Source organism: Rhodococcus sp. 14C212, from assembly GCF_011058195.1.
GTDB lineage: Bacteria > Actinomycetota > Actinomycetes > Mycobacteriales > Mycobacteriaceae > Rhodococcus > Rhodococcus aetherivorans.
Window position 1 is genome coordinate 1 of the sequence record NZ_JAALEH010000049.1, and the last position, 41,574, is coordinate 41,574.

At 68.9% G+C, this 41,574-nt stretch carries 30 protein-coding genes, 1 tRNA gene and 2 pseudogenes; 22 read left to right on the forward strand and 11 right to left on the reverse strand.

Annotation, left to right across the window (positions count from 1 at the left end; translation table 11 throughout):
• Window positions 1–121 precede the first annotated feature (121 nt).
• From G6038_RS19575 to G6038_RS19585, 3 genes are all read right to left on the reverse strand, one after another.
• A complete protein-coding gene (locus G6038_RS19575) occupies window positions 122–343 on the reverse strand; it encodes an MFS transporter (protein ID WP_165039452.1) in 222 nt (73 codons plus the stop codon).
• Window positions 344–439: 96 nt separating this feature from the next.
• Window positions 440–1,186 carry a GntR family transcriptional regulator gene (locus G6038_RS19580; RefSeq protein ID WP_165039453.1) on the reverse strand — a complete coding sequence of 249 codons (747 nt, stop codon included), beginning with the start codon at window positions 1,184–1,186 and terminating at the stop codon, window positions 440–442.
• 9 nt (window positions 1,187–1,195) lie between these two features.
• Window positions 1,196–2,581 carry an MFS transporter gene (locus G6038_RS19585; RefSeq protein ID WP_240918595.1) on the reverse strand — a complete coding sequence of 462 codons (1,386 nt, stop codon included), beginning with the start codon at window positions 2,579–2,581 and terminating at the stop codon, window positions 1,196–1,198.
• A gap of 448 nt (window positions 2,582–3,029) precedes the next feature.
• Here G6038_RS19585 and G6038_RS19590 point away from each other — a divergent pair, with 448 nt between their 5' ends.
• From G6038_RS19590 to G6038_RS19660, 15 genes and pseudogenes are all read left to right on the forward strand, one after another.
• Entirely contained in the window at window positions 3,030–4,400 is a 1,371-nt protein-coding gene (locus G6038_RS19590) for an MmgE/PrpD family protein (RefSeq protein WP_165039454.1), read from the forward strand.
• Window positions 4,401–4,518: 118 nt separating this feature from the next.
• Window positions 4,519–6,033 (forward strand): aldehyde dehydrogenase, encoded by a 1,515-nt coding sequence (locus G6038_RS19595; RefSeq protein ID WP_165039455.1) that lies wholly within the window; start codon window positions 4,519–4,521, stop codon window positions 6,031–6,033.
• 20 nt (window positions 6,034–6,053) lie between these two features.
• Window positions 6,054–7,205: a zinc-binding dehydrogenase gene (locus G6038_RS19600; protein WP_006942121.1), complete on the forward strand. Its 1,152-nt coding sequence runs from the start codon at window positions 6,054–6,056 to the stop codon at window positions 7,203–7,205.
• 1 nt (window position 7,206) lies between these two features.
• Window positions 7,207–8,373: a CoA transferase gene (locus tag G6038_RS19605; RefSeq protein ID WP_165039456.1), complete on the forward strand. Its 1,167-nt coding sequence runs from the start codon at window positions 7,207–7,209 to the stop codon at window positions 8,371–8,373.
• Window positions 8,374–8,716: 343 nt separating this feature from the next.
• Window positions 8,717–9,475, forward strand: coding sequence for a GntR family transcriptional regulator (locus G6038_RS19610; RefSeq protein ID WP_165039457.1), 759 nt, complete (start codon window positions 8,717–8,719; stop codon window positions 9,473–9,475).
• 615 nt (window positions 9,476–10,090) lie between these two features.
• Window positions 10,091–10,189 carry a K(+)-transporting ATPase subunit F gene (gene kdpF, locus G6038_RS31470; protein WP_100055923.1) on the forward strand — a complete coding sequence of 33 codons (99 nt, stop codon included), beginning with the start codon at window positions 10,091–10,093 and terminating at the stop codon, window positions 10,187–10,189.
• A gap of 7 nt (window positions 10,190–10,196) precedes the next feature.
• Entirely contained in the window at window positions 10,197–11,897 is a 1,701-nt protein-coding gene (gene kdpA, locus G6038_RS19620) for a potassium-transporting ATPase subunit KdpA (protein ID WP_165039458.1), read from the forward strand.
• Window positions 11,898–12,057: 160 nt separating this feature from the next.
• Window positions 12,058–14,082: a potassium-transporting ATPase subunit KdpB gene (gene kdpB, locus G6038_RS19625; RefSeq protein ID WP_165039479.1), complete on the forward strand. Its 2,025-nt coding sequence runs from the start codon at window positions 12,058–12,060 to the stop codon at window positions 14,080–14,082.
• A gap of 5 nt (window positions 14,083–14,087) precedes the next feature.
• A complete protein-coding gene (locus G6038_RS19630) occupies window positions 14,088–14,747 on the forward strand; it encodes a potassium-transporting ATPase subunit C (protein ID WP_165039459.1) in 660 nt (219 codons plus the stop codon).
• A gap of 7 nt (window positions 14,748–14,754) precedes the next feature.
• Window positions 14,755–17,301 carry a sensor histidine kinase KdpD gene (locus tag G6038_RS19635; RefSeq protein WP_165039460.1) on the forward strand — a complete coding sequence of 849 codons (2,547 nt, stop codon included), beginning with the start codon at window positions 14,755–14,757 and terminating at the stop codon, window positions 17,299–17,301.
• Entirely contained in the window at window positions 17,298–17,978 is a 681-nt protein-coding gene (locus G6038_RS19640; protein ID WP_165039461.1) for a response regulator, read from the forward strand. The genes G6038_RS19635 and G6038_RS19640 overlap by 4 nt, the downstream gene beginning before the upstream one ends.
• 138 nt (window positions 17,979–18,116) lie before the next feature.
• Window positions 18,117–21,356 (forward strand): annotated as a pseudogene (lysX, locus tag G6038_RS19645) (bifunctional lysylphosphatidylglycerol synthetase/lysine--tRNA ligase LysX); the annotation flags it as partial.
• Between the two features lie 68 nt (window positions 21,357–21,424).
• On the forward strand, window positions 21,425–22,024 hold the full coding sequence (locus G6038_RS19650; RefSeq protein WP_165039463.1) for a histidine phosphatase family protein: 600 nt from the start codon (window positions 21,425–21,427) through the stop codon (window positions 22,022–22,024).
• Between the two features lie 201 nt (window positions 22,025–22,225).
• Complete coding sequence (locus G6038_RS19655; RefSeq protein WP_165039464.1) at window positions 22,226–22,570, forward strand: YtxH domain-containing protein; 345 nt, start codon at window positions 22,226–22,228, stop codon at window positions 22,568–22,570.
• A 145-nt stretch (window positions 22,571–22,715) separates the two neighbouring features.
• A complete protein-coding gene (locus G6038_RS19660; protein WP_165039465.1) occupies window positions 22,716–22,871 on the forward strand; it encodes a hypothetical protein in 156 nt (51 codons plus the stop codon).
• Window positions 22,872–22,939: 68 nt separating this feature from the next.
• Here the strand turns inward: G6038_RS19660 and G6038_RS19665 are convergent, their stop codons facing one another.
• Complete coding sequence (locus G6038_RS19665; RefSeq protein WP_165039466.1) at window positions 22,940–23,233, reverse strand: putative quinol monooxygenase; 294 nt, start codon at window positions 23,231–23,233, stop codon at window positions 22,940–22,942.
• A gap of 62 nt (window positions 23,234–23,295) precedes the next feature.
• Between G6038_RS19665 and G6038_RS19670 the strand changes: the two genes are divergently transcribed.
• On the forward strand, window positions 23,296–24,210 hold the full coding sequence (locus G6038_RS19670) for an SDR family NAD(P)-dependent oxidoreductase (RefSeq protein WP_165039467.1): 915 nt from the start codon (window positions 23,296–23,298) through the stop codon (window positions 24,208–24,210).
• A 5-nt stretch (window positions 24,211–24,215) separates the two neighbouring features.
• Here G6038_RS19670 and G6038_RS19675 read toward each other — a convergent pair.
• From G6038_RS19675 to G6038_RS19700, 6 genes and pseudogenes are all read right to left on the reverse strand, one after another.
• Window positions 24,216–25,004 (reverse strand): annotated as a pseudogene (locus tag G6038_RS19675) (alpha/beta hydrolase); the annotation flags it as partial.
• Window positions 25,005–25,530: 526 nt separating this feature from the next.
• Entirely contained in the window at window positions 25,531–26,445 is a 915-nt protein-coding gene (locus G6038_RS19680) for a cutinase family protein (protein ID WP_165039468.1), read from the reverse strand.
• 91 nt (window positions 26,446–26,536) lie between these two features.
• Entirely contained in the window at window positions 26,537–27,316 is a 780-nt protein-coding gene (locus G6038_RS19685) for a PE-PGRS family protein (RefSeq protein WP_240918596.1), read from the reverse strand.
• A gap of 121 nt (window positions 27,317–27,437) precedes the next feature.
• A complete protein-coding gene (locus tag G6038_RS19690) occupies window positions 27,438–28,889 on the reverse strand; it encodes a glutamate synthase subunit beta (RefSeq protein ID WP_165039470.1) in 1,452 nt (483 codons plus the stop codon).
• Window positions 28,882–33,477, reverse strand: a complete 4,596-nt coding sequence (gene gltB / locus G6038_RS19695) for a glutamate synthase large subunit (RefSeq protein ID WP_165039471.1) — start codon at window positions 33,475–33,477, stop codon at window positions 28,882–28,884. Before gltB ends, G6038_RS19690 begins: the two co-directional genes overlap by 8 nt.
• Window positions 33,478–33,797: 320 nt before the next feature.
• Entirely contained in the window at window positions 33,798–34,349 is a 552-nt protein-coding gene (locus G6038_RS19700) for a TetR/AcrR family transcriptional regulator (protein WP_165039472.1), read from the reverse strand.
• 55 nt (window positions 34,350–34,404) lie between these two features.
• Between G6038_RS19700 and G6038_RS19705 the strand changes: the two genes are divergently transcribed.
• From G6038_RS19705 to G6038_RS19715, 3 genes are all read left to right on the forward strand, one after another.
• On the forward strand, window positions 34,405–35,436 hold the full coding sequence (locus G6038_RS19705) for an FAD-dependent monooxygenase (RefSeq protein WP_165039473.1): 1,032 nt from the start codon (window positions 34,405–34,407) through the stop codon (window positions 35,434–35,436).
• Between the two features lie 146 nt (window positions 35,437–35,582).
• Window positions 35,583–37,229 carry an acetolactate synthase gene (locus G6038_RS19710; RefSeq protein WP_165039474.1) on the forward strand — a complete coding sequence of 549 codons (1,647 nt, stop codon included), beginning with the start codon at window positions 35,583–35,585 and terminating at the stop codon, window positions 37,227–37,229.
• 319 nt (window positions 37,230–37,548) lie between these two features.
• A complete protein-coding gene (locus G6038_RS19715; RefSeq protein WP_165039475.1) occupies window positions 37,549–37,881 on the forward strand; it encodes a hypothetical protein in 333 nt (110 codons plus the stop codon).
• Between the two features lie 103 nt (window positions 37,882–37,984).
• Here G6038_RS19715 and G6038_RS19720 read toward each other — a convergent pair.
• Window positions 37,985–38,070 (reverse strand) — tRNA-Leu (locus G6038_RS19720).
• A 138-nt stretch (window positions 38,071–38,208) separates the two neighbouring features.
• Between G6038_RS19720 and G6038_RS19725 the strand changes: the two genes are divergently transcribed.
• From G6038_RS19725 to G6038_RS19735, 3 genes are all read left to right on the forward strand, one after another.
• Window positions 38,209–39,570 carry a DUF3662 and FHA domain-containing protein gene (locus G6038_RS19725; RefSeq protein ID WP_165039476.1) on the forward strand — a complete coding sequence of 454 codons (1,362 nt, stop codon included), beginning with the start codon at window positions 38,209–38,211 and terminating at the stop codon, window positions 39,568–39,570.
• Window positions 39,571–39,730: 160 nt separating this feature from the next.
• Window positions 39,731–40,195 (forward strand): FHA domain-containing protein, encoded by a 465-nt coding sequence (locus tag G6038_RS19730; protein WP_006942182.1) that lies wholly within the window; start codon window positions 39,731–39,733, stop codon window positions 40,193–40,195.
• Window positions 40,192–41,574, forward strand: a 1,383-nt coding sequence (locus G6038_RS19735) for a protein phosphatase 2C domain-containing protein (protein ID WP_165039477.1), incomplete at its 3' end; no start/stop codon positions are given. The genes G6038_RS19730 and G6038_RS19735, both read left to right, overlap by 4 nt.

Genomic DNA, 41,574 nt, shown 5'->3' on the forward strand with positions numbered 1-41,574 from the left:
GCGTATTCCTCCAGCGGGCCGGGCGCCGCCGGGCAGGGCCGATGTCGGGTCATCACACACCCCCAGGAACCGCACGAGCACTACTTCCGGCTTACCTCGGACCCGTCGGAAAGTCAACAAACTACCGATAGGCGACGCCGAACACAGTGGAGGTCGCCGTCACCTGTGCAGGGTTGACATCGAAGGAAGCGGCCATCTGCGGTAACAGCGCCAATACCGAGTACATCTGTCCTACCGCGGTGATAGCCGTGGCGGTGAGAATGATAATCACTCGCCGGGGCGGGACATACCGATCCCGGACGACGTCGATCGAACCGATATCGGTGCTCGTCTCTCGACCCACACCGCCTCCTTCGTGCGTTCCTGGTAGGTCAACCGTGTAATCGATTGCCACCCCGACCACTTCGTGGTGGTCCAGAGCGGACCGCGGATTTCCCGATCAGCGGTGCCGGCGCAGGTCCATCCGGTAGCTGTAGCGGCGGGGATTGAAGCGGGAGGCGGTGAACTCGACCGGCCGCCCACCGGCGTCGTGGTACAGCCGCTCGATGAGCAAGACGGCGTCCCCTACCGAGCATCCGATCATTTCGCTCTCAGTCTCTTCGGCTCGAGTGGCGTGGATGCTCTGAGTCGCCGAGACGATACCCTCGGGCAGTAACCGCTCCGCCGATTGAATGATCGTGCTGTCAGTCTCCCATGCTCCCCGATCGATCACGTTGTCCGCCAATGAGGAAACCATGTAGTGCCGAGTCAGGGCGAAGGGCGCATCGTTGTAGCAGCGTTGGACGAGGGCGCAGCGGACATCTGAGATGTCCGCGCCGAGGTCACGAGCGATCGCAGGCTCGCTCACCCCCCGCCGGAAAGGCTCGAGCAACCGAGTGGTGGTGCCGGGCCAGCTCATGAGCTCGTCGAGCGATCCGATCGCACGCTGATAGCGAACTGAGTTCGTCTCGTACCCAATCAAATACGTGCCGCTGCCCTGAACACGGTGCACCATGCCCACCTCGACCAGGTGTCCGATTGCTTGCCGGACCGTGTGCCTGCTGACGCCGAAAGTGTGCCGAAGTTGATCCTCGGTAGGCAACTTGTCACCCACGGCGTACTCACCGCGTTCGGCTCGTCGCCGAAGTTGTTCGGCGACGAGCCGGTACGCGGGACGCTTCAGATACGAATGCGTCTCCACAATCATGCCTGCCTGTCAGTCCCTCACCGAGGGTGCTTCGTCACTGAACAGCGACACTCCGCGAGTCTCGGGGAGATACCGCAGCAGGATCAAGAACGACAGCGCTGCAACCGCGACCAGATAGAAGGCGGGGGCGACGATGAGCGCGGCCGCCGCCGCGATGGCGGTGGCGATGAACGGGCCGGGCCCGCCGATGAGAGCCTGCGCGACGTTGAAGCCGATCGAGCTTCCCGTCACCCGCAGTCGGGCCGGGAAGAGCTCGACCATGAGAACTCCGAGCATGACATTGGCCAGTGCCTCGAACGCCGCCAGGATTACCAGGCCGATCAGTGCGAGGTACCAGGTGCCGGTCGAGAGCAGCGCGAAGCACGGGACCGCGGTCAGAGCAATACCGACGGCGCCGAGGAGCATCGTGCGTCGGCGGCCGATGCGGTCGCCGATCATGCCTGCGACGGGGCACATGAGTGAGTAGATGAGCAATCCGAGCACCGCGAGTTCGAGGGCGGAGGTCTTGGCCATGTGGACCTCGACACTGAGGAAGGTGACCACGAAGGTTGCGAGGTAGTAGAAACCGAGGCCGGTCACCGCGGTGCAGACGAACACCAACAGGATTCCGGATCGACTGTGCTTGCCGGCGTTGCGCAGCGGGGCGTGCTCGACCTCGTGAGCGCGCTGGAGCTCCTGGAACACGGGAGTGTCCTCGAGCCGGAGCCGGACGTAGAGACCCAGGACGGCCAGTGGGCCGGCGACGAGGAAGGGGACACGCCACCCCCAGCTCGTCATCTGGTCGTCGGACAGCAGGGCCGTCAACAGCAAGGTCACCGCACCCCCGGCCATGACCCCGATGCCGGCGCCGGCGGAGACCACACTGCTCCACAGCCCGCGCCGGCGGGCCGGTGCATATTCCACGAGGAAGGCAGCTGCGCCCGCGTATTCGCCACCCGCAGAGAAACCTTGGGCACACCGAAGGAGCACCAGAAGAGCGGGAGCAGCGACGCCGATTGTGGCGTACGTCGGCAGGACGCCGATGCCGATCGTGCAGATGCCCATGACGACGATCGCGAACGAGAGTGCCGCGCGGCGACCGGCGCGATCGCCGAAAGCCCCGATCAGCAGCCCGCCGAGCGGACGAAAGAGGAACGCGACGCCGAAAACGGCGAGGGAGGCCAACAGCGACGTCGTGGCGTTGCCGGACGGAAAGAACAGCTGTCCGATGGTCGCGGCCAGAAATCCGTACACCGCGAAGTCGAACCACTCGAGGAAGTGGCCGATGCCCGCGGCGACGGCGACGCGTCGAGACACCCGGGGTGCCAGCGTCCCCGATGAGGTCAGCGCATCAGTCGTCGGCGCCTCTCCCGGAGTGGTGGGGGGTGACGGCAATACGGGGGGTGGGTTCGTCATCGAGGTCTCCTCGGGAAGCGTCGTGGACTTCTTTCGCCACGACGTGAATTTGGTCCTGCGCGAATCTGATGGTGTTTCCGGCGCGCCCATGATCCTCCGCCCTGGCGGCCCACAGTGAGATGAGCCACAGTTGTACGGATGATTGGAAGGTAGTCATGGTCGACGCTTGCGTCAAGCCTTTGGAGTGGGCGGGTTCGCCGCTACGTGGAACTTGGACAACGGAAACGTCTTGAACAGGTAATCACCGTCAAATCGCGGGACCGTCGTGGTCGGATCCAGGAGGTGGACGGGTTCGATTCGCGTCGTGATTGACAGACGCATCGTTGCGCAATAGTGTCTCAAGTCATACGGACAAATTGTGAAACGGTGGTGGTCGGATCCGCTGCCGCGGGCAGCTCCGGCAGGAACTGCAACTGACGTGTCCACGAATCACGGAAGGGATGTGCGCATGGCTGGCAGCACGATCGCCGAACGACTCGGCGTCTTCGCCGCAGATCTGGAGGTCGATGCGCTTCCGCTACCAGTCGTCGAGCGGGCGAAAGGGTGCCTCATCCACGCTCTGGCGGTGGGGATGGCCGGCTCGGCCGCTGGCTTCGGGCGACGGGCCGAGCAGGTTACCCCCGGAGTGAGCTCGCCACCGAATCGCCGGGGATACGCCCGCTCGTTGGTGACCGGCCAGTGGCATCCGGCCTCGACGGCGGCCTTCATCAACGGAGTGCATCTACATGCCCGGGCGCAGGAGGACACACATGGCACGTTCCATCCAGGCGTAAGCGTCGTACCCGCCGCTCTGGCGGCAGCAGAGGCCAGCGCTGTCGACGGTCGGACTCTGCTTGCAGCGGTCGTCGCGGGTTACGAGGTGGGCATCGCGCTGTCGAAGCCACTCACGGACCTGACCACCCCGCCCTTTCGCGCCACGGCGGTGTTCGGACCGGTAGCTGCCGCTGCCGCCGTCGCACGAATCCGCGGCCTGAGCGGCGAACGCACGACCTCCGCGCTGGCGATCGCCGCATCGATCTCGGGTGGCACGTCCGAATCGTTCGGTGCCGGAACTGACGAATGGCATTTCCAGTCGGGAATCGCGGCGACGAGTGGACTGATGGCAGCGCAACTTGCCGAAGCCGGAGTTGCGGGGTCGCGGGCCGCTTTCGAAGCCGAAGCGGGATTCCTCGACTGCTTCTCGCGATCGCGTGAGGCAGCGGAAATGATCGCCCGCGACCTCGGGCGATCCTGGAACATGCTCGAAGTAACCTTCAAGCCCTACCCGGTGTGTGCGTTCAATCAGGCGCCGGCCATGCTCGCGGTGCGGCTGCGCGAGTCCGGTCTCCACGCCGACGAGGTCGCATCGATCCGGCTGCAGATGAACGAACGCGAGGCAACCTATCCGGGCATGCCCTCGCGCGGGCCCTTCACCAGTACCTCACAGACACTGATGAGCGCCAGATTCGCCTTCGCAACCGGGCTCGTCCACGGCGACATCACCTACGGCCTGTTGCAACACTTCACCGATCCCCAGGTGCTCGACCTCATCGGCAAGATCGACCTCGTCGCCGAGTCGGCACGCCCGGCGAAAACCGCACACGCCACTGTGGGCCTGGTCGACGGGACCGCGGTCCAAGACGCCATCGAGGACTCCGATGCGATGCTGTCGTGGGACACCGACGGCGTCGTACGCAATGCCGAACGCCTCGCAGACGAAATTCCGCTGTCCACAAAGGACCTGGAAACCTTGATCGACAGCGTGGCCACGTTGCCCGACACGCCGTCCGTCGACCCGTTGATCCGTGCGACTTTGGCGGGTATCTCCGTCAGAACGTGAGGACAGCTCTTTTCCAGTCGTCCCCCTCGACATGCGGGGTACATCGAAACCCGAAACCGACGCTCCCAATTCAACAGTGCCGGGCACTCGATCCGGCCGAGAAACGAGAAAGAGCACTATGACCGAGAACGTCGCCATCGCCGAACGGCGAAACAGCGAACTCCAACACCGAAAGATGTACATCGACGGCGAATGGGTCGACGCAATCTCCGGTGAGATTTTCGAGACCGTCAACCCCTACAACGGGCGGGCCTGGGCCACTGCACCACTCGCCGGACCGGAAGATGTCAAGAACGCTGTCGAGGCCGCGCGACGCGCGCTGTCCGGGCCGTGGGGATCGATGTCCGCGGCGCAGCGAGGCGCCCTGATCCGTAGACTGGCGGCGCTGATCGAGCCCCATGCAGACGAGCTCGCGCGTATCGAAACCACCGACAACGGCAAGGTCATCCGCGAGACGCGCGGCCAGATGGCCGGATTGCCGGCGACCTACGAGTTCTTCGCCGGCGCTGCCGACAAGATCTTCGGTGACACCATCTCCGCGCCCCAGACGAACTTCTTCACCTACACTCGCCGCGAGCCAGTCGGCGTGGTCGCCGCGATCCTTCCCTGGAACAGCCCGCTGTTCCTGCTGGCGAGCAAGCTCGCGCCCGCCTTGGCCGCCGGCTGCACATTTGTCGCCAAGCCCGCAGAGCAGACGCCGACGTCGACCCTCGAATTCGCCAAGCTCGTCGATGAAGCCGGTTTCCCGCCCGGAGTGTTCAACGTCGTCACCGGCGCCGGGAACACAGGAGCCGCACTGACCGCCGAACCCGGCGTGGACAAAATCACCTTCACCGGCTCCACTGCCACCGGAATCGCGGTCATGAAGAGCGCCGCCGACCACATCGCAGAGGTCACCCTCGAACTCGGCGGCAAGTCCCCCAACATCATCTTCCCCGACGCCGACATCGATGCGGCCGTCAACGGGGTGATGGCAGGAATCTTCGCCGCCACCGGTCAGACCTGCATCGCCGGAAGCCGTTTGCTGGTCCACGAATCGATCCGCGATGCCGTCGTCGAGCGACTCGCACGACGCGCACCCCAGATCAAGATGGGGGATCCGCTCGACATCGAAACCGAGATGGGCCCCATCGCCTTCGCCGAGCAACTCGAGAAGGTCCGCTACTACGTCGACCTCGGAGTCGACGAAGGAGCCACCGTGGTGTGCGGCGGAGAGTGTCCTCAGGACACCGAACTGGCCGACGGGTACTTCTTCCAGCCCACCATCCTCAGCGGCGTCGACAATTCGATGCGCGTGGCACGGGAAGAAATCTTCGGACCCGTGCTGTCGGTCATCACCTTCACCTCGGAAGAAGAGGCGGTCCAACTCGGCAACGACACGACCTACGGACTCGCCGCGGCGGTGTGGACGAAGGACATCCAACGCGCGCACCGCGTGGCGCACCGACTCAATGCCGGCACGATTTGGATCAACTCCTACCGTGTGCTCGCCAACAACGTCCCGTACGGCGGCTTCGGGCAGAGCGGAATCGGCCGCGAAAACGGCATCGAAGGCCTCGACGCGTACCTGCAGACCAAATCCATCTGGGTCGAACTCACCGGTGAAAGCCGTGACCCGTTCAAGCTCGGCTGAACCTCCAGGAGCAGAAACTGATGACCACCACATTCGACATCCCCAAGACCAGCCAGGCGGCGGTGCTCACCAAGCACAGTGAGCCGCTCGAGATCCGCGAAATTCCGGTACCCCAGACCCTGGAACCGGGCGCACTCCTGGTCCGTATCGAAGCAGCGACGGTGTGCGGCTCGGACCTGCACCTATGGGATGGCTCCCTCGGCGGCAGCCAGGCGCTGGACCTACCTGTCATTCCCGGACACGAAATGGTTGGGCGGGTGATCGCATTCGGTGACGGCGCCGAGCGAGACACCTTCGGTACACCGCTCGAAATCGGCGATCGCATCTGCTTCACCCACGCTTCATGCAACCAATGTGACCACTGCCGGTTCGACAACCAGCCCACCCTGTGCACCAACCGGCAGTACTACATGTTCACCAACTGCGAGCGTCCCCCGTACCTGGTCGGCGGCTTCGCCGAGTACGCCTACGTCTTCCCCAATTCGGGACGAGTGCGCGTGCCGGACGAGGTGGAAACCTCTTGGGCATCGGCGGCCAGCTGCGCACTGCGCACAGTTGTGCACTCTTTCGAACGCATCGGCAAGATGAATCCCTGGGAAACCGTCGTTATCCAGGGAGCGGGCCCGCTCGGCCTGTTCGCTACCGCCCTCGCCGATCATCTCGGCGCCGGACGAATCATCACCGTCGGCGCTCCCGATACCCGCCTTGCCATCGCCAAGCAGTACGGGGCAACCGACCTCGTCTCTGTCGCCGAACATCCCGAACCCGAAGACCGGGTCGCCGCGGTCCGCGAACTGCTCGGCGGCCACGGCGCCGAAGTTGTCTTCGAGTTCTCCGGCGCACGCACCGCGTTCCCAGAAGGTCTGGGAATGATCAAGGAAGGCGGCCGCTACATGGTCACCGGCCAGATCGACGGTCCAGGCAAGGAAGTCCCGGTCCGGCCCGGCTTCATCACCCGACAGCAGCTGACCATCATGGGAACCTGGTCCGGGCACATCGCCGAATATCGCAAGGCTCTCGACTTCATGAAGAACACACATGGTAAGTACGACTTCGGCGCACTGGTCCCGAACCGGTACCGGCTCGACCAGGCGACCGAGGCACTGACGCGGATGCGGGCACAGGAGGACATCAAGCCGATGCTCGTCCCGCACGCAACCGAAGGAATCTGACGTGAGGCCCCTCGACGGCATTCGGGTGCTCGAGATGGGCCAGTACATCGCCGCCCCCTACTGTGCGATGATGCTGGCCGACCTAGGCGCGGAGGTCATCAAGATCGAGAAGCCCGACGGCGGCGATCCGCGCAGAATCTACGATCCGCTCGAGCAGACCGAGACCGGATCTATGAGCGGCGGGTTCCTGAGCTACAACCGCAACAAGAAGTCCGTCACGCTGGACTTGAGCACAGAAGGCGACCGAGCCCGATACCGGACCCTTGCGGCGACCGCGGACGTAGTCGTGGAAAACCTCCGTCCCGGTGCCGTCGACCGTATGGGAGTCGGATACGAAGCGCTCAAGGAGGCCAATCCACGCCTGATCTACTGCGCCATCAGCGGCTACGGACGGTTGCGGACGCATCGAGGCGAATTTGCCGAACGGCCGGCCTTCGACACCGCCATCCAGGCAGTCGGCGGATTGATGGCGGTGACCGGAGAACCCGGGGGCCCGCCGCTGCCGACGGTGACCGGTTTCGCGGACGTCTTCACCGCGGTCCACGCCACCGTCAGCGTGCTCGCCGCTCTACAGGGACGTCAGAATACCGGTGTGGGCGCGTTCGTCGATCAGAGCATGTACGACTCCGTGGTGTCCCTGCTCGAACGCGAACTGATGCTGTGGGATTTCACGGGCGAGCATCGAGTGCGCGGGGTGGATCGCTACTCTCCACTCGGTGCCCTCGAGGCCGAGGACGGGTATGTTGCACTGATTCTGCCCACCCACGAAATGTGGCGGCGGCTGTGTGTGGCAATCGAGCGGACCGACCTGCTCGACCATCCACTGTTGGACACCGTCGTTCACCGGGCCGAGAACTTTGCATCGGTGATCCGCCCCGAAGTCGAACGGTGGACACGGTCGCGCACCCGCCGCGAGATCGTCGAACGCTTCGCCGCCCATGGGCTTCCCGCCGGGGAAACCCAGACCGTGGACGAGCTTTACCAGTGCCCTCACCTTGACGCGCGTCGCATGTTCCTCGATATCGACGATCCGTATGCCGGTCGCCGAAGGATGATCCGGACACCGTTCCTGACCGACACCTACGAGGAGCCGCGCACCGACTCGGCGCCCCAGCTCGGCGCCCACAACGACGAACTGCTTGCTGAGGTGGAACCGACCACGGCCTGAGGCGCCTGCCGACATGGATGGCGGGGACACCAGCACCACCGCGACAGGGCCCACATCCGTATCGGGTCCGTCGTGCTGCGGTGACAGATGTCCATCGGTCGCCCAACTCCGGCGCCGGAAGGACCGAGTGTGGAGGTGTGATCGCAGACGGTCACACCTCCACACTCGATTCATCAGTATCAATTTGCGAGGTAGCAGAAGTAGTATGCGATCTGACGCCACGAATATGCTGTTGTTGCAGTAAATTCCCGTTGCCGAGTCTCCCACCTTGAAGATTCATCCGTACGAGCGCTAGTGTGGTGGATGACACCCTGCCGATCGCATCAGGGAGAAGGAGGAGCCCGTGGCGACGAAGAAGGCCGCTCCCGCGGAGCGTGGTGTCCCAGCGTACCGAGAGTTGGCCGAGAAGTTGCGGGCCGACATCGAGGCAGGTGTCTACTCGGTGGGACGGAAAATGCCCACCGAAAGCGTGTTGCAGTCGGTCCACAACGTCAGCCGCCACACGGTGCGTGAGGCGCTCCAGATACTGCTCTCGGACGGGCTGATCTACCGCGTCCAAGGCAGCGGAACCTATGTGAGCGGGCGTCAACAGGACACCCGGGGCCGCTATGTCCGCTCGATCGGCTCCCTCGACGAAATTATCGTCTGGCCCGATACGAACACCGAGGTGATCGAACCATTCACCGTCGTCGTCGAGCCCTCCATCGCGGCCCGATTGGAATTGCCGTACATCGAGGTCAGCAAGGCCACCGTTCGACGTTCCTATGAGGGATTCCCCTTCGTCCTGACACGTCACTACGTCGAACCCGAGCTCGGTGCGAAACTGGCCGCGGACGGGGTCCCGTCGGTCGGCGAAGGAACCGTGATCGGGGCGGCCGAAAAACTCCTCACCAAGCCGATCATGGGCGCGCGCCAGGAGATCACCGCCATGAACGCCCCGGAGCACGAGGCTGAGCTGATCGGATGTCAAGCTGGAGACGCCATACTGCTGATCGAGCGTCTTTATTACGACGCGGACGGCAAGTTCGTCGAGTTCACATCCTCTCATTTCAATCCACGTCGGTACTCGTACCGCATGGAACTGAGGCGGCGAGGAGCCTGAATAGGTCGTATTCCTTCTCGGCCTCGAAGTACAAGGTAGTCACGTCGTAGAGCAGTAGGTTCAGATCACCGCTGCGACAATATGTTCGGAGCAGCACTCCGCGATTCGGTCGCGGTAGCCGCGGTCGGTGCAGCGGTGCGGTGTCCGCACGAACGTGTTGATCTGCTGGGTGGGCGCCCGGGCGCACCTGCACACCGACCGGCGCCGGCTGCTCGGGCACCTGCGCACCCGCCACTCGTACGACCGTGAGCAGCTCCTCCCCGCTCGACGAGGTGACCGACGTGCGTGCGCGCCTGGTCGACGTGGCGCTGCGGTGATGCCGGCGGCCCCGAGCCGTTCCGGCGGGGCCCGCGGGCGCTGCGTCGCCGGGACGCCGGACCCGGGGTGTAAAGAATTCGTCAGGACTTCGGCCGCGGGCGTCAAGATTCCGTATGGATCGCGGTCCACGGACGGGCGCGGTGCGACAGTGTGGTGCGGGGCGCCGATCGGCGCCTGATTCGCTTCTACGACAAGGGAAGACGACATGGCCGACACCGCGTACGTGGTGCTGATCCTGGCAGGGTTCCTGTTCTGCGCTCTGGTCCTGCGCGCCCTGCATGTGCGAGGTGAGAGCCGGTGACCTGGGCAGGGGTGGCGAGCGTCGCGCTCGTCGTGCTCGCGACGGCACTGGTGGTGTACCTGCTGATCGCGCTGCTCGATCCGGAGAGGTTCTGACGATCCGATGACTCCAGCTGTTACCGCGGGACTGCAGATCGGCCTGGTCGTTGCAGTCCTGGCGTCGGCATACGTTCCACTCGGCGACTACATGGCGCGGGTGTACACGACCGACACCGACCTGCGGTGGAAGGACCTGCGGATCGAGTCCCTGATGTACCGGCTGTGCCGGATCGACCCGCGCGCAGAACAGACCTGGTACGGATACGCCGCGAGTGTGCTCGGTTTCTCGCTTGCGGGCGTGCTCGTGCTGTACACGGTGCAGCGACTGCAGGGTGTCCTGCCGCTCGGCCGGAACCTGGGTGGAGTGAGTCCGGCGGTGGCATTCAACACGGCGGTCTCGTTCGTCACCAACACCAACTGGCAGTCCTACGTGCCCGAGACGACGATGAGCCCACTCACCCAGTCCGCCGGCCTCGCGGTGCAGAACTTCGTCTCGGCGGCGGTCGGCATGGCGGTCGCGATCGCCCTGATCCGCGGCCTGGCGCGCGTCGGGCGCGGCGGCGAGATCGGCAACTTCTGGGTGGACCTGACCCGCGGGACACTGCGGATCCTGCTACCGCTGGCGTTCGCGATCGCGTTGATTCTGTTGTCCCAGGGCGTGATCCAGTCGTACCGCAGCGGCTTCTCCGCCACCGGACTGGACGGCAACGTGGTCACCAACGCCCTCGCCCCCGTCGCCTCGCAGGAGGCGATCAAGGAACTGGGCACCAACGGCGGCGGCATTCTCGCGGCGAACTCGGCCCATCCGTTCGAGAATCCCACCCCCGTCACCAACATCGTCGAAATCCTCGCGATCCTGCTGATCCCGGTGGCGTTGACCCGCACGTTCGGCACGATGATCGGCAACCGACGGCAGGGCCTGACCGTCCTCGGCGTGATGGCGTTGCTCTACGGCACCGTCCTGGCGGTGGCGCTGGCCGCCGAATCCGGTACGCGGGGCGTGGCGGCGAACGCCGCCGGCGCGATGATGGAGGGCAAGGAAGTCCGGTTCGGGATCCCCGGTTCGGTGCTGTTCGCGGTGTCGACCACCGGCACGAGCACCGGTGCGGTGAACTCGGCGCACGACAGCATGTCCCCGCTCGGCGGTGGAGCCGTCCTGCTGAACATCCTGCTCGGCGAGATCGCGCCCGGCGGCGTCGGCACCGGCCTGTACGGCATGCTGGTGCTCGCGGTGATCGCCGTGTTCGTCGGGGGCCTGCTCGTGGGGCGCACGCCCGAGTTCCTCGGCAAGAAGTTGCGCAGGCGCGAGATCACCCTTGCCGCGCTGACGGTGCTGGTGATGCCGGCGCTGGTGCTGACCGGCACCGCGATCACCGTGATCCTGTCCACCACCACCGGGTACCTCGGCAACTCCGGGGGTCCGGGCACTCCGGGCGCGATCCACGGGTTCACCGAGGTGCTCTACGCCTATGCCTCGGCGTCGAACAACAACGGCAGCGCGTTCGGCGGACTGACCGTGACCAGCGACTGGTTCCAGTCCTCGCTGGGCATGTGCATGCTGCTCGGGCGGTTCCTGCCGATCGTGTTCGTCCTGGCCCTGGCCGGATCGCTGGCCGCCCAGCGTCGCACCCCTGCCGGTGCGGGCACGCTGCCCACCACCGGTGCGGCCTTCGGCGGGCTGCTCACCGGAACCGCCGTCCTCGTTGCGGCTCTCACCTTCTTCCCGGCCCTCGCTCTGGGCCCCGTCGCGGAGGCACTGCAGTGACCCTCGTCTCCCCCTCGGCGCCTCGCGCGCACCTGCGGCGCCGCGACCACGGCTCGTCCTCCCGCCCCGCGGCGGAGATCACGGAGATACTTCGGTGACCATCGACCTTCATTCCCACCGGGAGACCGTCGCCTCTCACCCGCACCGTGTCGGCGGGGGCGTGGTCCGCCCCCGTCAGCTGGCAGACGCCCTGCCGGGAGCGATCCGCAAGCTCGATCCCCGGCATGTGGCGCGGAATCCGGTGATGTTCGTCGTGCTGGTCGGATCGGCGGTCGCCACCGTCGCGGCGATCGTCGAACCCACCCTGTTCGCCTGGTCGATCGCGGCGTGGCTGTGGTTCACCGTGCTGTTCGCCAACCTCGCCGAGTCGGTCGCCGAGGGGCGCGGCAAGGCGCAGGCGGCGAGCCTGCGAAAGGTCAAGCAGGATACGACAGCCCGTCGCCGCACCGGTCCGGACACCGAGGAATCCGTATCGGCCACCGAGCTGCGCGTGGGCGATCTCGTCGTGGTGGAGACCGGCCGGACGATCCCCGGTGACGGTGACGTGATCGAGGGCATCGCCACGGTCGACGAGTCGGCGATCACCGGAGAATCGGCGCCGGTGATCCGCGAGTCGGGTGGCGACCGATGCGCCGTCACCGGCGGCACCACGGTGCTCTCCGACCGCATCGTCGTGCGGATCACGGCACCACCCGGGCAGACCTTCGTGGACCGGATGATCGCTCTCGTCGAGGGGGCCGCCCGGCAGAAGACCCCCAACGAGATCGCCCTGAACATCCTTCTCGCGGCGTTGACGATCGTGTTCCTGCTCGCGGTCGTCGCGATCGGTCCGATGAGTGCGTACGCCGGCGCCGAGCAGGGACCGGTCGAGCTGATCGCGCTGCTGGTGTGCCTGATTCCCACCACGATCGGCGCCCTGCTCTCCGCGATCGGCATCGCCGGGATGGACCGGCTGGTGCAGCGCAACGTGCTGGCCATGTCCGGTCGTGCCGTCGAGGCGGCCGGGGACATCGACACCCTGCTGTTGGACAAGACCGGCACCATCACCTACGGCAACCGACGCGCCACCGCACTGCACCCCGCTCCCGGTGTCACGGATCTCGAAATGGCTTCTGCGGCAAGATTGTCGAGCCTGGCCGACGGAACCCCGGAGGGGCGCAGCATCGTCGAGCTGTGCGCCGAGTGGTTCCACCTCGATCCGGGCCCGTCGGACGCCGAGCGCTCCGCCGAGTTCGTCGCATTCACCGCGCACACCCGGATGAGCGGCCTCGACACCGCCGGAGACGCGGGCATCCCGGTCCGCATCCGGAAGGGCGCCGCCGACGCGGTGACCCGCTGGGTGGCCGAGCAGGGCGGACGGATGCCCGAGGCGGTGAGCACCGTCGTCGACGACATCGCCCGCGGCGGCGGAACACCGCTCGTGGTGGCCCGATCCGACGATCGCGGCGCATCGGTGGTCGGCGTCGTCGAGCTGTCCGATGTCGTCAAACCCGGCATGGCACAGCGGTTCGCCCAGCTGCGGGCGATGGGCATCCGCACGGTGATGATCACCGGGGACAACCCCCTCACTGCGAAGGCGATCGCGGCCGAGGCGGGGGTCGACGACTTCCTGGCCGAGGCGACCCCCGAGGACAAGCTGGCGCTGATCCGTTCGGAACAGCAGGGCGGACGGCTGGTCGCGATGACCGGTGACGGTACCAACGACGCGCCTGCCCTCGCCCAGGCCGACGTGGGGGTGGCGATGAACACCGGCACCTCCGCGGCCAAGGAGGCGGGGAACATGGTCGACCTCGACTCCGATCCGACGAAGCTGATCGAGGTGGTCGAGATCGGCAAGCAGCTGCTCATCACGCGCGGGGCGCTGACCACCTTCTCGCTGGCGAACGATCTCGCGAAGTACTTCGCGATCCTGCCCGCGTTGTTCAGCGGGATCTACCCACAACTGGCGGGGCTGAACATCATGGGACTGGCCACCCCACAGAGCGCGATCCTGTCGGCGGTGATCTTCAATGCCCTGGTGATCGTGGCGCTGATACCGCTGGCCCTGAAGGGTGTGCGGTACCGGCCGGCGAACGCGTCGTCGCTGCTGGGGCGGAATCTGCTCGTCTACGGCCTCGGCGGGGTGATCACCCCGTTCGTCGGGATCTGGCTGATCGACCTCGTGGTGCGTCTGGGAATCGGGTGACACTGATGGGATTCGGTAACTTCTTCGCAGGGTTGATGCGGCAGGCGCGGGCCGGCCTGCTGATGCTGGTCGCGCTGACCGTGATCGTCGGAGTGGCCTATCCGGCGGCGGTGTGGGCGGTGGGACGGCTCGGTTCGGCGAGCGCCGAGGGCTCGCCGCTGACCGACACGAACGGTTGCGTCGTCGGCAGCCGGCTGATCGGCGTCGATCCGCAGGTCGCGCCCGACGAGCCCGATCCGTTCTTCCACACTCGGGTCGTCGGTTCGGTCGCCGACGCAGACGCCTTCGCGCCGGGCGACCCGGCCGCCGCACTGCCGTCCAACCAGGGGCCCGGCAGCGAGGTGCTGGCCGCCTTCGTCGACGAACGGCGTGCCGTGATCGCCGCGCGCGAGCAGGTGCCGCCGCAGGAGGTTCCGGTCGATGCGGTCGCCGGGTCCGGCTCCGGCGTCGACCCCCACATCTCCCCTGCCTACGCCGCGGTGCAGGTGCCGCGGGTGGCGCGGGTCACCGGCATCCCCGAGCGACGGGTCCGGGAGCTGGTCGCCGCGCACACCGAGGGCCGGCAACTCGGGTTCCTCGGCGCCGAGCGAGTGAACGTGCCCGAGCTGAACGTGGCGCTGGGACTGACTGCACCCGACTGCGACGAGGTCCCCTCGGGTGGATGATGGCGTCGTGACCGGTACTGCGCGCACCGCCGCCCCCGAGGCGTCGCGCCGGGGGCGGCTGCGTATCTACCTCGGTGCCGCCCCCGGCGCGGGCAAGACGTTCGCCATGCTGGGTGAGGCCCATCGGCGGATCGCCCGGGGCGGTGACGTGGTGGTGGCGATCGTGAACACGCACGGTCGTGCCCGCACCGCCGAGCAGCTGGCCGGCCTGGAGACCGTCCCGCCCCGGCGGACGACCTACCGAGGCGCCGTGCTCGACGAACTGGACCTCGACGCCGTGCTTGCCCGCCGGCCCGCCGTCGCCCTGGTCGACGAGCTCGCCCACACCAACGTTCCGGGTAGCCGCCACGCGAAACGGTGGCAGGACGTCGAGGAACTGCTCGACGCGGGAATCGACGTGCTGTCGACGGTGAACATTCAGCATCTCGAGTCCCTCAACGACGTGGTCGAGCAGATCACCGGCGTGGTACAGCGCGAGACCGTCCCCGACGACGTGGTGCGCCGCGCCGACCAGGTGGAACTCGTCGACATCACCCCGCAGGCCCTGCAGCGGCGCCTCGCGCACGGGAACGTGTATGCGCCCGAGAAGGTCGATGCCGCGCTGCGCAACTACTTCCGGGAGGGCAACCTGACCGCCCTGCGCGAGATCGCCCTGCTCTGGCTCGCCGACCAGGTCGACCTCGCGCTCGCCAAGTACCGCGGCGAACACGCCATCACCGACACCTGGGAGGCCCGTGAACGGGTCGTCGTCGCCGTCACCGGTGGACCCGAATCCGAGACCCTGGTCCGGCGCGCGAGCCGGATCGCCGCCAGGGCCGGCGCGGAGCTGATGGTGGTCCATGTCGTCCGTGGTGACGGTCTCACCGGGGTATCGGCGCCGCAGATGGGGAAGGTCCGGGCTCTGGCAGCCAGCCTGGGGGCGAGCCTGCACAGCGTCGTCGGCGACGACGTACCGACCACGCTGCTCGACTTCGCGCGGGAGGTGAACGCCACCCAGCTGGTGATCGGCACGTCCCGGCGCCCGCGGTGGGCACGCATCCTCGACGAGGGCATCGGGGCAGCGGTCGTCCGCGACTCCGGCAAGATCGACGTGCACATGGTGACCCACGAGCACACAGCACGCGCACCGCGGGTGGCCTTCCTCGGCCGCCACGACCGCCGGCTGCAATCCTGGATCGCCGCGTTCGTCATCCCCCTCGCCGCAACCGGCCTCATGGCCGTGATCGACCGGCTCACCGGGGTTGCCGGCCAGAACGCGTTGTTCTTCGTCGTCGTGCTCGCCGTCGCCCTGTTCGGCGGAATCGGTCCGGCCATCGTCGCAGCCCTGCTGTCCGGCCTGCTGCTCAACTTCTTCTTCACCGAACCGCTCTACAGCTTCACCATCGCCGAACCGGACAACTTCGTCACCACCGTGGTGCTGCTCGTCATTGCCGTAGCAGTCGCCGCACTGGTCGATGCCGCCGCGGCCCGTGCCCGCGAGGCCCGGCTCGCTGCCCAGGAGGCCGAACTGCTCGCCCTGTTCGCCGGCGCGGTTCTGCGGGGTGCGGACCTGCCCCGGCTGCTCGAGAAGGTGCGGGAAACCTACGCCCAGCACGGTGTCAGCCTCGTCCGCACCGACCGGGAGCCGGCGCAGGTGCTGGGGACGGCCGGCGCGGCGCCACCGCCGTCGATCCAGGCCGCCGACACCGTCTGCGAAGTCGACGACAGCGTCTACGCCCTCCTGCTCGGTGGGCCGCGGCTCCGCGCCCGCGACCGCCGGATCCTCACCGCGGTGGCCGGACAGGCCGCCGGGCTGGTCCGGCAGCAGGAACTCGCCGCTGAGGCCGCCCAGGCGTCGGCCCTGGCCGAAACCGACCGGCTGCGGCGGCTCTTGCTGTCGGCGGTGAGCCACGACCTGCGCACCCCGCTGGCTGCCGTCAAGGCCGCGGTGTCGAGCCTGCGCAGCACCGATGTCGAGTTCTCCCCCGAGGACACCGCGGAGCTGCTCGCGACCATCGAGGAATCCACCGACCAGCTCACCGGCCTGGTGTCGAACCTGCTCGACTCCTCCCGGCTCGCGGCCGGAGTGATCACGCCCGTCCTGCAGCCGGTGTACCTCGACGAGGTGGTGCACCGCGCCATGGTCACGCTTTCGAGCGGCGGTTCGGACACCGCCCGCAACGTTCGCGAACGCATCGAGGTCGACGTCGACGACACCGTGGTCGGTGCGGACAGCGGACTGCTCGAACGGGTCCTGGCCAATCTTCTCGACAATGCCCTGCGCTATGCACCCACCGGTCCGATCCGCGTCGGCGCCGACACCTCCGGTGACCGCACCACCGTCACCATCGCGGACTGCGGCCCCGGACTCACGCACGGCGACACCGGCAACGTCTTCGCCGCCTTTCCCCGCGCCGGGGACCACCGCAGCAGCCGCGGGGCGGGCCTCGGGTTGACCGTCGCCCGCGGATTCGCCGAGGCGATGGGCGGGACCGTCACCGCCACCGAGACACCCGGTGGCGGGACGACCATGGTGGTCGAGCTCGCCGCCGCGCCGGAAAGGGTGCCGCGGTGACTCGCATCCTCGTCGTCGACGACGAACCACAGATCCTGCGTGCGTTGCGCATCAACCTCGCCGCACGCGGGTACGAGGTGATCACCGCCGGCGACGGACGCGCCGCCCTCCGTGCCGCCGCCCAGCAACATCCCGATGTGATCGTCCTCGACCTGGGCCTGCCCGACCTCGACGGGATCGAAGTGCTCGCCGGGCTGCGCGGCTGGTGCACGGCCCCCGTCATCGTCCTCTCGGCCCGCACCGACGCCCTCGACAAGGTGGCCGCTCTCGATACCGGAGCCGACGACTACGTCACGAAGCCGTTCGGGATGGAAGAGTTCCTCGCCCGCATCCGCGCCGCGGTCCGGCGAGCCGGCACCACCTCGGACACGACCGAACCGACGATCGACACCGACGACTTCACCGTCGACCTCGCCGCGAAGAAGGTCACCCGCGACGGCGCACCGGTTCACCTGACCCCCACCGAGTGGGGGATGCTCGAGGTGCTGGTGCGTAATCGCGGCAAGCTCGTCGGCCAACGGGAGCTACTGGAAGAGGTGTGGGGGCCGTCCTACACGACCCAGACCCATTACCTGCGGGTGTATCTCACGCAGCTGCGACGCAAACTCGAACCCGATCCTGCCCGCCCTCGCCACCTGCTCACCGAACCGGGAATGGGATACCGCTTCGAAGCGTGAAGGAACTCGGCGCGACGGATTCGTAACCAATTCCCGGTTCCGAGCAGCACGGCACCTCCGCGGCGCTACCGTCGACGCATGTCAGCGGACGTTGCTGCGGCACCTGCGGCGCACCCCCACCTGCCTGCCCGGCCCCGCGGCCGCCTGAACTCGGTCCCGCACGTGGTGGGCCTGACCCTCGGGATCTTCGCCGTCGCGGTGGCGCTGTGGTCGATCTCCCCCACCCTGCGCTACTTCGTCCACACGCCACGGGAATACGTGGACACGTACCTGTTCGACGCTCCCGACACCAGCCTGTCGTACGCGCTGGTGCTCGGCCTGCTCGCGGCGGCACTGGCGAGCCGCAAGCGGATCGCGTGGTGGATCCTCACGGTGTACCTGGCCGGATTCGCGGTCTACAACGGGTTCGTGGCGGTGTCGGACCGCAGCATCGACGCGGCGATCGGTCTGGTGCTGCAGGTCGCGGCGGTCGGGCTCCTGCTCGCGGCGTATCCGGAGTTCTACACGCGGGTCCGACGCGGGGCGGTGTGGAAATCGCTGGTCGTCCTCGTCGCCGGGCTCGCCGTCGGCACCCTGATCGGCTGGGGGCTGGTGGAACTGTTCCCCGGGACCCTGCCGTCCGACGAGCGGTTGCTGTGGGCGGTCAACCGGGTGACCGCCCTGTCCCTGCTCGACAACGACCAGTTCAGCGGGCGCCCACACGGATTCGTCAACACCCTCCTCGGCCTGCTGGGGGCGCTGGCGCTGATCGCGGCGGTGATCGTGCTGTTCCGGTCGCAGCGGGCGACCAACGCACTGACCGGGAGCGACGAATCCGCGATCCGGGGCCTGCTCGAGCGTGGCGGCGACGATTCGCTGGGCTACTTCGCGACCCGCCGCGACAAGGCGGTCGTCTTCGCGCCCAGCGGCAAGGCCGCGGTGACCTACCGGGTGGAGGTCGGGGTGTGCCTCGCCAGCGGGGACCCCGTCGGCAATCCGGAGGCGTGGCCGCACGCGATCGACGAGTGGCTCGCGCTCGCTCGGGGTTACGGCTGGGCGCCGGCCGTGATGGGTGCGAGCGAGGCCGGTGCCACCGCCTATCACCGGGCCGGTCTGTCGGTACTGCAACTCGGCGACGAGGCCATCCTCCGCACCGCCGGATTCTCGCTCTCCGGCCGGGAGATGCGGCCCGTGCGCCAAGCCGTCTCGCGTGCCCACAAACAGGGAGTGACGGTGCGCATCCGCCGGCATCGGGACGTCCCCGAGGCGGAGATGGCACTGGCGATGCGACGTGCGGACGAATGGCGGGACACCGAGACCGAGCGCGGATTCTCGATGGCCCTCGGACGCCTCGGCGATCCGCTCGACGGGAACTGCCTGCTCGTGGAGGCGATGTCCCACGACGAGGTGGTGGCGATCCTGTCGCTGGTGCCGTGGGGGGCCGACGGCGCGTCGCTCGACCTGATGCGCCGAAACCCGCAGGCGCCCAACGGTGTCGTGGAGATGATGGTGTCGGAGCTCGCCGCCCACGGCGGCGAATTCGGGATCACGCGGATCTCGTTGAACTTCGCGGTGTTCCGCTCGGTCTTCGAGGAGGGCGCACGGATCGGCGCCGGCCCGGTGCTGCGGCTGTGGCGTTCGATGCTCGTGTTCTTCTCCCGCTGGTGGCAGCTCGAGGCGCTGTACCGGTCGAACGTGAAGTACCAGCCCGAGTGGGCGCCGCGGTTCCTGTGCTTCGCGGACAACAGGGTGCTGCCCCGGGTCGGGATCGCGTCGGCGATCGCCGAAGGCTTCCTCACGCTGCCCAGCTTCGGCCGGGAACGAAGCGCCCGCCGCCACACCGGGACCCAGACGTCCGCTCCCCCTGTGCTCGTCGAGTCCGGCACCCTGCGCGACGACGGTGCCGCCCCCGACGTCGAGCCGGCGGCGGAGCCGCGCACCGGTCCCCGGCGACCGGAGCAGGTGCGGGTGCGGCTGGCGAAGCTCGAGCGGCTCATGGAGTCGGGCGTCGACGCGTACCCGGTGGCGAACCCGCCGTCGTACACCGCCGCGACGGCCGTCGCCGCACCCGAGGGCACCGCGGTGCGGATCGCCGGCCGCATCCTGCGACTCCGGGACTTCGGCGGCGTGCTGTTCGCGGTGCTGCGGGACTGGTCGGGCGACGTGCAGATCCTCGTCGACCGCGGCCGCGTCGGCGGCCGCCGCTTCGTGTTCGACCTCGGCGACCTCGTCGAGGTGAGCGGGGTGACGGGCCGCAGCCGCAGCGGCGAGCTCTCGGTGCTCGCGGAGGACTGGCGACTCGACGGCAAGTGCCTGCACCCGCTGCCCGACAAGTGGCGGGGCCTGACCGATCCCGAGGCGCGGGTGCGCCAACGGTACGTGGACCTCGCGATCAACCGCACCGCGCGCCGGCTGCTCGTGGCCCGCAGCGCGGTGGTGCGGTCGCTGCGCGAGCAGCTGCAGGCCCGCGGCTACCTCGAGGTGGAGACACCGATCCTGCAGCCCGTGCACGGCGGCGCCAACGCCGCCCCGTTCACCACCCACATCAACGCCTACGACCTGGACCTGTACCTGCGGATCGCGCCCGAGCTGTACCTCAAGCGCCTGTGCGTGGCGGGCATGGAACGGGTCTTCGAGATCGGCCGGGTGTTCCGCAACGAGGGCGCGGATTTCAAGCACAACCCGGAGTTCACGATCCTCGAGGCCTACGAGGCACACGCGAACTACGAGGTCATGCGGGTGCTGGCGCGCGAGCTGATCCAGGCCGCGGCCGTCGCGGCGCACGGCCGCGAGGTGATCGTCCGGCCCGGCCCCGACGGGCGGCCCGTCGAGATCGACATCTCCGGCGAGTGGCCGGTGAAGACGTTCCACGGGGCGGTCTCGGAGGCACTCGGCACCGAGATCGACGCGCAGACCCCCGTCGACGAGTTGCGCCGGCTGTGCGACGAGCACGAGATCCCGTACAACCCCGAGTGGGACGCCGGCGCGACGGCACAGGAGATGTACGAGCATCTCGTCGAGTCCCGCACCGAGTTCCCCACCTTTTACACCGACTTCCCCACGTCGGTCTCCCCGCTCACCCGCCCGCACCCGACGAAAGCGCTCGTCGCCGCCAAGTGGGACCTCGTCGCGTGGGGTATAGAGCTGGGGACGGCCTACAGCGAGCTGACCGACCCGATCGATCAGCGTGCCCGGCTCACCGAGCAGTCGCTGCTCGCGGCGGGCGGCGACGAGGAGGCCATGGAGCTCGACGAGGACTTCCTGCAGGCACTCGAGCACGCCATGCCGCCGACGGGGGGCCTCGGCATGGGCGTGGACCGGATCGTCATGCTGGTCACGGGCGGCAGCATCCGCGAGTCCCTCGCGTTCCCCCTCGCCAAGCCGCGCGCTCGGCGCTGAGGCCCCGGTTTCACGTGAAACACCGGGCCGACCGAGCGCGCGTTCGGTCGCCGTGGCATCGTGGTGACGTGCAGCTTCTCCTGATTCGCCACGCCCTTCCCGAGCTCGCCCGGGTCAGCGAGGGACGCGCCGACCCGTCGCTGACCGACGAGGGGCACGCACAGGCCGCGCGGCTGCCCACCGCGCTCGAGCCCTACCGCATCGCGCGGCTGTTCAGCAGTCCGCAGCGCCGCGCCCTCGAGACCGCGGCGCCGCTCGCCGAGATCCGGGGGCTACCGATCATGCAGCTCGAGGGCCTGGCGGAGTACGACTACCACCTCGACCACTACATCCCGTTCCACGTCGCGCAGGAACTCGCGCCGGATGCCGTGGCGCGCATCCGCGCCGGTCAGCTGCCCGATTTTGTGGATGCGGAAGAATTCCGCACCCGCGTTCTCGCCGCCACGCAGCACATCGTCGACACCTGCGACCACGGAGACACCGTCGCCGTGTTCGCCCACGGGGGTGTCATCAACGTTCTGCTCCAGGATCTGCTCGGGCTCGACCGGCCGCTGATGTTCCCCATCGAGTACACGTCGGTGACCCGCATCCTCGTCTCCCGTAGCGGTGCCCGGCGGGCCGCATCGGTCAACGAGACCGGGCATGTGCGCGACATGCTCCGCGTCTGATCCGGCCGGATGCCGGTAGTTCGTCGCAACCGGTGTGAAGCGGACCGGATCCGGGTATCGGTACGAGGTGGGCGGAGCCGCGACGAGGCGGGCTCCGCGAGGGCGCAGCCGACCGGGCGGTGAGGATCCGTCGGGGCGACCGCTGGCCGGCGTCGACGATGCCGGGCCTCACGACCGAGATTCGACGAGTAGGAGATTGCCATGATGAGAGCTCTGACCTTCGCCGCCGGCGCCGCCGTGGGCTTCGTGCTGGGCACCAGGGCCGGGCGCGACACCTACGAGAAGATGCGGGACCAGTCCACGCAGCTGTGGAACAAGCCGGCCGTGCAGCAGAAGGTCACCGAAGCGAGGGAGACCGTGCAGGAGAAGGCGCCACAGGTGCAGGAGAAGGCCGGCGACCTGGCGAAGAAGGCGGCCGAGAAGGCCCACATCTCGGGTGGCGGCAACATGGCGCCCGACGCCGCCGGGGGCGGGCCCGCCGTGACTCCCCCGCCCGCGGGCGCGCCGATCGTCCCGCCTGCCCCGGAGGGCAAGCACTCCCTGTAGAACCCCGGCCGCGAATCGGCCCGGTGCCGCATCGGCTGCGTTCCGATGCGGCACCGCCGCGCGTACTCCCGTGCCGAACGGGTACCCCGTGCGCATACGAGCCCGGCCCGACCGGCCCGGCCCGACACGATCCACAGGAGGCGACATGGCCAGACCCGACGGCGACGGTGACCCCGCAACCACCGACACCGACAGCGGAGCCCCGGGCGCCGACGACGACGTCCTGTCCGATCCCGCCGAGTGGTCCGGGGAAGGCGGCGCCACCGAGGAGGGCCCGTCCACCGACGTCGAGGACGGGTGAGATCGGGCGCGCGCCGTCCGGACTCTCAGCCGCTCGGGAGCATCGTCACGCCGGACCGGTCGAGCCGGCTACGCCACGGCCGTGAGCGGATGGATCACCGGCGCGGCCGCGAGGTGCTCGCCCACGGTCGCCAGGGCGGACGTGACGTGCCGGGAGGTCATGTGCGCATCGAGCGCCTCCTGACCCGTCCAGACCTCGACCGTGACGAAGGTGCCGGGCGCCGAGGCGGATTCGAACAACTCGTACGAGACGCAGCCGTCCTCGTCGCGGCTCGCGGCGGCCAGCGCCACCAGCGCGCCGCGCACCGCATCCTCCGACCCGGGCTTCGCCGAAATGGTCGCCACCACGCGCAGTTCCGTCATCTCTCGACGGTACCGCGCGCGGTTGCCGTGCACGAGCGGCCCGGGCGAGGAAGATGTAGCCCATGGGATCACGGATCACGGAGATGCGCCGATGGCGCGCAGGGACAGTGGTACATCAGCGCCTGCACGACCTGACCGGGACGCTCGCCGTGGTCACCGGGGCGGGCAGCGGTATCGGCCGCGCGACGGCCCGGGCGTTCTCCGACGTGGGCGCGATCGTCGTGGTCGCCGACCGCAACCTCGACACCGCCCGCGAGACCGCCGAGATGCTCAACACGCCCGACCCCCAGGCCGGCGGCTCCCGAGCGGTGTTCGGCGGCGGCGCGCACGCGTACGAACTCGACGTCGCCGACGAGGAGCAGGTGCGGCGGTTCGCCGCCACGGTCCGCTCCCAGCACGGCGTGCCGGACGTGCTCGTCAACAACGCCGGCATCGCCGTGATCGGCACCTTCACCGGCACCCCGCAGGAAACGTTCGAGCACGTCATGGACGTCAACTTCTGGGGTGTGGTGTACGGGTGCCGGGCGTTCGGGGACCAGATGCTCGAGCGCGGCACCGGCGGGCACATCGTGAACGTCGCGTCGGCGGCCGCGTTCACCCCGCAGAAGAGCCTCGTCGCCTACTCGACGAGCAAGGCCGCGGTACTGATGTTCACGGACTGCCTGCGGGCGGAACTGATGGTCCACGGGATCGGTGTGAGCGCGATCTGTCCGGGGCTGGTGGGCACGAACCTGGTTCCCAGCGCCGAGATGGTGGGCCTCGGCGTCCGGGAACAGCGCAAGCTCCGCGAGCGGGTCACGGCGCTGTACCGCACGCGAAGCTACCCACCGCAGAAGGTCGGCGAGGCGATCGTCGCCGCGGTGCGGCACAACCGGGCCCTGGTCACCGTGACGCCGGACGCGAAGACCCGGCAGTGGGTCAGCCGGATCGCCCCGCCGGCGATGCGATTCGGCGCGCGCTTCGAACTGGACCGATGAACGCCGTGCGTCCACAGCAGCCCGTGCGGGGCGCCTTCGATCTCGACGTAGTCGGCGGCGGGCAGCCGCTTGGCGAACTCCCGAGCGGTGGCGTCGATGGGCAGGATGTTGTCGGCGGTGCCGTGGACGATCAGTGCCGGCACGTCGATCTTCGGGATGTCCTCGCGAAAGTCGGTGAGCCAGGTGGGTTGGGCGGCGACCGACGCGTACGGTGAGGCCCCCGCGGCCACCTGCCAGCTGGCTCGCAGAGCCTCCTCGCTCAGCCGGGTGCCGAGGTAGTCGTCGGTGTTGAAGAAGTTCCGGAAGAAGTCCGTGAAGAAGGCGTACCGATCCGCCTGGACCGCGGCGAGCAGACCGTCGAAGACCTCCCGGGGTACACCGGTCGGATTGTCGTCGGTGCGCAGCAGGAACGGTTCGAGGGAGCCGAGGAAGGCCGCCTTCGCGACCCGCTGCGAGCCGTGAGTCCCGAGGTAGCGGCCGACCTCACCGGTGCCCATGGAGAAACCGATGAGAACCACGTCCCGCAGATCGAGGGTGGACAGGACGGTGTGCAGGTCCGCGGCGAAGGTGTCGTAGTCGTAACCGATCGTCGGCTTGCTCGAGCGTCCGAAGCCCCGGCGGTCGTAGGTGATGACGCGGTAGCCGGCCTCGAGCAATGCGGCGGTCTGCTTCTCCCACGACGTGCCGCTCAGCGGATAGCCGTGGATGAGTACCACCGGTTGCCCGGAACCGTGGTCCTCGTAGTAGAGCTCGATCGGGGTGGAGTTCTCGGTGCCGACGGCGATGTAGCCCATCAGGGTCCTCTCGTAGCTGGAGACGTACCACTGGTTTCGGAAAGCCAGGTGCGAGCCTATAGCGATCTCTCGGACATCTCCGCCCAGCACCACGAATTCACCGCCGACACCGGCATACCCGTGTACTTCTGCGAGCCACACCCATCCTGGCACCGAGGAACCACCGAGAACACAAATAGGCTTGTGCGGCAGCTCTTTCCACGAGTGCCGCATCCGGCGACGTTTGTCCTGTCGTTACGCGGCCGTAGCGTTTCCGGGTCGCCCCGGTGATCCGGCGGGCGAGGTCGTCGATGCGGGGATCGTCGGCGCGCGGCCGCGGCCGGCGACCTGCGCGAACTGCAACGGATCTCCGACGCCGGGTACGACGAGGCCGGGAACGAGCTGGACCGGCTGCTGAAGGCGCCGGCCGACGAACACCGGGAACGAGGATCCGATCGACCGCGTAGCGGCGCTCCAGGCGGGGGCCTGCTCGCGGCTCGCGGCGTCACCGTGCGCGCACGACGCGGCTCGCGGACCTGACGGTCCGTCAGACCTTGGACGCCAGCCAGTTCCGCAGCCACGTGGTGGCCGAGGTGCCGTTCCCGTCGACCGCGTAGTTGGAGTAGTCCTGGTGGATCTGCGACTCGTAGAACTGCCGGAGCTTGATCTCGCGTTCGTCGTTGGCCTGCTCGGTGAGCTGGGACTGCAGGATGGGCAGACCGCCCGCGTTCATCAGGTCCAGGTAGATGGCGTCGGCCTCGGCGCGGTACCGGTCGACGGCCGACGGGTCACCGCCGGAGGCCATCGCGAGGAATCCGGCGGCGCGGGTGACGAAATCGTCCTTGGGCGTCGAGCAGTACAGGTCGCCCACGGCGCAGAAGGTGCGAACGTCGCCACTGACGAACCCGAACCCGCCCATGCGGGGCCCACCGGCGCCGTTGCCCGCGACGGGAGGGCCGACCAGAATGTCCGCCTCGGAACGGCGGGGGTCGGAGAGCAGGCCGACCGCGGCGAGCCGATGCGGCGGGACCACGCCGAAGCCCGTGCCGATCTCGGCGGCGAGATCGCCGGCAGCGTCGGCGCCCTGGCTGTAGCCGACGAGGGCGAACCGGGTGCCCGGGCACGCGGCCGCGGTGGCGGCGACGATGCCGCGGGCGTTGTCGACGGCCTCCTGCCGCGAGGCACCGTAGACCTCACCCTCCCACGGGAACGCCGTCGCGGCGTACCGCACGTAGTCCACCCGGGTGCCTGCGGGAAGACCGGACGTGACCGCGGCGAGCATGCCGTTGCCGCGCTGGGGATCGGGGGTGTTCGAAGTTTCCCACGTGCCCGGCACGGCGACGACCTGCAGCTTCGGGCATCCGGCCGGGTCGGCCTGGACCGCGGGGGCCGTCGCGACCGACCCCACCACGGTCGCCGCGGCGACCGCCACCAACGTCAACGCACTTCTCAACCCCACCACGGCCCCCTGAGGTCTCCTGCCGATCTCGACTCCGTCACGAAATGATGCCTAAGAAATATGACACAAAGATGAACGGGATGGGAGAGCATCTTTACTCGCGCAGGACGGTTACCACTCCCCCGCCGATGTTGGTGACGAACACGTTCCCCGCCCCGTAGTCGACCGCCGTCCCCACCGTGCCGCGGTCCACCACACGCTGCAGCTGTCCCGGACGGTCCACGACGGTCACCGCCGAGCCGCCGATGTTGGTGACGAAGACGTTGCCGGTCAACGGATCCGTGACCACGACGCCGGGAGGCAGCAGCTCCGCCGGCAGCGGTCCGACGGCCGGATCGTGGTCCGCGATCGTCACGTTGCCGGCGCCGATGTTCGTCACGTAGACGCCGTCGGTGCCGGCGTCGAGCGTGAGTTCCGGAGTGAGGCCCGCGAGCGGGGACGCCGCCGGCCTCTCCGCGGACGACGGCGGCCCGGCGAGGGTGCGGTCGCGATCGACGGTGACCGTGCCGACGCCGAGGTTGGTGACCGCAACGTTGCCGTTACCGCCGTCCACGCGCATCTCGACGGGCGCGCCGGAGGACTCACCGGCCGCACCGGCGGCCGGACGCGGCGGCACGGTCACCGACACGCCACCCGGTCCCACGTTCGTGATGCACGAGTTCCCCGCTCCCCCATCGACTCCGAGGAGGCGCAGGCCGTCGTACCCGACCACCGGCGGCGCCTGCGGCGTGCCGTTCACGGTGACGGCGCCGCCGACGTTGCGTACGCACTCGCCGGGGACCTGCGCGCCGGCGGGAGCGGCCGCCAGCGTCGCCACGGCTCCGACCCCGAGAATGCCCGCCGCAAGTGATCGTCTCGTGATCCGGTGACCCATGCGCACGACCATAACGCGCGAACCGTCCCGAACGGACGAAACGGAAAGGGCGCGCCCACCGGATCTCCGGTGGGCGCGCCCGTCGTGGGTTCTGCTACCTCAGCGCTGTCACACCGAGCGCTCAGCGCTGCGGCATCGTGGTGGTGGTGATCGGCGAAGGGAGCACCGTTGCACCCTCGAGGTACCGATCGACCGCCGCCGCGCAGGAACGACCCTCCGCGATGGCCCACACGATGAGCGACTGGCCACGGCCCATGTCGCCGGCGACGAACACGCCGTCGACGTTGGTGGCCCATTCCGCCGAGCGGGCGACGTTGCCGCGCTCGTTCAGGTCCACGCCGAGGTCGGTGAGCAGGCCCGGCTTCTCGGGGCCGACGAAGCCCATGGCGAGCAGCACCAGGTCGGCCTCGAGTTCGAAGTCGGAGCCCTCGACCTTCTCGAAACGGCCGTTCACCATCTTCACCTCGTGCGCCTTCAGGGCGGCGACCTTGCCGTCCTTGCCGACGAACTGCTCGGTGTTGACGGAGAACACGCGCTCGCCGCCCTCCTCGTGCGCGGAGGACACGCGGAACATCAGCGGGTAGGTCGGCCACGGGGTCGACTCGGCGCGCTGCTCCGGCGGACGCGGCATGATCTCGAACTGGTGCACGCTGGCCGCACCCTGACGATGCGAGGTGCCGAGGCAGTCGGCACCGGTGTCACCGCCACCGATGATGACGACCTTCTTGCCCTTCGCCGTGATGGTCGGCTCCGGCAGGTCGCCGAGCTGCACGCGGTTGGCGATCGGCAGGAACTCCATCGCCTGGTGGATGCCGTCGAGCTCCCGACCGGGGATCGGCAGGTCGCGGGCCGCGGTGGCGCCACCGGCGAGCACGACCGCGTCGAACTGCTCGCGCAGCTCGTCGGCGGTGATGTCGACACCGACGTTGACGCCCGCCTTGAAGACGGTGCCCTCGGCCTCCATCTGCGTGAGGCGGCGGTCGATGACGGCCTTCTCCATCTTGAACTCGGGGATGCCGTAGCGCAGCAGACCACCGATGCGGTCCTCGCGCTCGAACACGGTCACCGCATGGCCGGCGCGGGTGAGCTGCTGCGCTGCAGCCAGACCCGCCGGACCGGAGCCGACGACCGCGACCTTCTTGCCGGTCAGCTTCGACGGCATGACCGGCGCGACCCAGCCCTCGTCGAAGGCCTTCTCGATGAGCTCGACCTCGACCTGCTTGATGGTCACCGGGTCCTGGTTGATACCCAGGACGCAGGAGGCCTCACACGGTGCGGGGCACAGCCGGCCGGTGAACTCCGGGAAGTTGTTGGTGGCGTGCAGGCGCTCGATGCCGTCGTGCCACTTGCCCTTGTAGGCCAGGTCGTTCCACTCGGGAATCAGGTTCCCGAGGGGGCAACCGTTGTGGCAGAACGGGATACCGCAGTCCATGCAGCGGCTGGCCTGGACCTGGAGGGTGTCGAGCGGGAACGGCTCGTACACCTCCTTCCAGTCGAGCAGCCGCAGCGGAACCGGCCGGCGCACAGGGGTTTCACGCGAGCCGTGCTTGAGGAAACCGGTCGGATCAGCCACGAGCCGCCTCCATGATCGCCTCGTCCACGTTCGCGCCTCGAATCTCGGCGTCCTTGATTGCCATGAGTACCTTCTTGTAATCGCGAGGCATGACCTTCGCGAAGTGACTGACCTGCTGCGACCAGTCGGCCAGAATGCGGGCTGCAACCTCGGAGCCCGTCTCGTCACGATGACGCTCGATGGCGCCCTTGAGCCAGAGGAAGTCCTCGCCCTCGAGGTCCTCGAGATCGACCAGCTCGGTGTTCAGGTTGTCCTCGAAGTCGCGATCGGGGTTGTACACGAACGCGACACCACCGGACATGCCGGCGCCGAAGTTGCGTCCGGTCTTGCCCAGGATGACCACCTTGCCACCGGTCATGTACTCGCAGCCGTGGTCGCCGACGCCTTCGACGACGGCCGTGGCACCCGAGTTACGCACGGCGAACCGCTCACCCGCCACGCCGCGGATGAGGGCCTCGCCACTGGTGGCACCGAAGAGGATCACGTTGCCGGCGACGATGTTGTCCTCGGCGACGAAGCCCGGCGCCGCGTTCAGCGGCGGGCGGACGATGATCCGGCCACCGGACAGGCCCTTGCCGACGAAGTCGTTGGCGTCACCGAACAGCCGCAGCGTGATGCCCTTGGGCACGAACGCGCCGAAGCTGTTGCCGGCCGAACCGGTGAAGGTGATGTCGATCGTGTTGTCCGGCAAGCCCTCCCCGCCGTACACCTTGGTGAGCTCGTGGCCGAGCATGGTGCCGACGGTGCGGTTGACGTTGGCGATCTTGGTCTCGATCGTCACCGGCGTACCCGACTCGAGCGCCGGCCTCGCCTGCGTGATGAGCTCGTTGTCGAGAGCCTTGTCCAGCGCGTGGTCCTGCTCCTTGGTGCAGTGCAGGTCCTGCTCGCAGAAGATCGGCGAACGGGTCTGCTCCAGCAGCGGCGACAGGTCCAGCTTCGAGGCACGGTAGTGGTCGACGGCCTTGGTGGTGTCGAGCATGTCGACCCGGCCGATCGCCTCGTCGAGGGAGCGGAAGCCCAACTCGGCCAGGTACTCGCGCACCTCCTCGGCGATGTAGAGCATGAAGTTCTCGACGAACTCCGGCTTGCCGGTGAACCGCTTACGCAGCACCGGGTTCTGCGTCGCCACGCCCACCGGGCAGGTGTCGAGATGGCACACGCGCATCATGATGCAGCCGGACACCACCAGCGGAGCGGTGGCGAAGCCGAACTCCTCGCCGCCGAGCAGGGCGGCGATGACCACGTCGCGGCCGGTCTTCATCTGCCCGTCCACTTGCACGACGATGCGGTCGCGCAGACCGTTGAGCAGCAGCGTCTGCTGCGTCTCGGCGAGGCCGAGCTCCCACGGCGCACCCGCGTGCTTGAGCGAGGTCAGCGGGGAGGCACCGGTGCCACCGTCGTGACCGGAGATCAGCACGACATCGGCGTGGGCCTTCGACACGCCCGCGGCGACGGTGCCGACACCGATCTCGGAGACCAGCTTCACGTGGATGCGGGCCTGCGGGTTGGCGTTCTTCAGGTCGTGGATCAGCTGCGCGAGATCCTCGATCGAGTAGATGTCGTGGTGCGGCGGCGGCGAGATCAGGCCCACGCCCGGCGTCGAACCACGCACCTCGGCGACCCACGGGTACACCTTGTGCGGCGGCAGCTGACCACCCTCACCCGGCTTGGCGCCCTGCGCCATCTTGATCTGGATGTCGGTGCAGTTCGTCAGGTAGTGCGCGGTGACACCGAACCGGCCGGAGGCGACCTGCTTGATCGCCGAGCGACGCCAGTCGCCGTTCTCGTCCGGGGTGAAGCGGTCCGGATGCTCGCCGCCCTCACCGGAGTTCGAGCGGGCGCCGAGACGGTTCATCGCGATCGCGAGGGTCTCGTGCGCCTCCGCGGAGATCGAGCCGTAGCTCATCGCGCCCGTGGAGAACCGCTTGACGATCTCGCTCGCCGGCTCGACCTCCTCGAGCGGCACCGCCGGGCGGGCACCGTTGCGGAACTCGAACAGGCCACGCAGCGACGCGAGCCGCTCCGACTGGTCGTCGACCAGCTTGGTGTACTCCTTGAAGATCGAGTACTGCCCGGTGCGGGTGGCGTGCTGGAGCTTGAACACCGTGTCCGGGTTGAACAGGTGGTACTCACCCTCGCGGCGCCACTGGTACTCGCCGCCGACCTCGAGCTCGCGGTGGGCGTGCTCCGACGGGCGGTCCATGAAGGCGAGGGAGTGCCGGGCGGCGACGTCCTGGGCGATCTCGTCGAGGCCGATGCCGCCGAGCTGCGACTGCATCCCGGTGAAGTACTCGTCGACGATCTCCTGCGAGAGGCCGATCACCTGGAACAGCTGCGCACCGGTGTAGGAGGCGAGCGTGGAGATGCCCATCTTGGACATCACCTTGAGCACGCCCTTCGACGCGGCCTTGATGTAGTTCGCGAGGGCCTTGTCGAGGGTGATGCCGTCGGGCAGGTCGCCGTTCTGCAGCAGCTCGTCGATGGTCTCGAAGGCCATGTACGGGTTGACCACGGCCGCACCGAAACCGCACAGCGCGGCGATGTGGTGCACCTCGCGGGCGTCGCCGGCCTCGACCAGCAGCCCCACCTTGGTGCGGGTCTTCTCGCGGACGAGGTGATGGTGCACCGCGGAGGTGAGCAGCAGCGACGGGATCGGCGCAAGATTCTCGTCGGACTCGCGGTCCGACAGCACGATCAGGCGCGCGCCCTTCTCGATGGCCTCGGTGACCTCGCCGCGGATGTTCTCGAGCGCGCGGCGCAGACCCTCGCCGCCTTCGGCGACGGGGTACAGACCGCGGATGATGACGCTGTTGAAGCCGGGGAACTTGCCGTCGTCGTTGACGTGGATCAGCTTCTGCAGGTCGTCGTTGTCGATGACCGGAGCGGAGACGAGGATCTGCCGGCACGACTCGGCGGTCGGGTTCAGCAGGTCGCCCTCGGGCCCGAGCATGCCGCCCAGGCTGGTGACGACCTCCTCGCGGATGGCGTCGAGCGGCGGATTGGTCACCTGCGCGAACAGCTGCGAGAAGTAGTCGAACAGCATCCGCGGACGCGAGGAGAGCACCGCGATGGGGGTGTCGGTACCCATCGAGCCGAGCGCCTCGATGCCGGTCGCCGCCATCGGCTTGACGAGGAGGTCGACCTCCTCGTTGGTGTAACCGAACACCTGCTGCCGCAACACGACCCGTTCGTGCGACATGTAGGTGTACTTGCTCTCGGGCAGATCCTCGAGCCGGGCGATGCCCTGGTCGATCCACTCCTGGTACGGGTGCTCGGCGGCGAGGGCGCTCTTGATCTCCTCGTCGTCGATGATGCGGCCCTGCGAGGTGTCGACGAGGAACATGCGACCGGGCTGCATGCGCAGCTTGCGCACGACCTTCTGCGGCTCGATGTCGAGCACACCCACCTCGGAGGCCATGATCACGAGGCCGTCGTCGGTGACCCACACGCGCGACGGGCGCAGGCCGTTGCGGTCGAGGACCGCGCCGACGACGGTGCCGTCGGTGAAGCACACCGACGCCGGGCCGTCCCACGGCTCCATGAGCGCCGCGTGGTACTCGTAGAACGCGCGACGGGCCGGGTCCATGGACTCGTGCCGCTCCCACGCCTCGGGGATCATCATGAGCACGGCGTGCGGCAGGCTGCGGCCGCCGAGGTGCAGGAGCTCGAGCACTTCGTCGAAGCGGGCGGTGTCGGACGCGCCCTCGGTGCAGACCGGGAAGATCTTCTCGAGCTTCTCGCGGCCGCCGAACACGTCGGAGTCGATGAGCGCCTCGCGGGCGCGCATCCAGTTGGCATTGCCGGTGACGGTGTTGATCTCGCCGTTGTGGGCGACGCGGCGGAACGGGTGCGCCAGCGGCCACGACGGGAAGGTGTTGGTGGAGAAGCGCGAGTGCACCAGGCCCAGCGCCGACTCGACGCGCTCGTCCTGCAGATCGCGGTAGAAGCCCTCGAGCTGCGGCGTGGTGAGCATGCCCTTGTAGACGAAGGTCGACGCCGACAGGCTCGGGAAGTACACCGTCTCGCTGCCGGGGCCGTCCTGGCCGGCGCCCTCGCGGCCGAGCTCGTGCTCGGTGCGCTTGCGGACCACGTAGGCCCGCCGCTCGAGCTCCAGGCCACCGAGGGTCCGGTCGGGCGAGGCGACGAAGATCTGGCGGAAGCTCGGCATCGCCTGCCGGGCCAGCGTTCCCAGGTCGGAGGGGTCGACGGGAACCTCGCGCCAGCCGAGGACCTGCAGACCCTCCTCGGCGACGATCGCGTCGACCGCGGCGACGGCCTCGTCGGCGGCCTTGTCGTCCTGCGGCAGGAAGGCGATACCGGTGGCATAGAAGCCGATCGGCGGCAGGTCGAAGTCGACGACCTCACGGAGGTAGCGGTCCGGGACCTGGATGAGGATGCCGGCACCGTCGCCGGTGTTCGACTCGGAGCCCGCGGCGCCGCGGTGCTCGAGGTTCACCAGGGCGGTGATCGCCTTCTCCACGATGTCCCGGCTGCGGCGACCATGCATGTCGACGACGAATGCGACACCACAGGCGTCGTGCTCGTTCGCCGGGTGGTAGAGCCCTTGAGGCCCGGGAAGATGCTTCATACCTAGCCTTCGTTGCGTTAGATTGCAGCGACGACCAGCAGCGCTGATGGCCATCTACTTGCGTGAGCAAGTACCGACACGTGGTGGATCGGCACCGATCACCGTTCAGTATCCGCCCTTCCGCGACGATGCGGGTGCCAATTTTCGGCAGCTCGGGCCGGACCTCCCGGTCGGCTTGGACGTCGTGTGTCCACCGTGTTGCGTACAACGATATGTCAGTCTCCGGGGGACGACGCAACCAAGGCTATCCTACCCATCCCTAACGAGCCGGTGACCGCCCGTTAACACGCGGTTGACGCCCGGCCGCGCGGCGCGCCTCGTCACCGCAGCGCGCACACCATCCGGCGGAGGTCGTCGCTCGGGTCGAGATCCGCATCGTCCGAGGTCAGACGGTGCAGGATCATCCCGTCGAGGTGGTCGGTGAGCACGCGCGCCCCGGTGGCGGGATCCGAGGCTCCGAGGGCGGCGAGCACCGCCAGGCCCATGCTCCGCAGTTCGTCGCGGCGTCGCTGCACGGACCGTCGCAGCGACGGCGAGGCGGTGGCCTCGACGAACAGCGCGAACCGGGCGCGGGTGCGTACGGCATCGGGTCCTGTCGCGAACATCACGTACCCGGCGAGCATTTCGACGAGTTCGTCCTCGGTGCGCGGGAGGTTTCCGCCGCCGAGGACGGCGACGTCGGCCCGGTCGCGCTCGACGAGGCGGTCGAGGACGCCCTCGACCAGGGCCCGGCGGGTGCGGAAGTAGTTCGACGTGGAACCGGCCGGCACGCCGGCGGCCCCGTCCACCCCGCGATGGGTGAGCCCGCGCAACCCTTCCCGGCCGAGCAGGTCGATCGCGGCGTCGAGCACCGCAGCGCGCTTGTCGGTCACATCTCGATACTACAACAGTAGTGACATGACACTACATCCGTAGTAGATTGACGTCATGACCAGGAACAACAGCGGCAAGGCCGCGGTCCTCGGCGGGGGCATCGGCGGGCTCATCGCAGCGAATGCCCTGATCCGGCGGGGCTGGCACGTCGAGGTGTTCGAGCGCTCCCCTGCGCTGCCACCCACCGGGACCGCCCTGGGTATGTGGCCGGCCGCGCTCGACGCACTCGCCTCGGCAGGGCTCGGCGGCGGCGTCGAGCGGCTGGGCGTCGCACTGGACCGCGGCGCGATCATGCGGTCCGACGGCCGCGAGCTCGCACGGTTTCGCACCCGGCGGCCCGCCGTGCTGCTCTCCCGGCCGGCCCTGCTGGGCCTGCTCGCCGCGGGCCTGCCCGACGAGGTGCTACGGCTCGGCCGGTCCGCTCCGCCGCTGACCGAGCTCGCCGGCTACGACGTCGTGATCGGTGCGGACGGCATCAACAGCCCGACCCGTGACGCCCTCTTCGGCCCGGAGCACCGGCCCGTTCACGCGGGCATCGCGGCGTGGCGCGGCTGGGTGGACGGCACCGTGGACACCGCGACCGAGACGTGGGGGGCGGGCGCACTGTTCGGGATCACACCCCGCGAGGGCGGCCTGATCAACTGGTTCGCCGCGGTCCGTGCGCCGGCCGGCACCACCGGCGGTGTCGACGACCTCGTCGCCCGGTTCGGCGACTGGCATCCGGCCGTGCGCGACGTGCTGAACCGCCTGGATCCGGCGACGGTGCTCCACCACGAGATCCACCAGTCCCCGCCGCTGCCGTCGTACGTGCGCGGCAACGTCGCACTGCTCGGCGACGCCGCCCACGCCATGACCCCCAACCTCGGCCGCGGTGCCTGCGAGGCGATCGTCGACGCGGCCACCCTCGCGGATCTGCTCGCCCGGTTCGACGTGCCCGAGGCGCTCGGCCGCTACGACCGGGCCCGGCGACGCACCACCCGGTTCCTCGTGCGGGCGTCGTACGCGGCGAGCCGGGTGACCACCGCCGAACGCTGGACGGGCCTGCGCGACGCCGTGGTCGGCCTCGCGACCCGGCGAGGGGCGTGACGCGTCCACCCGTGCGCCTGTCCTGCTGTACTGCATCAACTTTCGAACGGAAGCCGGCGTCCGCACCGGGCCCCCGGCCCGGCGACCACGCTCGTGTTCCCCCGAACCCACCCCACGGCACTGCACGCGCCCGTACCCTTCGCGCCATGAGCCCGGACCTCGAGGGGCACGGCGGCGACCACGCCGCGGCGGTGGCCCGCGCCCACGGTGTCGAGACGATGTTCACCCTCTCCGGCGCGCACGTGTTCCCGCTGTACGACGCCGCGGTCAAGGGTGAAGCACGCATGCGGCTGATCGACGTGCGCCACGAGCAGACCGCGGTGTTCGCCGCCGAGGCCACCGGCAAGCTCCTGCGGCATCCCGGGCTGGCCGTGCTCACCGCCGGGCCGGGCGTGACGAACGGCGTCAGTGCCGTCACCCAGGCGTACTTCGCGGGGTCGCCGCTGGTCGTGCTCGGCGGCCGCGCACCCAACGCCCGTTGGGGCACGGGCAGCCTGCAGGAACTCGACCAGCCGCCGCTGCTGTCCACCGTCACGAAGCTGTCCGGGACGGCGGCGACCGTGGATCGCGTCGGCCCGCTGGTCGACGAGGCGTTCACGGCGGCCCGCACGTCGCACCGGGGGCCGGCGTTCGTGGACGTGCCGATGGACGAGCTGTTCGGCCGTGCCACCCTGCCGCGTCCGTCGCTGCCGGCCGCGGTCCGGCTCGAGCCCGACTCCGAGTCGCTGACGGAGATCGCCGCCCTGCTCGCCGAGGCACGGCGGCCGCTGCTGGTGCTGGGCACCGACGTGTGGGCCGATCACGCCGAGGAGGCGGCACTGCGGTTCGTCGACGAGGCCGGCATCCCGGTGATCACCAACGGCATGGGCCGCGGCGTGGTCCCGGGCGGGCATCCCCTGCTCGTCACCAAGGCCCGCGGCACCGCGGTGGGGACCTGCGACCTGGCGATCGTCGTGGGCACGCCGCTGGACTTCCGCCTCGGCTACGGCCGGTTCGGGGGGCGCGACGGCGCGCCCGCGGCCCGGGTGGTGCACGTGGCCGACTCCCCCGGTCAGGTGTCGGCACACGCCGAACTCGCCGGCTCGGCGTCCGGCGACCTCACGGCGTGCCTCGACGGCATCCTGTCGGCGCTGTCCTCGCGCCCGGACACGGACGTCTGGGTGACCGGACTGCGCGACGAGGCGACGGCCGCCGCGGAGCGCGACGCCGCCCTGTTGGCCGCCGAGGCCGATCCGATCCACCCGGCCCGGATCTACGGCGAACTGCTGCCGCGGCTGGCCGACGACGCCGTGGTCATCGGCGACGGCGGCGACTTCGTGTCGTTCGCGGGCAAGTTCGTCGAGCCGAAGCGGCCCGGGCAGTGGCTCGATCCGGGGCCGTACGGATGTCTCGGCGCCGGCCTCGGCGCGGCCGTCGCGGCGCGGGTGGCGCGGCCGTCGAGCCAGGTGGTGCTGCTGCTCGGCGACGGTGCCGCCGGTCTGTCGCTGATGGACATCGACACCCTCGTGCGGCACGAGCTGCCCGTGGTGATCGTGGTGGGCAACAATTCGGCGTGGGGCCTCGAGAAGGGACCGATGCAGCTGCTGTACGGCTACGACGTGGCCGCCGACCTGGCGCCGGGCACGCGGTACGACCTGGTGGCGACCGCGCTCGGGGCGGGCGGTGAGCTGGTGACGGATCCGCGGGAGCTCGGTCGGGCGCTGGACCGGGCCTTCGCGTCGGGGGTGCCGTATCTGGTGAACGTGCTGACGGACGTCACGGCGGCGTATCCGCGGGGCACCACAGGAATCTGAGAGCGGCCGGATCGCCTAGCACGCGAACGTAACAACCCCATAAATAACAACTGACCGCAGCGATTAAATCAGCTGCGGTCAGCGGTATCGAAAGGGTAACAGGGGGTGGTTAGGGTACGGAAATAAAAGTTCCGTGAAGTGAGTCACATCAGGTTTGGCCCTGTTCAGCCCCGGGAACTGTCCCGGACCCGGTGACGCGGAGATGTCCGTCACGCGGCAACTGATTGAACACTCAATCATCTGGGAAAACGTCCCGAGTCGGGCAAAACAGTCCGTGCATCCTGCATGTAGTCCGCGGGTCCGTGCCAGACTGCTCGCCATGAGCACGACCCGCACGGCAGCACGCACGACCGCCCGGCCCGCACGAGGAGGCCCGACGAACCTCGCCGACCTCGCGGCGGCCGCCGACGAGCACACCGTCGCCGACGCGCATCAGGGCCAGGTGTTCCTCGGCATCCTCCACCGCGAGAACGACAGCGTCGCCGCGGCACTCACGACCGCCGAGACCTGTGCGCGGATCGAACGCGGCAGCGGCTCCGTCACCGCCGCCCAGCGATACGAGGCGGAGGCCCGGCGGCTGCGCGAGACCCAGCGGGAGCTGCACTGCATGATCGCGAACCTGCGGAGCCGCTTCGCGGCGTCCGGCTCCTGAGCGGACGCGCCGAGCGACCGGCCGACTCGGGCCCCCGACGCCTCGGGCCCCTGACTACAACGACTCGGGCCCCCGATCCGCGTGGATCGGGGGCCCGAAGTGATGGTGGGCGAAGGGGGACTTGAACCCCCACGTCCCGAAGGACACTGGCACCTGAAGCCAGCGCGTCTGCCATTCCGCCACTCGCCCGAGCGACTGGAAAACAGTAACACACCCTCTCGGCGAACAACGATTCGCCTGCACAGGGGCCCTTTTCCGCCACTGCACCGGACCGTGGGGGTGGGGCCGCCCCCTCCGACGGGCCGGATCGGACGAAAAGTCGATACCATGCAGAAGCGAGCTCTGCATTGCGACACGCAGACCGGAAAGGGGGTCGCCGTGGGTATCGCGCAGCGATTCGAGCGCAAGCTGCAGGCTGCCGTCAGCGACGTGTTCGCGCGCGTCTTCGGTGGCGGTGTAGTTCCGCAGGAAGTGGAGGCCGCGCTCCAGCGCGAGGCCACCGACGGCGTCCAGCAGCTCGACCGGGGCCACATGCTGGCGCCCAACCGGTACGTGATCACGATCAGTGAATCCGATCACGAAGCCCTCGCCGCGGATCGGGACTTGACGGTGAAGGCGTTCGCGCGTCACCTTGAGGACTTCATCCGCGAGCAGGGGTGGCAGACCTACGGTCAGATCCAGGTCGCATTCGAGTCGTCGGCGGCACTGCACACCGGGCAGTTCCGCACGCACGGGTCGGTCGACCCCGACGTCGGGCGCTCACCGGTGCGCGCCCCGGCCTCGCGGACACCGCACAACCGTTCAACCGTGACCCCCGACCCAGGAGTTGGCTCGATGACGCAGAATCCAGGCTACGACCCAAGCCGTGACCCCGCCGAGAGCGCCGAACCGCAGTACGCGCGGAACGGTCACGCGCACGTAGGCCAGGATCAGCGCTACCAGCAGGGCCAGCGGAACGGCGGGGCGTACCCTGCCGCGCAGGCGCCCTACGGCGGCGAGCCGCAGGGCGGTTACGACGCCGGCGGCTACGAGCAGCAGGACTACGGCCGGGCCGGGAGCCACGAGGACCGGGGCTACGGCGAGGACCGGGGCTACGGCGGCCACTCCGGACAGGCGTACAGCCAGGACTACGGGCGCGACTACTCCCCGCAGTACCCGGCGCAGCAGGCCTACGGCGACGACCGCTACCAGGGCGGGTACGGCCAGCCCGGCGGCTACGACCAGGGCTACGCCGACCAGGCTTACGGCCAGCAGGGCTACGCCGGACAGGGCTACCCCGACCAGGGCTACGCGGAGCAGGGTTACGGCCAGCAGGCCTACCCCGACCAGGGCTACGCGGATCAGGGCTATGCGGATCAGGGCTACGGCGCCGGCGCGTACCAGCCGCCGCAGGCCGGCCGGGTGCTGACCGCGACGCTCCAGCTCGAGGACGGCAGCGGGCGCTACTACCAGCTCCGGGAGGGCAGCAACATCGTCGGACGCGGGCAGGACGCCCAGTTCCGGCTGCCGGACACCGGTGTCTCCCGGCGCCACATCGACATTCGCTGGGACGGGCAGGTGGCCATGCTCTCGGATCTCGGTTCGACCAACGGCACCACCGTCAACGGCGCACCCGTGCAGGACTGGCAGCTCGCCGACGGCGACGTGATCCGGGCGGGACACTCGGAGATCCTGGTGCGCATTCTCTGAGCGCCGGGGACCGAGACCCGATCGGAACCGGCACGAGACCCATCCGACGCGTCGGCAACGCGCCGGACGATGCGTCTCGTCGCCCGGGGTCCGTATTGTGGGTGACCGCAGCGCACCGGACGACACCGCACCGGGCCGATACGCAGAAGGAGGGCGAGCCGTGCAGGGGCTGATTCTGCAGCTGACCCGGGCGGGGTTCCTGCTCCTGCTGTGGTTGTTCATCTGGGCGATACTGCGCACGCTGCGGTCGGACATCTACGCGGGTGCCGCGCGTCCGGTCCCGCGTTACTCGCCGCGCAACCAGTCGGTGCTGCCTTCGCTGGGCCGTGGCAAGTCCGCGAAGTTCCTGGTGGTGACCCAGGGCGCGCTCGCGGGCACCCGGATCACGCTCGGTACCCAACCGGTCCTGATCGGCCGGGCCGACGACTCGACCCTCGTCCTCACCGACGACTACGCGTCCACCCGGCACGCCCGCCTGTCGCCGCGGGGATCGGACTGGTACGTCGAGGACCTGGGCTCGACCAACGGCACGTATCTGGACCGCGCCAAGGTCACCACCGCCGTCCGCGTACCCCTGGGCACACCTGTCCGGGTCGGGAAGACCGTGATCGAGCTCCGCCCGTGACCCTCGTACTGCGTTACGCCGCCCGCAGCGACCGCGGCTTGGTTCGTTCCAACAACGAAGATTCCGTGTACGCGGGGGCCCGCCTGCTCGCCCTCGCCGACGGAATGGGTGGCCACGCCGCCGGCGAGGTCGCCTCGCAGCTGATGATCGCGGCGCTCGCCCACCTCGACGACGACGAACCCGGCGGGGACCTGCTCGGCAAGCTCGCCGCCGCCGTGCGCGAAGGCAACGCCGCCATCGCCGATCAGGTCGAGGAGGAACCCGAACTCGACGGCATGGGCACCACGCTCACCGCCATCCTCTTCGCCGGCAGCAAGCTCGGCCTCGCCCACATCGGCGATTCGCGCGCCTATCTGCTGCGCGACGGCCAGCTCACCCAGATCACCCGCGACGACACCTTCGTGCAGTCCCTCGTCGACGAGGGCCGCATCACGCCCGAGCAGGCGCACAGCCATCCGCAGCGGTCGCTGATCATGCGTGCCCTCACCGGCAGCGAGGTCGAACCGACCCTCATCGTGCGCGAGGCGCGCGCCGGCGACCGCTACCTCATCTGCTCCGACGGCCTGTCCGATGTCGTCAGCGACGAGACCATCGCCAACACGATGAGCGAGGGCACGCAGGACGAGTGCGCCGACCGGCTCATCGAACTCGCTCTGCGCAGCGGCGGCCCCGACAACGTCACCGTCGTCGTCGCCGACGTCATCGACCTCGATTACGGCCAGAGCCACCCGATCGTCGCCGGCGCCGCGTCCGGGGACGACGAGGACACCCCGCCGCCCAACACCGCCGCGGGCCGCGCCGCCGCGATGCGTCCGCCGCGTGCCACGCCCAAGCGCGTCGTCGTGCAGAACGAGCCCGAGCCCAAGCGCAAGCGCAGCCGGATGTGGTGGCCGCTCGTCGCGGTCGTGGTGCTCGGTCTGCTCGTCGCCGGTGCCGCCGTGGGCCGCACGATGATCCGCAGCTACTACTACGTCGGCGACGACGACGGCCGCGTCACGGTGCTGCGCGGCGTACCCGGCAACATCCTCGGCTACTCGCTGCAGGAACAGTCTCTCGTCGGCTGCCTCGCCGACGACGGAACCCTGACCCTGACGTCCCCGCAGGAAGCCGACTGCCGCGTCATGCTGGTCGACGACCTGCAGCCGGCCGCCCGCGAGCAGGTGCGGGCGGGCCTGCCCTCCGGATCCCTCGACGACGCGCGCACCCAGATGAACCGCCTCGCCGAGAACGACCTGCTCCCGGTGTGCGTCGAGGAACAGCCGGCCCCGACGCCCGCACCGGCTCCGGCGCCCGCACCGGCTCCCGCACCGGCCCCGACGGCAGCTCCCGCGTCGGAGCCCGCACCCGCCGCGGCACCGGCCCCCGCACCGACCCCCACG

Bases quoted from the DNA above. Each gene is read 5' to 3' on its own strand.
- G6038_RS19655 (WP_165039464.1), top strand. From the start codon at position 22,226: ATGATGAGAGCTCTGACCTTCGCCGCCGGCGCCGCCGTGGGCTTCGTG.
- G6038_RS19595 (WP_165039455.1), top strand. From the start codon at position 4,519: ATGACCGAGAACGTCGCCATCGCCGAACGGCGAAACAGCGAACTCCAA.
- G6038_RS19590 (WP_165039454.1), top strand. From the start codon at position 3,030: ATGGCTGGCAGCACGATCGCCGAACGACTCGGCGTCTTCGCCGCAGAT.
- G6038_RS19725 (WP_165039476.1), top strand. From the start codon at position 38,209: ATGCAGAAGCGAGCTCTGCATTGCGACACGCAGACCGGAAAGGGGGTC.
- G6038_RS19715 (WP_165039475.1), top strand. From the start codon at position 37,549: ATGAGCACGACCCGCACGGCAGCACGCACGACCGCCCGGCCCGCACGA.
- G6038_RS19600 (WP_006942121.1), top strand. From the start codon at position 6,054: ATGACCACCACATTCGACATCCCCAAGACCAGCCAGGCGGCGGTGCTC.
- G6038_RS19670 (WP_165039467.1), top strand. From the start codon at position 23,296: ATGGGATCACGGATCACGGAGATGCGCCGATGGCGCGCAGGGACAGTG.
- G6038_RS19585 (WP_240918595.1), bottom strand. From the start codon at position 2,581: ATGACGAACCCACCCCCCGTATTGCCGTCACCCCCCACCACTCCGGGA.
- G6038_RS19710 (WP_165039474.1), top strand. From the start codon at position 35,583: ATGAGCCCGGACCTCGAGGGGCACGGCGGCGACCACGCCGCGGCGGTG.
- G6038_RS19630 (WP_165039459.1), top strand. From the start codon at position 14,088: ATGGGATTCGGTAACTTCTTCGCAGGGTTGATGCGGCAGGCGCGGGCC.
- gltB (WP_165039471.1), bottom strand. From the start codon at position 33,477: ATGAAGCATCTTCCCGGGCCTCAAGGGCTCTACCACCCGGCGAACGAG.
- G6038_RS19660 (WP_165039465.1), top strand. From the start codon at position 22,716: ATGGCCAGACCCGACGGCGACGGTGACCCCGCAACCACCGACACCGAC.
- kdpA (WP_165039458.1), top strand. From the start codon at position 10,197: ATGACTCCAGCTGTTACCGCGGGACTGCAGATCGGCCTGGTCGTTGCA.
- G6038_RS19580 (WP_165039453.1), bottom strand. From the start codon at position 1,186: ATGATTGTGGAGACGCATTCGTATCTGAAGCGTCCCGCGTACCGGCTC.
- G6038_RS19705 (WP_165039473.1), top strand. From the start codon at position 34,405: ATGACCAGGAACAACAGCGGCAAGGCCGCGGTCCTCGGCGGGGGCATC.
- G6038_RS19685 (WP_240918596.1), bottom strand. From the start codon at position 27,316: ATGGGTCACCGGATCACGAGACGATCACTTGCGGCGGGCATTCTCGGG.
- G6038_RS19665 (WP_165039466.1), bottom strand. From the start codon at position 23,233: ATGACGGAACTGCGCGTGGTGGCGACCATTTCGGCGAAGCCCGGGTCG.